Source organism: Arthrobacter sp. TMS2-4 (genome assembly GCF_054511075.1).
This window is the reverse complement of record NZ_JBTNDI010000001.1, coordinates 512645-569140: the sequence shown is the minus strand read 5'-3', so window position 1 is coordinate 569140 and position 56496 is coordinate 512645. Positions and strand designations below refer to the sequence as shown.

General features: G+C 70.3%; 54 protein-coding genes (1 of these 54 running past the window's edge). 14 read left to right on the top strand and 40 right to left on the bottom strand.

Annotated features, from left to right (window positions below; all coding sequences use genetic code 11):
• The 3 genes from ACX80F_RS02615 to ACX80F_RS02605 all read left to right on the top strand — a co-directional run.
• On the top strand, positions 1–2990 hold the 3' portion of the coding sequence (locus ACX80F_RS02615; RefSeq protein ID WP_459334816.1) for an efflux RND transporter permease subunit. It extends 175 nt beyond the left edge of the window; the window shows 2990 of its 3165 coding nt (coding positions 176–3165); its start codon lies off the left edge, out of view; it ends in the stop codon at positions 2988–2990.
• 38 nt (positions 2991–3028) lie between these two features.
• The gene (locus tag ACX80F_RS02610) at positions 3029–3574 is read left to right on the top strand and encodes a MarR family winged helix-turn-helix transcriptional regulator (RefSeq protein ID WP_459334815.1); all 546 of its coding nucleotides are present in this window, start codon (positions 3029–3031) and stop codon (positions 3572–3574) included.
• A 70-nt stretch (positions 3575–3644) separates the two neighbouring features.
• Positions 3645–4565, top strand: coding sequence for an oxidoreductase (locus ACX80F_RS02605; RefSeq protein WP_459334814.1), 921 nt, complete (start codon positions 3645–3647; stop codon positions 4563–4565).
• Positions 4566–4601: 36 nt separating this feature from the next.
• Here ACX80F_RS02605 and ACX80F_RS02600 read toward each other — a convergent pair whose 3' ends face one another.
• From ACX80F_RS02600 to ACX80F_RS02575, 6 genes are all read right to left on the bottom strand, one after another.
• The gene (locus tag ACX80F_RS02600; RefSeq protein WP_459334813.1) at positions 4602–5381 is read right to left on the bottom strand and encodes a hypothetical protein; all 780 of its coding nucleotides are present in this window, start codon (positions 5379–5381) and stop codon (positions 4602–4604) included.
• A gap of 36 nt (positions 5382–5417) precedes the next feature.
• Positions 5418–6587 (bottom strand): cysteine desulfurase family protein, encoded by a 1170-nt coding sequence (locus ACX80F_RS02595; RefSeq protein ID WP_459334812.1) that lies wholly within the window; start codon positions 6585–6587, stop codon positions 5418–5420.
• Complete coding sequence (nadC, locus tag ACX80F_RS02590) at positions 6584–7528, bottom strand: carboxylating nicotinate-nucleotide diphosphorylase (protein ID WP_459334811.1); 945 nt, start codon at positions 7526–7528, stop codon at positions 6584–6586. Before nadC ends, ACX80F_RS02595 begins: the two co-directional genes overlap by 4 nt.
• Positions 7528–9162 carry an L-aspartate oxidase gene (gene nadB, locus ACX80F_RS02585; protein WP_459334810.1) on the bottom strand — a complete coding sequence of 545 codons (1635 nt, stop codon included), beginning with the start codon at positions 9160–9162 and terminating at the stop codon, positions 7528–7530. Before nadB ends, nadC begins: the two co-directional genes overlap by 1 nt.
• Positions 9159–10442 (bottom strand): quinolinate synthase NadA, encoded by a 1284-nt coding sequence (gene nadA, locus ACX80F_RS02580; RefSeq protein WP_459334809.1) that lies wholly within the window; start codon positions 10440–10442, stop codon positions 9159–9161. Before nadA ends, nadB begins: the two co-directional genes overlap by 4 nt.
• 73 nt (positions 10443–10515) lie before the next feature.
• On the bottom strand, positions 10516–11190 hold the full coding sequence (locus ACX80F_RS02575) for an NUDIX hydrolase (RefSeq protein WP_459334808.1): 675 nt from the start codon (positions 11188–11190) through the stop codon (positions 10516–10518).
• 152 nt (positions 11191–11342) lie between these two features.
• Here ACX80F_RS02575 and ACX80F_RS02570 point away from each other — a divergent pair, with 152 nt between their 5' ends.
• The gene (locus ACX80F_RS02570) at positions 11343–12140 is read left to right on the top strand and encodes an alpha/beta fold hydrolase (RefSeq protein ID WP_459334807.1); all 798 of its coding nucleotides are present in this window, start codon (positions 11343–11345) and stop codon (positions 12138–12140) included.
• Between the two features lie 129 nt (positions 12141–12269).
• The gene (locus ACX80F_RS02565; protein ID WP_459334806.1) at positions 12270–13253 is read left to right on the top strand and encodes a serine/threonine-protein kinase; all 984 of its coding nucleotides are present in this window, start codon (positions 12270–12272) and stop codon (positions 13251–13253) included.
• Between the two features lie 118 nt (positions 13254–13371).
• Here the strand turns inward: ACX80F_RS02565 and ACX80F_RS02560 are convergent, their stop codons facing one another.
• From ACX80F_RS02560 to ACX80F_RS02545, 4 genes are all read right to left on the bottom strand, one after another.
• The gene (locus ACX80F_RS02560; RefSeq protein ID WP_459334805.1) at positions 13372–13527 is read right to left on the bottom strand and encodes a hypothetical protein; all 156 of its coding nucleotides are present in this window, start codon (positions 13525–13527) and stop codon (positions 13372–13374) included.
• Positions 13528–13611: 84 nt separating this feature from the next.
• Positions 13612–14955, bottom strand: a complete 1344-nt coding sequence (locus ACX80F_RS02555; RefSeq protein ID WP_459334804.1) for an MFS transporter — start codon at positions 14953–14955, stop codon at positions 13612–13614.
• A 71-nt stretch (positions 14956–15026) separates the two neighbouring features.
• Positions 15027–18086: an AAA family ATPase gene (locus tag ACX80F_RS02550; RefSeq protein ID WP_459334803.1), complete on the bottom strand. Its 3060-nt coding sequence runs from the start codon at positions 18084–18086 to the stop codon at positions 15027–15029.
• Positions 18087–18093: 7 nt separating this feature from the next.
• Positions 18094–19257 (bottom strand): exonuclease SbcCD subunit D, encoded by a 1164-nt coding sequence (locus ACX80F_RS02545; protein WP_459334802.1) that lies wholly within the window; start codon positions 19255–19257, stop codon positions 18094–18096.
• Between the two features lie 118 nt (positions 19258–19375).
• Between ACX80F_RS02545 and ACX80F_RS02540 the strand changes: the two genes are divergently transcribed.
• Together ACX80F_RS02540 and ACX80F_RS02535 are read left to right on the top strand one after the other, a co-directional pair.
• Positions 19376–20419, top strand: coding sequence for an ADP-ribosylglycohydrolase family protein (locus ACX80F_RS02540; RefSeq protein WP_459334948.1), 1044 nt, complete (start codon positions 19376–19378; stop codon positions 20417–20419).
• 75 nt (positions 20420–20494) lie between these two features.
• Complete coding sequence (locus tag ACX80F_RS02535; protein WP_459334801.1) at positions 20495–21409, top strand: SDR family NAD(P)-dependent oxidoreductase; 915 nt, start codon at positions 20495–20497, stop codon at positions 21407–21409.
• A 33-nt stretch (positions 21410–21442) separates the two neighbouring features.
• Here the strand turns inward: ACX80F_RS02535 and ACX80F_RS02530 are convergent, their stop codons facing one another.
• The gene (locus ACX80F_RS02530; RefSeq protein ID WP_459334800.1) at positions 21443–22435 is read right to left on the bottom strand and encodes an exonuclease domain-containing protein; all 993 of its coding nucleotides are present in this window, start codon (positions 22433–22435) and stop codon (positions 21443–21445) included.
• 94 nt (positions 22436–22529) lie between these two features.
• On the opposite strand from ACX80F_RS02530, the gene ACX80F_RS02525 reads away from it, so the two are divergent.
• Complete coding sequence (locus ACX80F_RS02525) at positions 22530–23165, top strand: HAD family hydrolase (protein ID WP_459334799.1); 636 nt, start codon at positions 22530–22532, stop codon at positions 23163–23165.
• 92 nt (positions 23166–23257) lie between these two features.
• Here the strand turns inward: ACX80F_RS02525 and ACX80F_RS02520 are convergent, their stop codons facing one another.
• From ACX80F_RS02520 to clpS, 7 genes are all read right to left on the bottom strand, one after another.
• Positions 23258–23845: a DedA family protein gene (locus ACX80F_RS02520; RefSeq protein WP_459334947.1), complete on the bottom strand. Its 588-nt coding sequence runs from the start codon at positions 23843–23845 to the stop codon at positions 23258–23260.
• Positions 23846–24048: 203 nt separating this feature from the next.
• Entirely contained in the window at positions 24049–24681 is a 633-nt protein-coding gene (gene rdgB / locus ACX80F_RS02515; RefSeq protein WP_459334798.1) for an RdgB/HAM1 family non-canonical purine NTP pyrophosphatase, read from the bottom strand.
• Positions 24674–25462 (bottom strand): ribonuclease PH, encoded by a 789-nt coding sequence (rph, locus tag ACX80F_RS02510; protein WP_459334797.1) that lies wholly within the window; start codon positions 25460–25462, stop codon positions 24674–24676. Before rph ends, rdgB begins: the two co-directional genes overlap by 8 nt.
• Before the next feature lie 83 nt (positions 25463–25545).
• Entirely contained in the window at positions 25546–26343 is a 798-nt protein-coding gene (locus ACX80F_RS02505) for an MBL fold metallo-hydrolase (RefSeq protein ID WP_459334796.1), read from the bottom strand.
• Positions 26340–27251 (bottom strand): glutamate racemase, encoded by a 912-nt coding sequence (gene murI / locus ACX80F_RS02500; RefSeq protein WP_459334795.1) that lies wholly within the window; start codon positions 27249–27251, stop codon positions 26340–26342. The genes ACX80F_RS02505 and murI overlap by 4 nt, the downstream gene beginning before the upstream one ends.
• A gap of 107 nt (positions 27252–27358) precedes the next feature.
• Complete coding sequence (locus ACX80F_RS02495) at positions 27359–27934, bottom strand: DUF2017 domain-containing protein (RefSeq protein ID WP_459334794.1); 576 nt, start codon at positions 27932–27934, stop codon at positions 27359–27361.
• 9 nt (positions 27935–27943) lie between these two features.
• Positions 27944–28252, bottom strand: coding sequence for an ATP-dependent Clp protease adapter ClpS (gene clpS, locus ACX80F_RS02490; RefSeq protein WP_459334793.1), 309 nt, complete (start codon positions 28250–28252; stop codon positions 27944–27946).
• 183 nt (positions 28253–28435) lie between these two features.
• Between clpS and ACX80F_RS02485 the strand changes: the two genes are divergently transcribed.
• Together ACX80F_RS02485 and ACX80F_RS02480 are read left to right on the top strand one after the other, a co-directional pair.
• Complete coding sequence (locus ACX80F_RS02485; protein WP_459334946.1) at positions 28436–29704, top strand: nicotinate phosphoribosyltransferase; 1269 nt, start codon at positions 28436–28438, stop codon at positions 29702–29704.
• On the top strand, positions 29701–30324 hold the full coding sequence (locus ACX80F_RS02480) for an isochorismatase family protein (protein ID WP_459334792.1): 624 nt from the start codon (positions 29701–29703) through the stop codon (positions 30322–30324). Before ACX80F_RS02485 ends, ACX80F_RS02480 begins: the two co-directional genes overlap by 4 nt.
• 60 nt (positions 30325–30384) lie before the next feature.
• Here the strand turns inward: ACX80F_RS02480 and ACX80F_RS02475 are convergent, their stop codons facing one another.
• The 3 genes from ACX80F_RS02475 to ACX80F_RS02465 form a co-directional block, all read right to left on the bottom strand.
• Positions 30385–32163 (bottom strand): DEAD/DEAH box helicase, encoded by a 1779-nt coding sequence (locus ACX80F_RS02475; RefSeq protein ID WP_459334791.1) that lies wholly within the window; start codon positions 32161–32163, stop codon positions 30385–30387.
• On the bottom strand, positions 32160–33617 hold the full coding sequence (locus ACX80F_RS02470) for an MFS transporter (RefSeq protein ID WP_459334790.1): 1458 nt from the start codon (positions 33615–33617) through the stop codon (positions 32160–32162). Before ACX80F_RS02470 ends, ACX80F_RS02475 begins: the two co-directional genes overlap by 4 nt.
• Before the next feature lie 120 nt (positions 33618–33737).
• Positions 33738–34037 (bottom strand): DUF3039 domain-containing protein, encoded by a 300-nt coding sequence (locus ACX80F_RS02465; protein ID WP_459334789.1) that lies wholly within the window; start codon positions 34035–34037, stop codon positions 33738–33740.
• 149 nt (positions 34038–34186) lie between these two features.
• Between ACX80F_RS02465 and ACX80F_RS02460 the strand changes: the two genes are divergently transcribed.
• On the top strand, positions 34187–35461 hold the full coding sequence (locus ACX80F_RS02460) for a DUF222 domain-containing protein (RefSeq protein WP_459334788.1): 1275 nt from the start codon (positions 34187–34189) through the stop codon (positions 35459–35461).
• 38 nt (positions 35462–35499) lie between these two features.
• Here ACX80F_RS02460 and ACX80F_RS02455 read toward each other — a convergent pair whose 3' ends face one another.
• From ACX80F_RS02455 to ACX80F_RS02425, 7 genes are all read right to left on the bottom strand, one after another.
• A complete protein-coding gene (locus ACX80F_RS02455) occupies positions 35500–36306 on the bottom strand; it encodes a PKD domain-containing protein (RefSeq protein WP_459334787.1) in 807 nt (268 codons plus the stop codon).
• A 149-nt stretch (positions 36307–36455) separates the two neighbouring features.
• Positions 36456–37067: a DUF6318 family protein gene (locus tag ACX80F_RS02450; protein WP_459334786.1), complete on the bottom strand. Its 612-nt coding sequence runs from the start codon at positions 37065–37067 to the stop codon at positions 36456–36458.
• Between the two features lie 245 nt (positions 37068–37312).
• On the bottom strand, positions 37313–38878 hold the full coding sequence (locus ACX80F_RS02445) for a transporter (RefSeq protein ID WP_459334785.1): 1566 nt from the start codon (positions 38876–38878) through the stop codon (positions 37313–37315).
• Positions 38860–39669 (bottom strand): ABC transporter ATP-binding protein, encoded by an 810-nt coding sequence (locus ACX80F_RS02440; RefSeq protein ID WP_459334784.1) that lies wholly within the window; start codon positions 39667–39669, stop codon positions 38860–38862. Before ACX80F_RS02440 ends, ACX80F_RS02445 begins: the two co-directional genes overlap by 19 nt.
• A gap of 64 nt (positions 39670–39733) precedes the next feature.
• On the bottom strand, positions 39734–40846 hold the full coding sequence (locus ACX80F_RS02435; protein WP_459334783.1) for an NADH:flavin oxidoreductase/NADH oxidase: 1113 nt from the start codon (positions 40844–40846) through the stop codon (positions 39734–39736).
• Positions 40847–40895: 49 nt separating this feature from the next.
• Positions 40896–41852, bottom strand: a complete 957-nt coding sequence (locus ACX80F_RS02430) for a co-chaperone YbbN (protein WP_459334782.1) — start codon at positions 41850–41852, stop codon at positions 40896–40898.
• Positions 41853–41899: 47 nt separating this feature from the next.
• A complete protein-coding gene (locus ACX80F_RS02425; RefSeq protein WP_459334781.1) occupies positions 41900–43675 on the bottom strand; it encodes a hypothetical protein in 1776 nt (591 codons plus the stop codon).
• A gap of 284 nt (positions 43676–43959) precedes the next feature.
• Between ACX80F_RS02425 and ACX80F_RS02420 the strand changes: the two genes are divergently transcribed.
• Positions 43960–45276, top strand: a complete 1317-nt coding sequence (locus ACX80F_RS02420) for an AI-2E family transporter (protein WP_459334780.1) — start codon at positions 43960–43962, stop codon at positions 45274–45276.
• Between the two features lie 27 nt (positions 45277–45303).
• Here the strand turns inward: ACX80F_RS02420 and ACX80F_RS02415 are convergent, their stop codons facing one another.
• Entirely contained in the window at positions 45304–46116 is an 813-nt protein-coding gene (locus ACX80F_RS02415; RefSeq protein ID WP_459334779.1) for an alpha/beta hydrolase, read from the bottom strand.
• A 42-nt stretch (positions 46117–46158) separates the two neighbouring features.
• Positions 46159–46482, bottom strand: a complete 324-nt coding sequence (locus ACX80F_RS02410; RefSeq protein WP_434993853.1) for a hypothetical protein — start codon at positions 46480–46482, stop codon at positions 46159–46161.
• 87 nt (positions 46483–46569) lie between these two features.
• Between ACX80F_RS02410 and nucS the strand changes: the two genes are divergently transcribed.
• Both nucS and ACX80F_RS02400 read left to right on the top strand, forming a co-directional pair.
• Positions 46570–47265, top strand: coding sequence for an endonuclease NucS (nucS, locus tag ACX80F_RS02405; protein ID WP_459334778.1), 696 nt, complete (start codon positions 46570–46572; stop codon positions 47263–47265).
• A gap of 44 nt (positions 47266–47309) precedes the next feature.
• Positions 47310–48518, top strand: coding sequence for an N-acetylglucosamine-6-phosphate deacetylase (locus tag ACX80F_RS02400; protein ID WP_459334777.1), 1209 nt, complete (start codon positions 47310–47312; stop codon positions 48516–48518).
• 34 nt (positions 48519–48552) lie between these two features.
• Here the strand turns inward: ACX80F_RS02400 and ACX80F_RS02395 are convergent, their stop codons facing one another.
• The 10 genes from ACX80F_RS02395 to ACX80F_RS02350 form a co-directional block, all read right to left on the bottom strand.
• The gene (locus tag ACX80F_RS02395; protein WP_459334776.1) at positions 48553–48984 is read right to left on the bottom strand and encodes a DUF2550 domain-containing protein; all 432 of its coding nucleotides are present in this window, start codon (positions 48982–48984) and stop codon (positions 48553–48555) included.
• 10 nt (positions 48985–48994) lie between these two features.
• On the bottom strand, positions 48995–49288 hold the full coding sequence (locus ACX80F_RS02390) for a F0F1 ATP synthase subunit epsilon (protein ID WP_459334775.1): 294 nt from the start codon (positions 49286–49288) through the stop codon (positions 48995–48997).
• Positions 49289–49293: 5 nt separating this feature from the next.
• Positions 49294–50757, bottom strand: a complete 1464-nt coding sequence (gene atpD / locus ACX80F_RS02385) for a F0F1 ATP synthase subunit beta (protein ID WP_459334774.1) — start codon at positions 50755–50757, stop codon at positions 49294–49296.
• Positions 50758–50842: 85 nt separating this feature from the next.
• The gene (locus tag ACX80F_RS02380) at positions 50843–51736 is read right to left on the bottom strand and encodes a F0F1 ATP synthase subunit gamma (RefSeq protein ID WP_459334773.1); all 894 of its coding nucleotides are present in this window, start codon (positions 51734–51736) and stop codon (positions 50843–50845) included.
• A 92-nt stretch (positions 51737–51828) separates the two neighbouring features.
• Entirely contained in the window at positions 51829–53463 is a 1635-nt protein-coding gene (gene atpA / locus ACX80F_RS02375) for a F0F1 ATP synthase subunit alpha (protein ID WP_459334772.1), read from the bottom strand.
• Positions 53464–53562: 99 nt separating this feature from the next.
• Entirely contained in the window at positions 53563–54375 is an 813-nt protein-coding gene (locus tag ACX80F_RS02370; RefSeq protein ID WP_459334771.1) for a F0F1 ATP synthase subunit delta, read from the bottom strand.
• Positions 54375–54929: a F0F1 ATP synthase subunit B gene (locus ACX80F_RS02365; RefSeq protein WP_434993840.1), complete on the bottom strand. Its 555-nt coding sequence runs from the start codon at positions 54927–54929 to the stop codon at positions 54375–54377. Before ACX80F_RS02365 ends, ACX80F_RS02370 begins: the two co-directional genes overlap by 1 nt.
• A gap of 50 nt (positions 54930–54979) precedes the next feature.
• On the bottom strand, positions 54980–55195 hold the full coding sequence (locus ACX80F_RS02360) for an ATP synthase F0 subunit C (protein WP_019481292.1): 216 nt from the start codon (positions 55193–55195) through the stop codon (positions 54980–54982).
• A 75-nt stretch (positions 55196–55270) separates the two neighbouring features.
• Positions 55271–56092: a F0F1 ATP synthase subunit A gene (gene atpB / locus ACX80F_RS02355; RefSeq protein WP_459334770.1), complete on the bottom strand. Its 822-nt coding sequence runs from the start codon at positions 56090–56092 to the stop codon at positions 55271–55273.
• An 85-nt stretch (positions 56093–56177) separates the two neighbouring features.
• Positions 56178–56495, bottom strand: coding sequence for a hypothetical protein (locus ACX80F_RS02350; protein ID WP_459334769.1), 318 nt, complete (start codon positions 56493–56495; stop codon positions 56178–56180).
• Between the last annotated feature and the right edge of the window lies 1 nt (position 56496).

Genomic DNA, 56496 nt, shown 5'->3' with positions numbered 1-56496 from the left:
ACCTCGACCAGCAGGTCAGCGAGCCGCTGGAGGCGGCCCTGAGCGGCGTGGAGGGCCTCGAGTCGTCGTCGTCCACGTCCCGTGCGAGCGTCTCCACCGTGAGCCTCGTCTTCGTGTACGGGACGAACCTCGACCGGGCCCGGGCGCAGGTGGACCGCGCGATCTCCACGGTGCGCCCCACCCTGCCGGAGGACGTCGAGCCCCAGGCCCTCGCGGGCAGCATCAGCGACCTGCCGATCGTCTTCATGGCGGTCTCCTCCGACGAGTCGCTCAGCGAACTCAACGGTGACCTGGCCCGCCTGACCGTCCCGCGCCTGCAGAAGATCGAGGGCGTCCGCACCGCCGACGTCTCCGGCGGGTCCACGCAGCACGTCGCGATCCTGCCACGCGAGGGCGCCCTCGCCGCCGCCGGCCTGACGGTCGGCGACATCAGCAGCACCCTCGAGGACAACGGCGCGCTGTTCCCGGTCGGGAGCCTCGAGGACGACCCGCGGTCGCTCACCATCCAGGCGGGCAGCCGCATCGGGTCCCTCGAGGACATCGAGGCGCTGCCGGTACTCCCCTCGTCGGACGACCCCTCCCCCGGCCCGGTCAGCACCATCGGTGACCTCGCCGACGTCGGCCTGGCCGACGACGAGCCCAGGTCCGTCGCGCGCACCAACGGGATCGAGACGCTCGCGCTCAGCGTGACGAAGGTGCCCGACGGCGACACCGTGGAGATCTCTCAGCAGATCGTGGCCCTCGTCCCCGAACTCGAGACCGAACTGGGCAACGCCGCCGACATCACCGTGGTCTTCGACCAGGCCCCGTTCATCGAGCGCAGCATCGACGACCTCACCACCGAGGGGCTGCTGGGCCTCGGATTCGCCGTGCTGATCATCCTCGTCTTCCTCCTCTCGGTCCGCTCGACCCTGGTGACCGCGATCTCCATCCCGCTGTCGCTGCTCATCACGTTCATCGGGCTGTACGTCGCGGGGTATTCCCTCAACCTCCTGACCCTCGGGGCCCTGACGATCGCCGTCGGGCGCGTGGTGGACGACTCGATCGTCGTCATCGAGAACATCAAGCGGCACCTCGGGTACGGGGAGGAGAAACGGGCGGCCATCCTCACCGCGGTGCGGGAGGTGGCCGGCGCCATCACCGCTTCGACCCTCACCACCGTGGCCGTCTTCGCGCCCATCGGCTTCGTCGGCGGCCTCGCCGGGGAGCTCTTCCGGCCCTTCGCGATCACCACCGGGATCGCCCTGCTGGCCTCCCTCGCCGTATCCCTGACCATCGTCCCGGTGCTCGCCTACTGGTTCCTGAAGCGCACGCCTCCAGCAGCCTCGACCGCCCCCTCCGCCGGTTCCACCGCATTCCGGGCGGGGACCGACCGTCCGTCCCTCCTCCAGCGCGGGTACCTCCCGATCCTCACCGGCACCCAGCGCCACCCCGTCCTCACCCTCGTCAGCGGCGCGATCGTCCTGGGCGCCACGGCTGCCATGGTCCCGTTCCTGCCGACCAACCTGCTCGGCTCCTCGGGGCAGAACAGCTTCTCCATCACGCAGAGCCTCGCCCCGGGAACGAGCCTGGCGACGACGGCGGAGACAGCCGCGCGGACGGAGGAGATCCTCGCGGACAACCCCGAGATCCGCGACGTGCAGCTGACGGTCGGCAACCCCGAGGGCGCGTTCGCCGCGCAGTTCTCCGGTGGCGCCTCCGTGGCCACGTTCACCGTCATCACCGATCAGGATGCCGATCAGGAGGCCCTGCAGGAGTCCGTGCGCCGGGACCTCGAGGGCCTCGAGGACGCCGGCACCATCTCCCTGTCCAGCCAGCAGGGCGGCTTCGGGACGTCGAGCACCATCGACATCGACATCACCGCGCCCGTCGCAGCAGACCTGGAAGCCGCGGACGACGCCGTGGTGGAGGGGCTGCAGGGGCTGGACGGCGCGGGCGAGATCACGAGCAACCTCGCGGCAGCCCAACCGCAGGTGCAGATCGACGTGGACCGCACGGCCGCCGTGGAGGCGGGTCTGAGCGAGGGCCAGATCGCCGGCCTCCTCGGCGGCAGCATCAGCCCGGTGCCGGCGGGATCGGTGCGGTTCGGAGCCGACGACTTCCCCGTGCTGATCGGCGAGGGAACCACGATCACGAGCCTCGACCAGCTCCGGAACCTGCAGGTTCCCACGCCGAGGGGGCCCGTCCCCCTGACCGACGTCGCCTCGATCGAGGAGGTCCAGGTGCCGCTGTCCGTCACGAGCTCCAACGGCGAGCGTACGGCCCGGATCTCGATCACGCCGTCCGACGACGACCTCGGCACCCTCACGGGAGCGGTGGACGAACGCCTCGCCGGCATCGACCTGCCGCCCGGTGCGACCGCGACCATCGGCGGAGCCTCCAGCCAGCAGGCGGAATCGTTCGATCAGCTGTTCCTCGCCCTGTGGGCCGCGGTCGCCATCGTGTACGTGATCATGGTGGCGACGTTCAAGAGCCTCATCCAGCCCCTGATCCTGCTCGTGTCCATCCCGTTCGCGGCGACCGGCGCCATCGCCCTGCTACTGATCACCGGGACGCCCCTCGGGCTGCCGTCCCTGATCGGCATGCTGATGCTCGTGGGCATCGTGGTCACGAATGCGATCGTGCTGATCGACCTCATCAACCAGTACCGCCTCCCCCACGAGGGGCGACCGGGGCTCCCGGTCGCGGACGCGATCCGTGAAGGAGCCCGTCAGCGCCTGCGGCCGATCCTCATGACGGCGCTGGCGACCATCTTCGCCCTGACCCCGCTCGCGCTCGGCCTGACGGGCGAGGGCGGCTTCATCTCGCAGCCCCTCGCGATCGTGGTGATCGGCGGGCTGGTGTCCTCCACCGCGCTGACCCTCGTCCTGGTCCCGGTCCTGTACCGGCTCGTCGAGGGCCGGCGCGAGCAGCGGGCGCTGCGCCGGGAGGCCGCCGCCCTGCTGATGAGCCCGCGGGCGGAGGACGGCGTACACTCGGTGCGTCCCTAACTAGTTGCCGGTGCCCCGGCAGGAGGCCCGAAAACGCCATGGCTGACACCCCGCCCACCGCGGTCGACCCCGTCGTCGACCCTGCCGTCGGCCCGGCGGGCGGCGGAGCCGCAGAGCGGGCGGGCGGCGGAGCCGCAGAGCGGGCGGCGTCGGTCCGTCAGGCGTCGGAGACCTGGGAATCGCTGTTCCGTGCCCAGGTGGGCATCATGCAGCGTATCCGGCAGGACCCTGCCTTCAAGGACCTCCCCATCCGCGAGTACGACGTCCTGTTCAACCTCAGCCGGTGCCCCTCGGGCTGGACGCGGCTCAACGAACTCAACCAGAACCTCCTGATCAGCCAGCCCAGCCTCAGCCGCATGGTGGAGCGGCTCGAGGCCCGGAACCTCGTGCGCAGACGGCCGGCCGCCGACGACCACCGCGGCATCGAGCTCGCGCTGACCGACGAGGGCAGGGCGCTCCAGCGGCGGATCGGTTCGGGCCATGTGCAGCGCATCCGGGACGTCCTCGCGCCCGTCCTCGACCCCGGCGAAATGGACCAGCTCAGGGCCCTCACGGACAAGATCAACGCCCGGCTGGGCGACTGACGCCACGGCCGGCGCACGGCGTCGACGGACATGCCCGCTCGGGCACGACACACGAACGGTAAGGACCAGGATGAACGACTTCACGGCGGATTCGATCGGCGACCTGACAGGCAAGCGCGCGGTCATCACCGGGGCCAACAGCGGACTGGGCCTCCAGACCGCCGTCGGGCTGGCGAGGAAGGGCGCCGAGGTCGTCCTCGCCTGCCGCAGCGAGGAGCGCGGGCGCGACGCCGAGCAACGCGTCCGCTCGCTCACCGGCAGCGATCGGGTGGAGCTGCGCCTCCTCGATCTCGCCAGCCAGCAGTCCATTCGCGACTTCGCGGCCGGCTTCAGCGGCCCCGTGCACCTGCTCGTCAACAATGCCGGGGTGATGGCCACACCACGGTCGACGACGGCCGACGGTTTCGAGCTGCAGTTCGGCACCAACCACCTCGGCCATTTCGCCCTGACGGGTCTGCTGCTGCAGAACCTGCGCGAGGCCGGGTCCTCCCGCGTCGTCACGCTCTCGAGCCTCGCCCACAAGCGGGGGCGCATCGACTTCGACGACCTGCAGTCCGAGCACCGCTACCGCCGGTGGGCCGCGTACGGGCAGAGCAAGATCGCCAACCTCTACTTCATGGTCGAGCTCGACCGTCGCGCCCGTGCCGCGGGCTGGGACCTCACGTCGGTGGCGGCGCACCCCGGCGGAGCCACCACCAACCTGACGGCCGGCATGAGGATGCCGGCGGTACTCGACGTGCTCTCCGGCTTCATCGCACTCCTGGGCCAGTCCGCCGCCGACGGCGCGCTGCCCACGCTCTACGCGGCCACCGCTGACGACGTCCGGGGTGGGGACTACTACGGTCCGTCCGGCGTCGGCGAGACCCGCGGTGCTCCCCGCCTGGTGGCCCCCGCGCCCCGCGTGCTGGACCGCGACGTCGCGGTGCGCCTCTGGAACCGCAGTACGCAGCTCACGGGTGTGGACTTCGCTGCCCTGCAGCCCGTCGGCTGAGTTCCCTGCACAGCGCCGGGAGGGGCGTCGACGTGCTCAGCCCGCCGTCCCCGGAACGATCCGGAGGGATCCGAGCATCTCGCGGATGGTCGCGAAGTCCGGGGTGTCGTAGAAGGCCTGGGCTTCCCCGATCGTCCCGAAGGTGACGTTCTGCGGTCCGGTGTTCGCGGGGGCCTTCGGTGCGAGCACCTCGAGATCCCCGAAGCTGACCCGACCGAGGGCGTCGCCGCCCTGGACGGTGTTGGACAGCGTGCAGGCCAGGCCGTCCGCGCCGCCCATCTGGTCCGTGATGCCGTAGGAGGCGAAGAAGCGGAAGCCCGTGATGAGCCGGATCACCACCCGCGGCTCGACGTCAGCGGTCGCCGGCGTCTCCCCCGTGAGGTCGAAGGGTTCGCTGCCGATGACGTGGTACGGCGTCCGTTCCGCATCGGGACAGGAGGCTTCCGGCGTCTGGATGCCGGTGTGCAGCTCGGCGATCGTCACGCCCTCCGGGGTGCGGACGGCGTAGTGCAGTGAGTCGGGGGCGTAGACGCCGGGCTCCGGCGCGAGAGGCTGCACCAGCCATTCCCCGGGCAGCTCGAAGCTGAGCAGGCGCCCCGGATCGGTGAAGACCTTCCAGCCTTCGCGGGCCTCGCGCAGCGGTGCGACCGCGGGCTCGGCCGGCTCCGCCGTGGCGGTCACGGCGGGCGGCGCCGGCGCCGCGGCGTCGCCCTCGGATTCCGTGCACGCGGTCATCAGCGTGAGGGTGAGTGCGGCCGCGGCGAGGACCTGCGGCGGTCGCCGCCTGCCCGGCCCTCCGGACGGTCGGTGCTCCATGGCGTCCCTCCCTGCGTGTGGCTCGGTGCCGCCAGTCTAGGCGGCGGTGTGGCTGCCCGCGTGTGCCGCGCCGAGGGACCGGACGGCCTCCACGGCGGCCACCACGGCCCGGGCCGCCTGGTCGAGGTCGGCGGGGGACGTGTCCGGCGTCCAGGAGAGCCGCACGGCGCTCTGCGCCGTCTCGTCGTCCAGGCCGAGTGCCAGCAGGACGGCGGACGGCTCGGAGGAACCGGCTGCGCATGCGGACCCGCTCGAGCAGACCACGCCGCGGCGCTCGAGCTCCAGGAGGATCGCCTCGCCGCTGACGCCGGGGAAGCAGAAGGAGGCCAGGTTCGGGAGCCTGTGGTCGGCGTCGCCCGTGAGCAGCGCCCCGGGCACCCCGGCGAGCACGTGGGCTGTCAGGGCATCCCGGGACGCCGTGGACCGGGTGGCTGAGCCGGGCAGGGCCGCCTGGGCGAGTTCCAGCGCGCGGGCGAGTCCCACGGCACCGGCCACGTTCTCCGTCCCCGACCGGCGTCCGCGCTCCTGACCGCCGCCGTGGAGCACCGGTTCGCACGGCGTCCCGGACCGGAGGTACAGCAGGCCGATGCCCTTCGGAGTGCCGAGCTTGTGCCCCGAGATGCTGAGGGCCGTGACGCCGAGGCGATCCACGTCCAGGGAGAGCCACCCGGCCGCCTGCACGGCGTCGGTGTGGAAGGGGACGCCGGCGCGGCGGCACACTCCTGCGAGGGCTGGGATGTCCTGAACGGTCCCCACCTCGTTGTTCGCGTACATCACGGTGCACAGCGTCGTCGTGTCCTCGAGCGCAGCGGCGAGGTCCGACGGCGAGACGCGGCCGGTACCGGAGACGGGTAGCACCGTGATCCGGAAGCCGTGGAACTGCCGCAGGTACGCCAGGACCTCCAATACCGCCGGATGCTCGACGGCGCTGGTGACGATGTGCCGACCGCGCGGGGCGGCGAGCGCCATGCCCTTCAGCGCCAGGTTGTCCGCCTCCGTGCCGCCGGAGGTGAAGACGAGCTCGCCCGGCCTGCAGCCGAGCAGCGCGGCGATGCGGGCCCGGGCTCGCGCGAAGTCCGACGCCGCGGCCTCCCCGTAGGTGTGGTGGCTGGAAGGGTTGCCGAATATTGCGGTCAGCAGGGGCCACATCTCCTCGAGGACCTCACGCCGTGCGGGCGCGGTGGCAGCGGCATCGAGGTAGATCATCGCGCTCCTCCCGGGGCGACGGTCGCGTCCGGGACGAAGTCCATCCCCAGGTCGAGGGCCCGGACGCTATGGGTGAGCGCTCCCGCGGAGATGATGTCCACACCGGTTGCGGCGATCGCCTGTACGGTGTCGAGGCGGACGGTGCCGCTCGCTTCGACGAGGGCACGGCCGCCGATCCGGCGCACGCCCTCCGCGAGGTCGTCGAGCGTGAAGTTGTCGAGCATGATGGTGTCCACCCCGGCCGCGAGCACGGCGTCGATCTGGTCCAGCCGGTCCACCTCCACCTCGATGTGCACCGTGTGCGGGAGCCTCGACCGCGCCGACCGGAGGGCCGCGGTGAGGGCCTCCGGCCCGTCCACGGAGAGTAGCGCCAGATGGTTGTCCTTGACCATCACGGCGTCGGAAAGACCGGAGCGGTGGTTGGAGCCTCCCCCGCAGCGGACGGCCCAGCGCTCCAGGCCCCGGAGTCCCGGCGTCGTCTTGCGCGTGTCGGTGATACGCGCCCGGGTGCCCGCCGCGGCATCCACGAAGTCACGGGTCATGGTCGCGATCCCGCTGAGCCGCTGCGCGATGTTGAGGGCGGTCCTCTCGGCGGTGAGGATGCCGGCGGCCGGTCCCGTGATCTCCGCGAGGGTGTCGCCCGCAGCGAAGACGGACCCGTCGGTGCGCGGGAATGCGACGCGGATCAGAGGATCGGTGAGGCGCATCGCGGCCTCGATGACGGCCGTCCCGCAGAGGACGCCCGGTTCGCGGGCCGTGATCGTCGCCGTCGCCCGCTGGTCGGGGCCGATGAGGGCCTGGCAGGTGAGGTCTCCCCATGGTGCGTCCTCGGCGAGGGCTGCAGCGACGACGGCGTCGATCTGGTGCTGCGGCGGCTGCGCCGGCGTGACGGCGCCCTGCAGCACGGCGGTGGTGGTGACGGGGGTGGCGGTCTCGGTCATCAGTGGGCTCCTTCGGTGGCTCGTGCGTAGGACCGGCTCGGAGCGGGAGTCCCCGGCGTGGCGTCGGGCTCGTCCAGGCGGTGGTGCGCCCCGCAGGACCCGGCGCGCCGGGACGCCGCGTGCACGAGCAGTCGCGCGCAGAGCAGCAGGTTGGCGAGCTCCGGGTCGGTGTCCGCGCGGTAGGAGGCGAGGTGTTTCCGGGCGAGCTCCAGTCCGGCGCCCGTGCGCAGCACTCCCGCGTGGTCGGACATGACGGACTGCAGGTCGCCGCGGACGAACGGCTGCGTGGCCGTCTCCTCCGCCTCGAGGTCGAGGTCCTCGACGTCGAACGACGGCGCGGTCCCGCCGCCGGCAGCGAGGGCCGCCGCGCAGCGGGCACCGAACACCACGCCCTCGAGCAGGCTGTTGGAGGCGAGCCGGTTGGCGCCGTGCACGCCGGTCCGGGCGACCTCCCCGACCGCGAAGAGGCCCGGGACCGAGGTCCGCCCCGAGGTGTCCGTCCGCACGCCGCCCATCCAGTAATGGGCTGCCGGTACCACCGGGACCGGCGTGGAGGACCAGTCGATGCCGTGCTGCGCGGTCAGTGCCGTGAGGGTGGGGAAGCGCTCCGCCAGGAAGGCCCGGCCCAGATGCGTCGCGTCCAGGTACACATCGGATCGACGGCCCCGGCCGCGGGCGAGGTGCCGGGCGATACTGCGCGAGACGACGTCCCGCGGCGCGAGGTCCCCGTCCGGGTGGTAGTCGGTCATGAACCGGCGTCCGTCGGCGTCGACCAGGTGCGCGCCCTCGCCCCGGACCGCCTCGGAGATCAGCGGATTGCCGGGGACGTCGAGGGAGGTGGGATGGAACTGGAAGAACTCGAGGTCCGTCACGGCCGCTCCGGCGCGCCAGGCCAGCGCGACGCCGTCGCCCGTGGCGATCCGGGGGTTGGTCGTGGAGTCGAAGAGCTGGCCCGCCCCGCCCGTCGCGAGGACGACGGCGTCCGCGCGGATGTCCCGCGCGATTCCGCCGTGGAGCACCTCGATGCCCGAGGCACGCCGGGCTCCGTCGAGCATCGGACCGTCACCGTCGTCGCCGTCACCACCGCCGCCGTCGCCGGCGAGGAGCACGCGCGTCACGAGGGTGTCCTCGAGGACCTCGATGCCGGGGTCGCGGCGGACCGCGGCGGTGAGTGCCGCGACGAGTCCCGCCCCGGTGGCGTCGCCACCGAGGTGCAGGACCCTCGCCGCTGAGTGCGCGGCTTCACGTCCCCTGGCCGGCACACTCGCGTCGGTTGTGGAGGCGTCGAAGACGACGCCCGCGGCCTGCAGGGCGGCGATCCCCTGCGCAGCCTCCCCGCAGAGCACGGCGACGGCCGTGGGATCGGCCAGCCCCGCGCCGGCGGCCAGCGTGTCCGCGATGTGGGCGGCGACGGAATCGTCCGGGTCCGCTGCCGCCGCCCCGGTGCCGGCCGCATCCGGCACGACGGCGGCGATCCCGCCCTGCGCGTACCGGGTGTTGCTCTCGGCGAGCACCGTCTTGGAGACGAGGACCACCTCGCAGCGGGGCGCGAGCCGGCGCAGCACCAGGGCGGTCTGCTGGCCCGCGAGGCCCGAGCCGACGATGATGACGCGCCGCACGAGGTGCCCCGTCATGGCCGGACCGCGAGCATCCGGTTCAGCGCGACCCGGGCCGGTACGGCGACGGCGTCGGGCACGGTGATGCGGTTGAGCACCCGGCCCTGGACGAGCCCCTCGAGCACCCAGGCCAGGTAGCCGGGGTGGATGCGGTACATGGTGGAGCACGGGCAGATGACGGGGTCGAGGCAGAAGATGGTGTGCTGCGGGTACTGGGCGGCGAGCCGGTTCACCATGTTGATCTCCGTGCCGACCGCGAAGGTGCTTCCGGGCGCGGCGGAGTCGATCGCCTTGCGGATGTAGTCGGTCGATCCCGCCTCGTCGGCGGCGTCGACCACGGGCATGGGGCACTCGGGGTGGACGATCACGCGCACGCCGGGGTGCTCGGCGCGGGCCTTCTCGATCTGTGCCACGGTGAAGCGTCGGTGCACCGAGCAGAAGCCGTGCCAGAGGATCACGCGGGAGTCGCGCAGCGTCTGCTGGTCCGTGCCGCCCCAGGGCTTGCGCGGATTCCACAGGGGCATCTGCTCCAGCGCCACACCCATGGCCTTGGCCGTGTTGCGCCCGAGGTGCTGGTCCGGGAAGAACAGGACCCGTTGTCCCCGCTCGAACGCCCACTCCGGGACGGCGGCGGCGTTCGAGGAGGTGCACACGATCCCGCCGTTCTCCCCGCAGAAGCCCTTCAGGGCGGCCGAGGAGTTCATGTACGTCACCGGGATCACGGGCCGGCGGCCGTCTGCGTCGGGCTCGGAGCCGAAGAGCGCGGTGAGCTGGTCCCAGCACTCGGAGACGGAGTCGATGTCCGCCATGTCGGCCATCGAGCAGCCGGCGGCGAGATTGGGCAGGATGACGGCCTGCTGCGGCGTGGAGAGCATGTCCGCCGTTTCCGCCATGAAGTGCACTCCGCAGAAGACGATGGCCTCGGCCGCCGTGCGTTCCGTGGCGGCGCGAGCGAGCTGGTAGCTGTCGCCCACGAAGTCGGCGTACTGCACCACCTCGTCGCGCTGGTAGAAGTGGCCGAGGATGACGACGGACTCGCCGAGGGTCTCCCGGGCCGCCCGGATGCGCCGGTCGAGCTCCTCGGGGGAGGCCGTCCGGTACTCCTCCGGCAGTTCTCCCTGCCGCGGCGTCGCGGCCGGGGCCGTGTCGTGCATCGAGGCGCCGGGGCCGTAATCCGGCAGGGGAAGCGCGTCGAAGGTCCACGGGTTGAGTGCGAGCTCCGGCGAGCAGGTCCCCGCGGTCGCGGGGGGCGCGGCGTCGCCGCGGGCGATCAACTGGATGGCTGTGGTGACGGACATGGGGTTCTCCCTGGGGTGGGCGTCGGCGCGGCGGCCGGCGGCGGGGACTGGAGTCTGGGTCGGTGGCGGAGGGTCATGGTCCCGTGTAGCGGTAGAGGCGGGGCGGCCTGTTCCGTCCGCCCTGGAGCACCTCGTCCGTCGCCTCGATGTCCTGCGCCGAGCGGAGCTGGCGGCGGAAGTTGGCCGGATCGAGGTGCCTGCCGAGCACGGCCTCGTAGACCTCCCGCAGTTGCGCGAGGGTGAAGCGCTCGCCGAGGAAGTGGAAGGCGACGGACCCGTAGGTGACCTTTCCGCGCAACCGCTCCAGCGCGTAGGCGACGATCTCGTCATGATCGAAGGCGAGGCCCGCTGCCTCGGAGGCGCGGAACCAGCGCACGTTCTCCGAGTCGCGGGCCAGGTCCGCCTGATCGGGACGGACGAGGGCCCAGTAGACGATGGACACGAGCCGCTGGGTGGCGGACCGGTCGAGCCCGCCGAAGGCGTAGAGCTGCTCGAGGTAGGTGGGGTCCAGGGCCGTCGTCTCCCGGAGGTTCCGCGCGGCGGCGTCCTGCAGCGACTCGTGGGCGCCGAGCGGGCCGCCGGGCAACGCCCACTTGCCGAGGTGCGGCTGCCGGATGCGCCGGACGAGGGGCAGCCAGATCTCGGACCGGCCCGACGCCGGGTCGGTCCGGAGCGCGAAGATCACCGTCGAGATGGCGAGGGCGGGCGCCTGCGACTGCCGTTCCGAGACGTTGGCCGAGCTGTACATCCCGGTCCTTTCGTCCGCCGGATGGTTACCTTGTTAGGGTCAAACTGACTATAACTCATGTTCCGCGGATCTCCCAGAGAAGCCTCTGCCCGCACAGCGTCCCGGGCCACGTCGCACGACCCGCAGGCCCCCACGCGCCTACGATGGGATGCATGGATCACCACGCCGTTCACGCCGTCGAGGGCATCGACCCCCGCCTGTCCCTCACCCGCAGCGATGCTGCCGAGCCCCTCGACCTGCCACCGATCCTGCTGCTGCACGGCTTCGGCTCCTCGTCCCGGCAGAACTGGGTGGGCACGGGCTGGGTCCGCTCCCTGAATGAGGCCGGGCGCAACGTCATCATGGTGGATCTGCCCGCCCATGGTGACAGCGGGGCGCCGGAGGACGCGGGAGCCTACGCACCGAGCCGCATGCGCGCGGACATCCTGCAGGCCCTGTTCGACGAGCGGGTCCTCCCCCTGCGCAGCGACATGCCGGACTCCGGCGTGGACGTCGTCGGGTACTCCCTCGGGTCGCGCCTGGCCTGGGAGTTCGGGGCCACGCAGCCCGAACTGGTCCGCAGGATGGTCCTCGGCGGTCCGGGCACCGCCGATCCGCTGGCCACGTTTGATCTCGAGGGCGCCGAGCTCTTCCTCGCCGGTGGACCCGCTTCGCAGGACCCGGTGACGGCGGACCTCCTGCGCATGGCGCAGGCCGGACCCCACAATGACCTCCCCTCGCTGCTCGCGATGGTCTCGGCCATCAAGACGGAGCCGTTCGAGCCGCAGCAGGCCGTCCCGAAGATGCCCCTGCTCCTGGTCGCCGGGGACCAGGACGAGTACGCGGAGGGCATCACGGACCTCCGGGACTGGGCCCCGGATGCCCGCGTCACCATCCTGCCGGGACGGGACCATTCGAACGCCATCACCTCGCGGCTCTTCAAGGAAGCGGCCGTCGCTTTCCTGGCGTGACGCATCCCTGATCAAGGTTTGGTAACCAGCGCGTCCGTGCGGTATCTTCCCCGATTCACCGCGTTATACTGACATTTGATCAGCACACTTATGGTGGTTGACGACCAACATCGGCAGGGGGGGACGCACATGGCTGTGCTCCTCGGGAACCGCTATCAGACGACGGACCTGCTGGGGGTCGGCGGGACGGCCTCCGTGTACCGCGCACTCGACCGCAACCTGCAGCGCGACGTCGCCGTGAAGATCTTCAACGCCACGACCTCCGACGACGACGACTACCGTCGCCAGCACACCGAGACGACCCTGCTGTCCACCCTGAACCACCCGGGCCTCGTGACCCTCCATGATGCCGGGATGCACGAGGACCAGGAGGGCCGCACCACCGGTTTCCTCGTCATGGAACTCGTGGACGGCGAGGACCTCCGGCACCTGCTCAAGCGCGGAGCGCTCCCCGCCGACGACGTCGCCCAGCTCGGCGCGGACCTGGCCGACGCGCTGGCGTACATCCACTCCGAGGGGGTCGTCCACCGGGACGTGAAGCCGGCGAACATTCTCATGTTCCACAGCGGTGACAACGGGACGCGGCTGTACCCGAAGCTGACCGACTTCGGGATCGCCCGCATGGTGGAGGCCACCATGGCAACCGCCGCCGGCGCGACGATCGGCACGGCGAACTACCTCAGTCCCGAGCAGGCGACGAGCGACCCCGTGGACGAGCGCAGCGACATCTACTCGCTGGGACTCGTCCTGCTCGAATGCCTGACCGGCGAGAAGGCCTTCCCCGGTCCCGTGGTGGAGGCTGCGCTGGCACGGCTGCTGCGCGATCCGGAGGTGCCGGACTCGCTGGGACCGGACTGGGTCGCTCTCCTGCGACGGATGACGGCGAGGGATCCGTCCAATAGGCCCGACGCACACGAGGTCGCCCTGCAGCTCCGCAGCCATGACGACGGCCAGGCCGACGATCGCGCCACCGCACCCGGCGCGGAGGCGAAGCACTCCATGCTCCAGGTCGACCCGGACCGCGCCGACGACGGCGACATCATCACCGGTGGTGTCTTCACGGGGAACGTCCACATCCCGCATCCACCGAGGCGGGCTCCCCGCGTGAGCTGATCCGCACGCATCGCGGGCCGAGTGCGCCCACGGTTACGGGCCGCGCACGGCTGCGAACAACTGCGCCCCCGGCCGGTCTGTCCGGCAGGGGGCGCAATCAGTGCGGTCGTCCAGCGGGCTAGCGGCCCTCGCCCGCGTCTTCCTCGGGCTCGAAGTTGCTCGGCTCGTCCGAGGAGCCGGCTGCCACGCCGTCATCACTGGCCGGGATGGTGCCCTCGGGGCCGGCGCCCTGGGAATCTGCGTCGTCGTCGCGCTCGGTGCCTTCGGTACTCATGCGTCCTCCTGGATCTGGGTGTCCTACGATCCTATGCGGCAGGCGAAGGGATTGTCAGCCGGCTGATCATCGGGGCGGGATCCATCAGGCCCGGGGGACGTGCCGCAGCGCGACGGGGGACACCGCACCGAGCACGAACAGGACGGCCGCTGCGGCTGCCGGGACGACGACTGCCGCCGCCGCTCCGCCGGTCTCGGCGAGCAGTCCGGCCAGTCCGGACCCGACGGCCGTGCCGGCGACGATGCCGCTGGCGAGCAGCGTCATGACCGTGCCGAGGCGGTGATTCGGGGCGACGGCGGAGCCGATGGAGAAGATGGTGACCATCGTGGGCCCGACGAAGAGCCCGAGGACCAGCAGCGCGACGAGCATGGCGGCGATCGAGCCGGGCAGCGCCAGAGCCACGGCAGCGACGGCCATCGCGGCGGCCGACGCCATCCACCGGTGGGTGTGGCGGAAGCGCTGCGGCCAGTAGGCGACGGACAGCGCCGCGACCGCCGACGTCAGGCCCATGACCGCGTAGAGCAGGCCCGATGACTCGGTGGCACCGAACTGGCCCGTGAAGGCGGTCAGGAAGGTCTGGGTGGATCCGAAGAACGAGCCCACCGCCACCATGCCCGCCACCGGCAATAGCACGAGGGCGAAGCGGGTGGCCCCGGCCGTGGACGGGTGGCGCCCGTCCGCCGCGGAGTCTGCCTCCGTTTCGACGAGGGCGTGGGACGACCCCCGATCGCTGTAGGCGACGGTGCGGTGCACGGCGAAGGCACTGACGAGGGTGATGGTGAGGGTCGCGGCCAGCGCGAGCGGGAGCCACGGGGCGATGAGGCTCGCGAGCAGGCCGACGAGGGCGGGCCCGAGCACGAAGGTCAACTCATCCGCGGTCCCCTCATACGAGAGGGCGGTATCGAGGGCCGACCGAGGGCTGCGCCGGGTCATGGCCATCCAGCGGACCCTGGCGAGCGGGCCGATCTGGGGGCAGGTGAAGCCGACGGCGAAGGCCGCAGCGAGGACGAGTGCCAGGGCTGTCCCGCTGAACGTCGCGCTGGTGAGCGTCACGAGCAGGAGGCCCGCGATCGCTGCGGTGTTGAGCAGCGCCGAGACGAGCAGGACGATCCGCTGGCCCCGCTTGTCCGCGAGGAAGCCGAGCAGTGGCGCCCCGAGCGCCGAGCCGAGGCCGACGGCACCCGCGGCGAAGCCGCCGGCGGCGTACGAGCCGCTCTCCGTCGTGACGAGCGTCAGGGCCCCGACGGTGAGCATGGCGAGGGGCAACCGCGCGAAGAGGCCGAGGACGAGGAACGAGGTGCCCGCGAGATGCGGGAGGACACCGAACCTGCCGAGACGCGACCGGCCAGGGGCTGGGAGCGTCGGGGTCGAGGCGGCGCCGTGGCGCGGGGTGGGATCCGGTGAGGCCGGTGAAGGAGTCTTGTACATGCGCTTTCCGGGTACGTCGAACGCGCATCGTCCCTCCTCCCGATGCGCCCGACCCGGTAACGGCTCAGAGTTTACACGCTGGCGGGCTGCTCCACATAGCGCAGAGTGGAGCCCTGCCTGCCCTTCACCACCTGCAACTGCGCGCTCACCCGCTGCTTCAGCTCGGGCACGTGGCTGACCAGGCCCACCACGCGTCCGCCGCTCCGCAGTCCCTCGAGCGCGTCCATGACCTGCTCGAGCGCCTGGTCGTCGAGGGACCCGAACCCCTCGTCGACGAACAGGGTCTCGATGTCGAGCCCCCCAGCTTCCTGCTGCACCACGTCCGCCAGGCCGAGCGCGAGCGCGAGGGAAGCCATGAAGGACTCCCCTCCCGAGAGCGTCGAGGTGTCGCGCCGGTTCCCGGTCCAGCCGTCGATCACGTTCAGGCCGAGACCGGACCGCCGGTTGCCCGCCGTGGCGTCGCTGTGCACCAGCTGGTACCGGCCGTCGGACATCTGCAGCAACCGCTCGGTGGCTGCCGCCGCGACCTGCTCGAGCCGCGAGGCGAGCACGTACGTGGCGAGGGGCATCTTGTACAGGTTCTCCCCGCCGCCGCGCGCGGTCTCGGCCACGGCCGCCGCCAGCTGGGCCTCCTCGCGCAGCGGGGCGATGTCCTTCTCGAGGTCGGTGAGCTGCCGCGCATACGATTCCAGCTGTGCGACCGAGTGCCCGAGCACCTCGGCGTCGATGCCCGCGCGGTGCGCCCTCGCCCTGAGGTCGTCGGCCGAGGCGGCGGCGAGGCGCTCGTCGTCGTCGGTCGGCGCCAGGACCCCCTCCTGCTCCTCGCGGAGCGTGTCCCGGATGTCGGCATCGTCCCACGCGGCGTCGAGTCGGTGCCCGCGCAGCTCGTACTCCTGCACCGCGCCTGCGAGGGTTGCGGAGCGGTCCTCCGGCAGGAGGGCGGCGCGCGCCTCCCCCGCCGTACCGAACGGTGTTCCACGGAGCGCGTCCTGGAGCCGCCGCGTGTTCTCCTGCTGTGTGGTCGTGGCCCGCTCCAGCGCGTCGAGGGCCTCCCGCACGCCTTGCAGGTCGTCGGAGGCATGCTGGACGGCGTCGATCCGCGCCGCCAGCGACGGCGCGTCCGCCTGCAGCCCGGCGAGCCGTCGGCGCAGTTCGGCGTCCTGGTCCGTGAGGGACGACCGCCGGTTCCCGGCTTCCGCTCGCTCCTCTCGCAGCGCCTCCAGCTGCGCACGGGTCCTGTCCTCGTCCTCGACGGCCCGGCGCATCCTCTCCTCGAGGGCAGCGCGCTCGGCGTCGGCGGTCTCGGCTCGCTGCAGGGCCGAACGCGCGGCCCGTGTCGCCGCGGCGGCGTCCTCGCGGCCGGCTTCGCCACCGCGGGCCGCGAGTTGCGCGACCTCCAGCCGCCCGTGGTCCCGCTCCTCGCGTGCCGTCTGCTGCGTCGCTTCCGCCTCGGCCTGCAGACGACGAGCCGTCTGCTCCTCGTCGAGACTGATGCGCTCACCCTCCGGCGACGGAACCGGTGCCGGGTGCTCCGTGCTCCCGCACACGGGGCAGGCATGCCCGTCCTGCAGCTGTTCGGCGAGCTCCTGCGCCGCCTGCTCCAGCCGGAGCTGCAGCTTCGCCAGCCACTCCTCCTTGAGCGCCAGGAACCGCTCCGAAGCGAGCGCGTAGCGAGCCTCCGCTGCCGCCTGGCGCTCCCGCGCTGCACCGTACTGCTGCACGGTCTCCTCGGCGGCGACCGCAGCGGCGAGATCCGCGCGCAGATGGGCGAGTCCGTCCGCGGCGTCCCGCAGGGGCCCGAGCCTGTCGGCGTCATCGGCGCGCCGGCGCTGCAGCCGTGCGATGCCCTCGCGGGCGTCGTCCAGCCCCTGATCGAGTTGACGGATCGTCGCGTCGAGAGCATCGAGGCCAGCGCGGACGTCGAGCAGCCGCTGCTCGTCCGGCAGGGCGGCCCGCAGGACGGCCACCACGGAGGAGGATTCCGCGCACGCGGACGTGAGGGTGTCGCGGGGCACGCCGGCGCCCCCGTCCTCCCCCGCCCCGTCGTCGAGGTACTCCCCGGCCGTGGCGTTGCGTCGGAGACGACCGAGGGCCTCCGTGTGCGCGCGATCCGCGCGTCGGACCAGCGACGCCGCTTCGTCGTCGAGACGGAGATGGGCGGCGAGCCCGCGGGCCTGGTCGTGGAATCGGAGGCGTTCCACCAGTCCGGCGATTTCCTCCGCCCTTCCCCGGTGCTCCTCGCGCTGCGCCCGGAGCTGCGCCAGCACGTCGAAACGGCGCCGTCGCTGCCTGAGCGCGGCGAGTGCACCGTCGGCGAGCGCGCTCTGCTCGGCGAGGTCCGCCGATTCCAGGCCGGCCGCGGCGCGACGGTCGGAGAGCGCCGCGGACAGCGCCTGCAGGGTGGCCGCCCAGGCATCCGGAGCGTCCGGATCCGCGTCGACGTCCGCGGGTGCGAGAGCGTGGCGTTCGGCCTCGTCGACGGCGCGGAGGAACAGGTGCCGCTGCCGGCCCTCCTGGTCCTCCAGCCGGCGGGCGGTCCGGTGGTGCTCCTCGGTGAACAGCTTTTCGAGCTCCTCGAAGCGGGCGGTCGAGAAGAGGCGCTGCAGCAGTTCACGGCGCGGTTTGGCATCTGCCCGCAGGAAGGCGGCGAACTCGCCCTGCGGCAGCATCACCACCTTCGTGAACTGCTCCTTGTCCATCCCGAGCAGTGCCTGCAGCTCGAGTCCGGCTTCGTCGTTCCGCGCGGACTTCTGGACCCAGTCGCTGCCGATCCGCTCGCTGAGGAGGGTGTGCGCCTGTTCGGTGGTCGTGCCTCCCCCGCGTCGTGCCGGCCGGTCCCAGGCCGGTGACCGAACCACCCTGAAGCGACGGTCCGCGACGGAGAACTCGAGGGAGACCTCCGGGGGGAGGGACTCGGCCGCGTGATCGCTGCGGAGCCTCTTCGCCGCCTGGCGCGCCCCCGGTACGGAGCCGTACAGGGCGAAGCACACCGCGTCGAGCACGCTCGACTTGCCGGCCCCCGTGGGTCCGTTGAGGAGGAAGAGGCCCTGCGCCGAGAGGGCGTCGAAGTCGACGCTCTGCCGGTCCGCGAACGGCCCGAACGCCTGGATCTCGAGGCGGTGCAGTCTCATGCGTTCCCTACCGTTCGTGGGCGAGGCTCAGCGCGGCGTCGACGGTCGACCGGACGAGTGCCAGCTCCTCGGTGGAGGCCTTCCTGCCGCGCACGTGCTCGAGGAATCCGCTGCAGATCTCGGCGTCGTCCCGGGCCTCGGCGAGGCGCTGGCTGTAGGTGCGGGTGTCGGCCTGCCCGCCCCCCTCCGGCGCGAAGGCGAGGACGAGGGTGTCCGGGAAGCGTGCCCGCAGGCGCTCCATGGCCCGTGCCGGCCGCTCGGGGTCGGTGAGCGTGATCTGGCAGTAGGCCCCCTCGGCCCAGGCGAGGTCCTCCTGCCCCAGGAGGTCCTCGAGCCGCCCGCTGAGCACCGCGAGGTCGCGGGGTGCCGGCCACTCCACGGCCCGGATGCCGTCGACCCCGTCCGGGGTCACGTCGAGGAGCCAGGCGCCCTTGGCCTGGTGGGCCTCCGAGAAGGAATAGGCGAGGGGGGACCCCGAGTAGCGCACGCTCTCCGAAAGTCTCTGCCGGCCGTGGAGGTGCCCCAGCGCGCTGTAGTCGAAGCCGTCGAAGAGGGAGAGCGGCACGGCTCCGAGGCCGCCGATGGCGAGATCGCGTTCGCTGTCCGAGCCGGCCCCGCCCGCGGCGAAGGTGTGGGCCAGCACGATCGAGACGGTGCGCCGCACGGATGAGCGCCGGGTCAGGTCCTCCCGGATGCGGTCGAGCGCCGCAGCGGTCACCGCGGTGTGCGTCGGGGCCTCCGCCTGCAGGCTCTCGGCGACGACCCGCGGCTCGAGGTAGGGCACACCGTAGATCGCGAGCTCCGCGCCGCCGTCGAGGGGGACGACGACCGGAACGGCGATGTCCTCGACGCGTGTGCGCAGGTGCACACCGCCGCGGGCGAGGATGCGTCCACCGAACCCGAGCCTGGTCGCGGAGTCGTGGTTGCCGCTGCTGACGACCACCTGGGCGCCGGCCACCGTCAGCCGGTCCAGCGCCTCGTCGAACAGGGCGACGACGTCCACCGCGGGCAGGGCGCGGTCGTAGACGTCCCCGGCGACCAGCACGACGTCGACGCCCTCCTCGCGGACCGTCTTCTCCAGGTTGTCCATGAAGATCCGCTGGGCGTCGAGCGTCCCGGTGCCGTGGAAGGAGCGCCCGAGGTGCCAGTCCGAGGTATGGAGGATCTTCATGATTTTCACGCTACCGCCGGACGCCGACATTCCATGGATCAGCGACCGGCGGGGCGGTCATCGGGACCGGAGTCGGCCCGTACGCAGCGTGGGCCCCGCCTCCTAGACTGGACCGGTGATGACGAACAACACCACCGGCAGCGGCAGCGACACCGATTCCGGCACGAGCGGTGCGCCGTCCTTCGGGGACACACCGCAGGACGCACCGCCCGCCTACGAGGACCGCGTCCTCGGATGCCTCCTCGGCACCATGGCGGGAGACGTGTACGGGCTCCTGGCCGTCGCGGGGGACGATCCGCTGCACGCCCTCGACGATCCCTCGGACCTGGCCGTCTCGGACGCCACCCAGCTGACCCTGTACACCGTCGACGGCCTGACGGATGCGCTGGAGTGGGCGAACGACGGCGTGGCCGCCGACGAGACGGCCTGCCTGTGGCTCGCCTATCTGCGATGGCTCACCCGCCAGGGGGAGCATCTTCCCGCCCGGGCGCCCGCACCGCCTCCCCGCTGGCTCGACCGGCAGGAGGGCCTCCTCCCGGTGCGGGCACCCGACGCCGACACCGTGCGTGCCCTCCTCACCGGTGAGATGGGGACGCGCGCACGGCCCCTGAACCCGGACGCGGAGGGAGCCGGCGCGCTCATGCGGTCCGCGCCCTTCGGCCTGGTCCCCCGGATCCCGGCCAGCCTGGTCGAACGGCTGACCGTCGAAGCCGCGGCGCTCACCCACGGATCGGCCGCCGCCCGGGCCACCGCGGCCCGGTACAGCGGGATCGTCCGCTCGCTCGCCATCGACGGCCTTCCCCTCGACGAGGCCGCCGCCCTTAAGGGCGTCGCGGACAGCGCCCCGGCGCACCGTACGCCCGCCGAGCGGACGGGAGCGGCGACCACGGCCACCGCGACCCTGGAGGTAGCGCTCCACGCCGCCCGCGTGGGTGCGGCCTCGGCATCCCCCCGCGAGCAGTTCGCCCTTGCGCTGGCGTCCGCTTCGGCCACCGGTCGGTCCGACGCGTCCACCGTCGTCGCCGCCTCGCTCGCGGGCGGCATCATCGGGGCGCTGCACGGCACGGCCGCGCTGCCCGCTGCCTATCTGGACGCTCCGGGGGCCGCCGACGTCGTCCGGTCCATGGCCCGGACCCTCCTGAGGGCGACCACGGGCCGCTGACCCGGACGCCGTGTACCGGGCAGCGCAGGCGATTCCTGCGAACGGGGGACGGCGGAGCGATCTAGGCTTGGTCCCATGTGGACCCCCGACGATCTTCCTCCGCTCGCCGGCGAGCGCATCCTCGTCACGGGCGGCAACGCCGGTCTCGGCTACTTCGCGTGCGAGCAGCTGGCCGCGGCGGGCGCCCACGTGGTGATGGCGTCGCGGAGCGCCGACAAGGCCGCCCGGGCCATGGACGCCATCCGCGGCCGGCACCCCGACGCCGAGGTGTCCTTCCAGCCGCTCGACCTGGCGGATCTCGCATCGGTCCGTGCGGCGGCCGCGACGATCGCCGCCGGAGCGCCGCTGAGCGGCCTGCTCGCGAACGCGGGGGTCGTGGGGTCCTGGAAGCGGCGGACGACGGCGGACGGCTTCGAACTGCAGTTCGGGACCAACCACCTGGGGCACTATGCACTGATCGCCCGGCTCCTGCCGTCGCTGTCCGCCGCGGGCACGAGGATCGTGCACCTCGGCAGTGTCAGCCACCGCGGGGCGCGCCTCACGCCGTCGTTCCTGCAGCCGTCGCTGTACAGCGGTGCCCGCGCCTACGCGACGTCGAAGCTCGCCGTCACGGCCTTCGGGTTCGAGCTCGCACGACGTCTCGACTCCACCGGCAGCCCGGCCACCAGCGTCGTCGCCCACCCCGGCCTGGCCCTCGGCATGCTCACCCCCGAACGCCGCGGAGTCGCCGCCCACCGGCCCGCGCCCCAGTGGAAGCGGCGCATCATGGGGCGGGTGGCGCAGGGGAAGGACGACGGCGCCTGGCCGCTCGTACGCGCCACGATCGACCGCGGGATCCCGAACGGCGCCTACGTCGGTCCGGACGGCTGGTTGCAGCTCACGGGACGGCCCGTCCTCGTGTCGGCGCAGCGGCATGCGCGGGAGCGCAACGCGGCATCCCGGCTGATCGACCTCTCGACCCGGCTGACCGGCGTCGACCTGCGCTTCTGACCGCCGGCAGGCCGGGAGATCGATCAGCCGCGGTCACTGGCTATCGGCCGGCCAGTGTCCCCCGGTCATCTGCAGGAACTCCGCTTCGGACAGCACCTCGATCTCCTGACCGCGCTCGTGCAGTTCGAGCACGCGCCGTGCCTTGCCGGTGACGCGACCGTTGCGGAGGTCGGAGGCCACGAAGCCGTCGCCGACCACGAGGACCGTGGTGCGCCGGGTGACGGCGCTCGCCGGCTGCGCCCCGAGACGCGCGGCACGCTCCTTCGCCTGGGGGCGCGGGATGCCGAGGTTGCCTGTGAAGACCACGGTCTGCCCGTACAGCGGGTGGCGTGGATCGGCCTGGGCGTTCGCGTGGGGGTTCTCCCCCTCCTCCGGCCAGCCGGACCAGCCCCTGGGCGAGGTGCCGCGCTCGAGGGCCGTGCGCGTCGCCTTCGACAGCTCGTCGACGCCGGGTGCGTAGGGTTCGGCGCGCGAGAGAGGAAGGCCGTGGCAGCCGAGCACGTCCTCGACGGTCCGCGCGCCGTACCGGCGTGCGATGTCGATCATGATGCCGGCGCAGGCCCGGGCGTCCTCCACGGCGTCGTGGTGGTTGAGCAGGGGCACACCGGCCGCCTCCGCGACGAATGGCAGGGAGTAGGAGGGCAGCGAGTAGCTCCGGCGCGAGAGCACGACGGTGCAGGCATAGTCCCAGGCGGGCCCCGACAGCGCGGAGACCTCCAGCGCCGACCGGATCACGCCGAGATCGAACGCCGCATTGTGCGCGACCAGGACGTCGGAGCCGATGAAGCCGCCGATCTCGGGGAACAACTCCCCGAAGCGCGGGGCGTCCTCGACCATCGCCGGGGTGATGCCATGGATCGCGATGTTCCGGGAGTCGAAGTGGTCATGGCCGACGGGCGGCCGCATCAGCCAGGACGCCTCCTCGACGACCCGGCCGTCCCTGATCTTGGTCAGGCCGACCGCGCACGGGGAGCCGCGGAAGCCATTCGCCGTTTCGAAGTCGATGGCCGTGAACGCGATTCCCACGCCTCCACCTTACCGCCGCCCCCTGACGGACCGTTCACCTGAAGTTCACCGTGGGACCGCAGTCGTGCGGCCTGCGGTGTTCCTATGCTGGACCATGGCACGCACAGACAGCCCGCGACGGTGGTACCTCTTCGACTACGGCAACGTGATCTCCACGGCCCCGGCGCCCTGGGACTGGGACGTGCTCGCGGAGGCGACCGGCGTCGACCGCCTGCAGGACCCGGGTTCCGCCTACTGGCGGTACCGCGTCGCCTACGATGCCGGGGCCCTGACCTCCGACGAGTACTGGTCGCTCGTGCGCGGCAGCCGGGCAGGGCCGGGACGCGCCGCCTGGCTCGACGCGCTGGACGCGCACCAGTGGTCGCACCTGAACCTCGAGACACTCGACGTCCTGGAAGACCTCGAGGCGCGGGGCGAACACCTGGCGGTGCTGTCCAACATGCCGGCGGCCATGGCCGCGCAGGTCGCGGACGCCCCGTGGACGAGGCTCGTCCGGCGCACCTTCTTCAGTTCGTCGCTGCGGCTCGTCAAGCCCTCCCAGGCGATCTTCGAACGCGTCCTCGCCGAACTCGGGGCCGCGCCGTGGCAGGTGACCTTCGTCGACGACTCGCCCGCAAACGTCGCCGCGGCGGGGTCGCTGGGCTTCCATGCACTGCTGTTCGACCCGTCGTCGGACCTCTCGCGCCTGCTCGCGGAGGGCGTGGCGGTCAGTCCCGCGTTCGGGGAATGAGCAGGTCCCGGACGGCGTCGATTCCCTGCACGCCGATCACACGCCCCTCGTGCAGCACAAATCCGTAGCGGCTCCCGCGACGGGCTCCCCGGTCACTGGATCCGCTTCCTCGCTCGGTACTTACGCACCTTGGAGACGAGGAAGTAGAGGAAGAACAGGACGACGGCGATGATGACGATCCGCTGGAACGTCCCCGCATACTCCTCGACGATGTGCCAGCTCTCCCCGAGGTAGAACCCCGCCAGGACGAAGATCGAGTTCCAGATGAGGCTCCCGGCCGTGGTGAGCAGGAGGAACTTGCCGATCGGCATGCGCTCGATCCCCGCGGGGATCGACACGAGACTCCGGAACAGCGGGATCATCCTGCCGAAGAAGACGGCTTTGTAGCCGTGCCGGTCGAACCAGCCCTCCACCCTGTCGACGTCCTCGAGGTCGATGAGCGGCACCCTGGACACGAGACGGCGCATGCGGTCCCGACCCAGCCAGGCCCCGAGGGCGTACAGCGCGTAGGCGCCGACGACGGAGCCGATGGTGGTCCACAGGATCGCCTCGAACAGGGAGAAGTTGCCGCGACTGGCGGTGAAGCCCGCCAGGGGCAGGATCACCTCGCTGGGCAGCGGCGGGAAGAGGTTCTCGAGGGCGATGGCCAGACCCGCACCGGGCGCGCCGATGGTCTCCATGAGGTTCACCGCCCAGTCCGTGACCGCGCCGAGCGTCGAGCCGTCCGACGTCGTGGTCGCCGCGGCGACCTGGATCGTCTGGGCTGTCTGGGTGGTGCTCACGGTGTATTCGTCCCTCTCGTGGTCCGCCCCCTCGGGACGTGCGGTGCCGGCTGGTGCTGATGATCAGTGGGTGGGGCGCCCTCGTGCGGGAGAGCGCCGGGTCAGGACAGTGCCTCGACGAGATGCGGCAGGAGCGCCCTGAACGCGACGCCGCGATGGCTGATCGCGTTCTTCTCCTCCGGCGTGAGCTCGGCGCACGTCCGGTCGAGTCCCTCGGGGACGAGGACGGGGTCGTAGCCGAACCCACCGGTGCCGCGAGGGGCGGACAGGAGGGATCCACGCAGTTCGCCGCGCTCGGTGTACGCGGCGGGCCCGCCGTCGGGGTGCGCGAGGGCCGCCGCGCATACGAAGGCCGCGCCGCGCCGCGCCTGCGGGATGTCGGCGAGCTGCGCCAGAAGGAGGTCGAGATTCGCGGCATCGTCGCCGTGGCGTCCCGCCCACCGGGCGGAGAAGATCCCCGGAGCCCCACCGAGGACGTCGACGGCCAGCCCCGAGTCGTCGGCAACGGCGATCAGGCCGGTGGCCCGCGCTGTCTGCTCCGCCTTCAGGAGCGCATTCTCCTCGAAGGTGACCCCGCTCTCGACGACGTCCGGAGCACCCACGGAGGCGGCGTCGACGACCTGCGTGTCGACGTCGAGCCCGGGAACCTGCCCGCGCAGCAGCTCACGCAGCTCACGCAGCTTGCCGGCGTTCCGCGTGGCCAGGACGAGCCGGGGACGGGACTGCTCAGGCATCCCGGGAGTCCCGGAGGGTGTCGAGCTGGATCTGCGTGAGCTGCGCCGTGCCGACCAGCGCGAGGTCGAGCAGGGCGTCGAGCTCGGCGCGGTCGAAGGGGGCGCCCTCCGCGGTCCCCTGGACCTCGACGAAGGTGCCGGACCCGGTGACGACGACGTTCATGTCCGTCTCGGCACGCACGTCCTCGACGTAGGGCAGGTCGAGCATGGGGACGCCGTCGATGATGCCGACGCTCACGGCGGCCACGGTGTCCGTCAACGGGGAGGCCGAGGCGGGGATGAGCTTCTTGTCCTTGGCGTACCGGATCGCGTCGGCGAGCGCGACGTACGCTCCCGTGATCGCGGCCGTCCGCGTGCCGCCGTCGGCCTGCAGCACGTCGCAGTCGAGGACGATGGTGTTCTCGCCCAGCGCCTTCGTGTCGATGACGGAGCGCAGCGACCGGCCGATCAGGCGGGAGATCTCGTGCGTCCTGCCACCGATCTTCCCCTTGACCGACTCGCGGTCGGACCGCGTGTTGGTGGCACGGGGAAGCATGGCGTACTCGGCGGTCACCCAGCCCTTGCCCTCCCCCTTGAGCCACCGCGGCACCCCACTGGTCAGCGACGCCGTGCAGAGGACCCGGGTGTTCCCGAACTCGATGAGGGCTGATCCCTCGGCCTGCTTCGACCAGCCCCGCGTGATGGTGATGGTGCGCAGCTGATCGGGCGTCCGCCCGTCGGCACGGAGGGCGGGGGCGGTGCCCACGGGGGCAGGGGCAGACGTCGGATTCGCGGGGGTCATGGCTTCCAGTCTAGACGGGGGCGCCTGGGAGATCACCGGCCGGGACGTCAACCGGGGATTCCGGAGCGGCACGGAACGTGGCGTCAGACGGTGTAGGAGACGCCGGCGACGGCGACGGCGAGATGGCCGTCGTAGCTCTCGCGGGCCTCGCTCACGGCCACGTTGGCGTCGTTCCAGACCGGCAGGTGCGTCAGGAGGAGGCGCTTGGCCGACGCCCGGGTGGCGACGTCGCCTGCCCGCTTGCCCGTGAGGTGCACCCCGACGATGCCGTCGTCGCGGCCCTCGTGGAACGCGGCCTCGCACAGGAAGATGTCCGCGTCGCGGGCGGCGTCCACCAGGCCGTCACACGCGTCCGTGTCCCCGGAGTAGGTGATGACGCGCGTGCGGTCCACGCCGTCGGCGTCGGGCTCGGACACCTCGACGCGCAGCGCGTACGCCTCCTCGATGGGGTGGAGGACCTGGTACGGGGTGATCGTGAAGGGACCCACCGTCACCGGACCGCGGTCTGTCCAGGACCGGAAGTCGAAGTCCTCGTGCATGCCCGGGTCGAGCTCGAGCCCGTAGGCACTGGCCATCCTGTCCGCCGTCGCTGCCGGCCCCCACACGGGGATGCGCGGGAGCCCCCAGCCGGAGGGATCCCAGTGGACGGCGACATGCAGGCCGCACAGGTCCATGCAGTGGTCGGGGTGCAGGTGGGAGAGGAAGACGGCGTCGATCTCGCGGAGGTCCATGTGCCGCTGCAGGGCACCGAGGGACCCGTTGCCGAGATCGAGGAGGATCCGCCACGTGCGGCCCTGCCATTGCGCGCTGAGCAGGTAGCACGACGCAGGTGACTGGGGGCCGGGGAAGGAGCCGCTGCACCCGACGATGGTGAGCTTCATGCCGGCGGGAATCCGGCGGCCGCGATCATCTCGGGCGTGATGCGCGCGAGGCTGCCCGTCGGGTACTGCGCGGCCACGTGGTCCACGTGCTGCACGCTGAGCACCTCGGGGCCGAGGAAGCGGCGGGCGAGGACCTCGAAGCCCGCGGCGTCACCGGTCGCGACGAAGCGGTGCACGCCCGGTGCTGCGGTGTCGCGCTCGAGGCCGTGCGAGACGAGGGCGCGGTACACGTCCTTCGCCGTCTCCTCCGCGCTCGAGACCAGGGTGACGGAGTCTCCCATGACATAGGAGATGACGCCGGTGAGCAGCGGGTAGTGGGTGCAGCCGAGGACGAGGGTGTCGACCCCTGCGCCCTTGAGCGGCTCGAGGTACTCCTCCGCCGTCCGCAGGAGGGCTTCACCACCGGTGACACCGGCCTCGACGAACTCGACGAACGCCGGGCAGGCCATCGAGGTGATCTCCAGGTGCGGGGCGGCTGCGAAGGTGTCGTCGTAGGCGCGCGAGCCGACGGTCGCCGTCGTCCCGATGACGCCGATCCTGCCCGACCGGGTGGCGGCGACGGCGCGGCGCACGGCGGGCTGGATGACCTCGATCACGGGGATGCCGTAGCGCGCCGTGTAACGCTCCCGCGCGTCGCGGAGGACCGCGGCCGACGCCGAGTTGCAGGCGATCACGAGGAGCTTGACGCCCGAGTCCACGAGTTCGTCCATGACGCCGAGCGCGTGCGCACGGACCCGGGCGATGGGGAGAGGGCCGTACGGGCCGTTCGCGGTGTCGCCGACATAGATGACGGACTCGTGGGGCAACTGGTCGATGACCGCCCGGGCGACCGTCAGCCCGCCGACGCCGGAGTCGAAGATCCCGATGGGCGCCTCGCGGCGGTCCGTGTTCACTGGCTCTGGGCTCATGATCCTCGACAATATGACGTGCTGCCGGTGAAAACTATTCGCCGATCCGTGGGTTGTGTCACAGCGCTCCGTCGCACCGCACTCGGTCGGCCCGGCGCGCAGGTGGCTCAGCGCTCCAGCTTCATCGCTTTCAGCATCGCCTGCACGAGCGATTCCTGGAGCCAGGTGATGAAGTTGTAGACCAGGGCGAGGTAGGAGTCGACGTCGTCGACGTCCTTCGAATCCGCGATCTCGTGGAGCCGTTCGGCGTCGTCCTCCGTCTCGATGGCGAGCCGGTCCGCGAGCACCAGCCGGACGTCGTTGAGCGCCTGGGCGAGCAGGCGCGCCTGTTCGCCGGTGAGCGTCATGGGGCTGGACTCGATGAGCAGCGCGCTGCTGCGCAGCGCCCCGATCTTCTGCTCCCGCAGGGAGCGCTCCGTCAGGCGGCGGAACGCGAGGGCCTCGTCGTCGTCGCCGCGCACCGCGTCGGGGAGGAGGCGCCGGACGGCGGAATCATCGGGAGCCGTGGCGTCGGCGTCGGCGCCTGACAGGCCGACCAGCGCAGCCAGCGGATCCTCGCTGGGCGCCGTCTCGGGCTCGAGCATGGAGATGACGTCCTCGAGGAGGGCACCCAGCAGTCGCGCCTCACCGGGCTCCAACGCTCCGGTGATGCCTCGGCGCGTCGATTTGAAGGGTTTCGCCATGGGGTCCGACTACTCGCTTCCGGCTTTTTCGAAGGTGGCCCACAGTCCGTACGAGTGGAGGGCGACGGTGTCCTGCTCCACCTTCTCGCGGCTGCCGGACACGACGGCGGACCGGCCCTGCTCGTGGACCTCCAGCATGAGCGTGCGCGCCCTGGCCTCGCTGTAGCCGAAGTAGGACTGGAAGACGAAGCTCACATAACTCATGAGGTTCACGGGGTCGTTCCACACCACCACGACCCAGGGCTGGTCGAGGTCGGTCTTCTCGGCCGTCCCCACCTCTTCCCGGGTGTCGGTGCCGGTTGCAAAGCCAACTGTCATGATCGCCATTCTAGGACGGCTCGCCTGCGCCGGGTGGCCGGGTATTCTCTCGGCGGACGCCCCGCTATCGTTTTCAGGGTGACCGATGCCCTGACCACGAACCCGCCGGCCGCTGCCGGTCCCCTCCCGCCGGCGGTGACCGCACCGAACAGTGCGTTGTTCACCGACCAGTACGAACTCACGATGCTGCAGGCCTCGCTGCACTCCGGAGCGGCCCACCGCCGTTCGGTGTTCGAGGCCTTCGCACGGCGCCTCCCGGCGGGTCGCCGCTATGGCGTGGTCGCGGGGACGGGGCGGCTGCTGGAAGCGCTGGCCGCCTTCCGCTTCGACGATCCGCAGCTCGCGTTCCTCAGCGACCACCGGATCGTCGACGACGCCACGCTCACCTGGCTGGCCGACTTCCGCTTCACCGGATCGATCTCCGGGTACGCGGAGGGCGAGGCCTACTTCCCCAACTCCCCCATCCTGACGGTGGAATCCACCTTCGCCGAGGCCTGCATCCTCGAGACGCTCATCCTCTCGATCCTGAACCATGACAGTGCCATCGCCTCGGCGGCCTCCCGCATGACCGGGGCCGCGGGGGAACGGCCCTGCATCGAGATGGGCTCGCGTCGCACGCACGAGGAATCCGCCGTCGCCGCCGCGCGCGCCGCGATCATCGGCGGATTCGCCAGCACCTCCAACCTCGAAGCCGGACGGCGGTACGGTGTCCCCACGGTGGGGACGGCCGCACACTCCTTCACGCTCCTGCACGACTCCGAGCGGGCGGCCTTCGAGGCGCAGGTCGCGGCCCTCGGGCGGAGCACCTCGCTCCTGGTGGACACGTACGACGTCGAACAGGGCGTCCGGACCGCCGTCGAGGTCGCAGGTCCCGAGTTGGGCGGCGTGCGCCTGGACTCCGGTGACCTCGTGGCCCAGGCGCGCTGGGTGCGCGAACTCCTCGACGACCTCGGGAACCACACCACCAAGATCGTCGTGACCTCCGACCTCGACGAGTTCGCGATCGGGTTGCTCGCCTCGGCGCCCGTCGACTCCTACGGCGTCGGCACGTCCCTCGTCACCGGTTCCGGCGCCCCGACCGCAGGCATGGTGTACAAACTCGTGAGCCGCCAGGACGACCACGGCACCTTCGTAGCCGTCGCGAAGGCCGCCAGGAACAAGGCCTCGGTCGGCGGGCACAAGCAGGCACTGCGCCGCCTCGACGAGCACGGCACGGCGCAGGCCGAGGTCGTGGGGATCGGTATCACCCCCGCCGCCGACGGCAACGACCGCCCGCTGGTGCAGCATTTCGTGCGCGACGGCGACCTCCTGCCGGGCTGGACCGGGCCGGAGGCCGTCACCCGCGCCGCCGAACGGCACCTGAGCTCCATCGCGGAACTGCCGGGGGCCGTCCGACGGCTGCAGCGAGGCGAACCCGTCATCCCCACCGAGTACGAGGAGGCAGCATCATGACGCGCGCATTGATCATCGTGGACGTGCAGAACGATTTCTGCGAGGGCGGGTCCCTCGCCGTCGACGGAGGTGCGCAGGTGGCCGCCGACATCAGCGACCACATCGACGAGCACGCTGCGCAGTACGACTACGTCGTGGCCACGCAGGACTGGCACATCGATCCCGGGACACACTTCTCGGAGACGCCGGACTTCGTGGACTCCTGGCCCGTCCACTGCGTCGCGGACACGAAGGGCTCCGACTTCCACCCGGACCTCGACACAGAGAGCATCGACGCGGTGTTCCGCAAGGGCCGGTTCGAGGCCGCCTACTCCGGCTTCGAGGGCGTCAAGGCTCCCGATGACGAGGTGCCGACGGGCGACCAAAAGCTCGGCGGAGCGGCCGTGGACGCCGACGAGGATCCGATGACCCTCGACGACTGGCTGCGGGACCGCGACGTGGACGACGTCGTCGTCGTCGGGCTGGCGACGGACTACTGCGTCCGGGCGACCGCGCTCGACGCTCTGCAGGCGGGCTATTCCGTCACCGTGCCGACCGGGCTCACGCGGGGCGTGCACGGGGACAGGTCCGAGGAGGCCTTCGACGAACTCGAGGCCGCAGGCGCGGAGCTGGTCCGCTAGACCCGCCACGACGAAGGCCGGGCCTGCTCCCACGGCCCGGCCCTCGTCCTCTTCTTCCTGCTACTTCTTCCCGATGAACCAGTCCTGCAGCTTCTGCAGGCGGCGCTGGAGCTGGTCCTCGTTGGCCTGGGCCACCGCGGGCCCACCACACTGGCGCCTCAGCTCCGTGTGGACCTGGCCGTGCGGCATGCCCGTGCGGGCCGCCCATGCCGAGACGTTCTTGGCCAGCTGGCCCCGCAGCTCGGTGAGCTGACGGTGGTCCACCACGAGCGGCTCGGCGGCAGGCGCCGCCCCCGGCCGGGACTTCCGGCGGACCTGCTGCTCCTGCTGGCGCTGGCGCAACAGCTGGCCCACCTGGTCGGCGTCCAACAGTCCCGGTATGCCGAGGAAATCCTGCTCTTCCTCGCTGCCCATCTCGCCGCCCGTGCCGAACTCACCACCGTCGAAGAGGACCCGGTCGAAGGACGCCTGCGACTCGAGGGCCTCGAACTTCTGCTTGGTCAGGGAGTCCGACGCCTTGTCCTCACGGTTCGCGGCCTCCATCAGGGCGTCCTCGAGGCCGAACCCCTCGTCGTCCTTCTCCGGCCGGTCGAGGGCGTGGTCGCGCTCGAGTTCGAGCTGGTTGGCCAGCGCCATGAGATTGGGTACCGAGGGAAGGAAGATCGACGCCGTCTCCCCGCGGCGACGTGCCCGCACGTACCGGCCGACGGCCTGCGCGAAGAACAGCGGGGTGGCCGTCGACGTCGCATAGACGCCGACCGCGAGGCGCGGGACGTCGACGCCCTCCGAAACCATGCGGACCGCCACCATCCAGCGCCTGTCCCCCGCGGAGAACTCCTCGATCTTCGACGACGCCTTGGCGTCGTCGGACAGGATGACGGTCGGGGACTCCCCCGTGATCCGCTTGAGCTGCCCGGCATAGGCGCGGGCGTCGTCGTGGTCCGTCGCGATGACGAGTCCGCCGGCGTCGTGCACGGTGCGTCGCACCTCGGTGAGGCGCTTGTCCGCGGCCGCGAGGACCGACGGGATCCATTCGCCCGCGGGGTTCAGCGCCGTCCGCCAGGCCTGGGCGGTGATGTCCTTCGTGACCGCTTCCTCGCCGAGGGACGCCGCCATCTCCTCACCCGCGCTCGTGCGCCAGCGCATCTGGCCCGAGTAGGCCATGAACATGACGGGCCGCACCACGTGATCCTTGAGCGCCTGCCCGTAACCGTAGGTGTAGTCGGCGCGGGAGCGCCGGATGCCGTCACGGTCCTCGGCGTACTCGACGAACGGGATGGCGGCGGTGTCCGAGCGGAACGGCGTCCCGGTGAGGGCGAGGCGGCGGGTCGCGGGCTCGAACGCCTCGCGGATGCCGTCACCCCAGGAGAGCGCGTCCCCGCCGTGGTGGATCTCGTCGAGGATGACGAGCGTGCGGGCGGCCTCCGTCTTGGCGCGGTGCAGCATGGGCTTGCTGGCCACCTGCGCGTAGGTCACTGCGACGCCGATGAACGCCCCGCCGTGCCGGCCGTCGGCATTCTTGAAGTTGGGATCGATCGCGAGGCCCACGCGCGCTGCGGCGTCGGCCCACTGCCGCTTCAGGTGGTCGGTGGGGGCGACGACGGTGACCCGGTTGACGACGCCCCGCTCGACGAGCTCGGTCGCCACGCGGAGCGCGAAGGTCGTCTTGCCCGCGCCGGGCGTGGCCACGGCGAGAAAATCACTCGGGGAATCCTTAAAATACTTCTCCAGCGCTTCGCTCTGCCACTGGCGCAGCTTGGGGGCTGTGCCCCAGGCGGCGCGCTCCGGATACGCGGGAGGCAGGGCTGCGCCGGCACCGAACAGGGTGTCATTACTCACGCCGGGACAGTACCTTCCATTGGCTTGCGGGGGGCGAGACCGGGGCCGTCATCGGACGACCGGGCCCCTCTCAGACCCGAAACTATACCTGCTGCCGTGAACGCCCAGAGAGCCAGCCAGATCGCAACAAAGGTGGGGACGTGGCCGGGGTCGGCGTCGTCACGCAGGAGGGCGAAGAGGGCTCCTGCGCCCGCCGTGCCGACCACACCGCCGAGCTGGTCGGAGATCTGCAGGGCCGCGGAATTCCTGCCCTGCTCGCTGGTCGCGGAGAGTTTGAGCACCAGCACGGAGGTGCTGGAGAGCGTCATGCCCATGGCGAAGCCCGACAGGCTCCACACCACGGCCAGCACCCACAGCGGAGCCTCGACCGCCGTGGCCAGGGCGAAGCCGCCGAGGCTCAGGGACAGGATGGAGGAACCCGCGACCAGCAGCCACTGACGGCGGAACGTCACGCGTGCCTGGACGAAGGAGCCCGCACTCCACCCGAGCGCCCCTGCGCTCAGGGTCAGGCCGGCCGTCCCCGGGCTGATGTCACGGGAGCTGACGAGCATGAGCGGGATGAAGGCCTCGGTCCCGAAGAACGCGACAGTGACGAAGCCGCGCGTGGCGATAATGCTCGGCAGTCCCCGCCGCAGGACAAGCGTGCCCCTCGGCAGGAGGGCGGGGAGCACGAGGAGGGCGACGACGACGCCCGCCACTGCGAGGCTCACCAGTCCGACCACTGTCGACGCGCCGGGATCCTCGGTGTCCGCGAGATGGACGAGCGACCACTGCGCGGCGAAGACACCGGCGGCCAGCGCGAGCCCGCGCAGGGTACGGGCCTTCGCCGGTCCGGCGTCGGCTGCGTCGACCGGACCGAGCTCCCTCGTCTTCGGCCAGACGATGACGACCGCCGCGAGCACGATCGGCACGACACCGAGGAAGACCCAGCGCCAGCCGAGGTGCTCGGTCACGAATCCCGCCACCACCGGGCCGATCAGCGCGGGCAGCACCCAGGCGGCCGCCAGCCAGCCGAAAACCACGGGCCGCGCTTTCTCGGGGAACGACCGTCCGATCACGACGTACACCGCGACGATCATGAAGCCGCCGCCGAGCCCCGAGATGGCGCGGCCCACCGTCACGAGCCAGAAGGCGGGTGCGGCACCCGCGGCGAGCAGTCCGAGGACCATGAGACCCAGACCCACGGCGAGGGCCGGTCGGGGCCCTCGGCGGTCACACCACGAACCGGCGACGACGGTACCGAGCAGCGACGCCGTCAGGTACATCGAGAAGGCCAGGCCATAGCTGGCCTCACCCGAGAGTTCGCGCGCCACCGACGGCATGGCGGTCACGACGGCCATCGCCTCGAAGGCCGCGCACGTGATGATCGCCAGGATCCCGATGGTCAGGGGTCGCAGCTCGGGCGACATCGCCCCACCGGTCGCCCCGGCGGACGCCTTCGCAGTCTTGCTCATGTCACCTCGGGTTCGGGTCGGGGCACTTCCCGTCTCCGGGGATGGGGTGCTCCTGTGGCGCGCGGAAGGGGCGCCGGCACAGGGCCGACGCAGTGTGGCGCGCCGGTCAGGCGCCCGCGGTCAGTCCTTCGGCTTGTCGTTGCCCGGGCGGAGACCGTTGTAGATCTCCTTGCACTCGGGACACACGGGGAACTTCTCGGGATCGCGCCCGGGGGTCCACACCTTGCCGCAGAGTGCGATCACGGGCTCGCCGGTGAAGGCCGACTCCATGATCTTCTCCTTGCGGACATAGTGCGCGAACCGCTCTGCGTCGCCGGGCTCGACCTCCTGGCGGACTTCCTCGCGCTCGATGGTCGCAGTCGAACCGCCGGTGCCGGGATCGCGCGGATCGTTCTCGAAGGGATCAGCAGGCATAGTCATGATGCCAGTCTATCGTCCGGTCCCCACGGCCTCGGGGAGCCTTTCGCCACAGGAACCTCCGGCGGCCGTACGCTTCCCGTACCTCCGATCCAGGACAAAGGACCGTGGAGCACCCCGATAATGTCGGTGGCAGGCGGGATAATATCTTCATGAGGACGTCAGCGGAACACGCGAGGGAATTCGATCGGCTTTCCGACCGGATTACCGCGCTGAACGCCGAGAAGGCACGTATCGACGCCGAACTCGCCGCGAGCACGGAGGAACTGAGAAAAGTCTTCGAAGAGAAGATGATGGACCATTTCTGGCCCGGCCAGCCCGGTCCACACCGCACCAACCTCGCCGATACAACCACCGCCACGGAAATCGCGTGCCTGTTGCGTATCTCCGAACGCACAGCGCACCGCCTCGTCCAGTATTCAGCCCTGCTGGTCAACTACCACCCCAGAACCCTCACCGCCCTCCGCGATGGAGCGATCTCCTGGCCCCATGCCACCACGCTCCTCCACGAGTACCTCGGTCTGCCCCACCCTGCGGCGGCCCGCCTGGAAGAGGCCCTCCTGCCGATCGCCGCGGACACCACGGTGCCCCGCCTGAGCTATCGGGCCCGGCGGCTCCGCGCCCAGCTCCACCCCGAAGCGCTCGAGGAGCGCGCCCGCACCGCGGAGCAGGGACGGCGCGTGGACTTCGAGGCGGCGGACGACGCCATGGCCTGGCTCCACGTCCACCTCCCGGCAACCGACGCCGCCGCCATCGATGCCCGACTCACCTACACGGCCCGCACCCTCCAGACCTCCACCGAACACCGGACGCTCCCACAGCTGCGCGCCGACGTCCTCACCGATCTGCTCCTGAGCGACGCCGGATGCGCGGCCCACACGGACCGGCCCGGTTCCGACACTGTGACAGCCGACGATGCCATCGCCGATGCTGCCGCCGGCGGGTACCGGGTCCGGGCACACATCAACGTCACCGTCCCGGTCCTGACCCTGCTCGGCGTCGACGACGCCCCGGCGGATCTCGAGGGCTACGGTCCCGTTCCGGCAGACATCGCCCGTCGGCTCGCCGCGCACGCGCCCTCGTTCACCCGACTCCTCACCCATCCGGAGACGGGGGCCGTCCTCAGCGTCGGGCGCAGCACCTACTCCGTCCCCTCGGACCTGAAGAAGTGGTTGCGGGTGCGCGATCGCACCTGCCGACACCCCGGGTGCGGTATCCCCGCGGCCCGCTGCGAACTGGACCACACCACCCCGTGGTCCCGCGGCGGACCCACTAGTCACGATAACCTCGCTCACCTGTGCCGCAGGCACCACATGCTCAAGAGCGAAGGCATATGGCGTTACCACCAGCCCACTCCGGGCACCCTCGTGGCCACCTCACCCGCAGGTCGCACCTACGCCTGCGATCCGGAGCCCCCGCCCTTCTGACCGCCACCACGCATGCCGCGCAGGAGAACGCCGCCTGGTCAGCGGGTGGGGGCTTCGCAGCCGATCCCTTGCGGATTCTCGAGGCAGTTCTCGCTCACGTTGTGCCCCCTGGTACGCCAGATACTCATGAGGTGTGGCGCAGACACGACCGCCGCCTCACCGGCGACCGGCTGGAACGGGCCTCCGTCCACCGAATAGTCGCCGGCGAAGAACGTGGTCAGCGTCAGTTCGAAGTCTCCGGTGTGGGTGTACTGGTGACTCGTGGGTGTCCGGGTGTCGAAGGCGGCCCCGTCCACGGGACCTCCCGGGGTGGTCGTCGTGGCGCTGGTGCCGTCACCGTAGTCCCACTGATAGGACACCGGGCGGGCCTTGAGGACGATCGCGGCGTCCTGGAACTCGAAGGTGAACTCCTGCTCCTGCGCATGCGCGTAGATGTTGGAGTGGGCGTTCCTGAGCCCGAAGTTCGACGGCTGAGACACGATGGTCGCCGCGAGAACGGGTTGCTTCTGGAACTCCTCGAGGGTGATCACGATCGGTGCTTCTTCGGGGACCTCCGCGCCCTCGACCGGCGGAGTCGGTGGTTCACCGGGATACATGCAGGATGACCTCCCCGTCGGAGTCTGCGTGGCCGGTTGCACGCTGTTGTCGATCTCGATCCAGTTGACGAGGATGCCGTCGTCCTGGGCATCGCACTGGGCGTCCATACGAGGGCACGTCGCGGGGTCCAGAGCACTCCCGGCCCCGGCGGTGCAGGCGCGGACATAGGTGTAGGTGATGTTGCTGGCTTGAGGCAGTACGGCCGACGTCGAGTCGAGCACCGAGTTTCTAGTGGCTGGCTTACCCATCTGAACGCTTCGTTTCCCGGACACAGCCGAGAACGACCCTTCCGATACAAAGGCGTTGGGCGGATCTCCTTGTTCCAAAGCGCTGGCTGGAGCGGAAATAGCTTGGATTGCGGCCAATATGACGATGAGAATGCCTGTGCCAACCGCACTCATTGGGTACCCTCGGGCTTCCCAAAGTCGAGCATCAACCATCCGTCCGTGGTGAAGGTCGCGAATATAACGTCCACAACTGGATCGGGGGCCTGATCCGTTCGAATAGCAACGCCGCTGCTGTCGTAGAAGGTAATGTCGGATTGCCCGTTAGTTACGAAAGCTTGGATTGAACTTTGTGTATTCAATTCGAAGTCGGTGCCAAAGTCGCTCATCACGAAAGCACCGCCGCTAATATAACGGCCGTTGGCATAGATGTCCTGAACGATTTCTTTGTACTTGGCGCAGGTGCGGCAGCCAGGATCAGTCACGGCTTCGAACGGGGCCCAGTCGTTCGTCTCGTAGCCGTACGAGAACAGTTCGAGCCAGTACTCCGTGAAGGCCTCGAGCCCTTCGACCGTGTTCTCGTCGGCGAGCGCCGGCTTCACCGGAACGGGGATGTTGGTGGCCGGACCGGCCGAGGACGCGGGTGATGGTTCAGGGGCAGCGGAGGGCGTGGCCGAAGGGCTCGGGGCCTCGGAGATCGTGGGCGCCGCCGAGGACACCAGCGGGGCGGAGGTCCGGCCCGGCGCGGCGTCTGCATCGTTCTGGCATCCGGTCAGGAGCAGCAAGGCCGCAGCGGCTCCGGCAAGGATCGGTACGGCTCGTCGACGGTCCTCTGCACGCACAGGAAACATGCAACTCCCCCATCACTTCGCCAGTCCCGCCGGAATGGGGCTCAGCATAGCCCGATGGACTCAGGCGGCTGAAGGTTATGCACAGCGCAGGACACCGATAGGACTACTCGACCCGTTCCACCCTTGTCAGGCGGCTACGCCGAGCTTATGGTTCGCGCGGACCACGTCCGATCGATGCCTCAGCGGTTCGCCGAGACCGCCAGCAGCAGTTCGGGGGCCCTGCGGTCGTACCACCGGCCTCCGGTCCTGATACCGACCACCAGGAGGGCCCCGCCGAGGATCACCCCGACCAGCAGACCGAGCCAGCCGAACAGCGCGTCCCCGGTCACGAAGTAGACGATCGTGAGGACGATCTCGGGCAGCGCCAGCAGCAGCATGACGATCCAGCCGATGAACTGCACGGCGAACATCACGAAGTTGGTCCCGGGCGGCGTCTTGAAAGCGCTCTCACCCGGGATCGGCACGTTGTAGGTGTATCGGGCAGACACGACGCTCGACAGCCCCGTCCCCGTCAGCAGGAGACCGATCGACAGCCCCAGCATCACCGGCAGGTCCTCGAGCCGACCCGCGACCCATAGCGGAGCCACGGTGAACAGCAGGGTGGTCGGCAGCGCGAACACCAGGAGTGCGAGCGCCCGGCCGAGGCGGTCGTCCTGTCCTCCGACCCCCGTCGAGAGGTGCAGGCTGAACGCCGTGTTGTCGTAGGAGATGTCGGCGGAGATGGACCAGGCCAGCATGAACGCCGTGATGGGACCGAGGAACGCGAGAGCCGCGCCCTCGGTACCACCCGAGATGACCAGCAGCACGGCGATGAGCGGGATGGCCACGAGGGACGCGAAGTAGCGGGGATCCCGCTGCCAGTAGGTCAGGGCCCGAGCGGCCACGGCACCCGCAGGCGTGGCGGGGAACCGGCCGAACCAGCCCAGGTTCCCGCCGGCCCGCTTGGTCACCGCATTGTAGGGAGGAGTGACCAGGGCGTGGCTGAGGCTGCGGCTCCACAGCAGGAGGAACAGCCCCAGTGTCCCGAGCCCGATCAGGAACCGGAGCGCCGCGATCCCGGCAGCGCCGGCCGCAACGTCGGCGGGCGCGGCCCAGAGCGCGCCCAGCGGCGTCCAGGCGAGGACGTCCGCCAGCGTGGCGGCGAAGGCGGGAGAATTCTGGAACCCCGCCGTCACCCCCGCGATGATCGGTCCGAGGAAGATCAGCGGGATGAAGGCCACGATGCCGTTGATGTCCTTGAACCTGCGGGAGCCGGTCATGGAGGACACCGCCGTCGTGACCAGGCGTGAGGCCACGACGCACAGCAGGACGGCCACGAGGCCGCACACCAGCGCGGTCGCCGCCGCGGCCGGGTACCGGATCCACGTGAGCACCTGCGCCAGCGCGGCGATGAGGGTCACGATGCCCGGGATGCCCAGGAGTCCGCCCAGCACGAGCCCCGCGAGGAGCTGCCGCCGCGGGATGGCGAAGGTCACGAACCGTGCGGGGTCGAGGGTCATGTCGATGCCGGTCGCGGCGATGGGGATCACGATCCAGCCGAGGACGGCCGCAGATCCACCGAGAACGAGGACGGTCCGGATGAAGTCGGGGTCGGCCGCACCGAGGAACACGAGCCCGACGACGACCGTCCCCAGGATGCCGAGCCCGTACAGCCCACCGAGGATCAGGCCGACCAGTTGGGCGGTGCTCCGCCTGAGCGAATTGCGCAGGAGGAGGAGCTTCAGCTTCAGGAGGTCCGCAACCACGACAGCCCCTCCGACGTGTTGCGACCGCCCACGAGTTCCACGAAGCGGTCCTCGAGCGTCGCGTCACCGCGGACCTCGTCGATCGTCCCCGCGGCGAGGACCGTGCCGGCAGCGATGACGGCCACGTGGTCGCACATGCGCTGCACGAGGTCCATGACGTGGCTGGAGACGATCACCGATCCGCCGGACTCCACATAGCCGGCCAGGATGTCGCGGATGTTCGCCGCGGAGACCGGATCGACCGACTCGAACGGCTCGTCGAGGACGAGCAGCCGGGGCGCGTGGATGAGGGCGGAGGCGAGGGCGATCTTCTTCGTCATGCCGGCCGAGTAGTCGACGACGAGCGTGCCGGCGTCGTTCGCCAGATCGAGGGCACGCAGCAGGTCGTCGGTCCGTTCGGCGACCGTCTCCCGGTCCATGCCGCGTAGCAGCCCGGCATAGGTGACCAGCTGCTCGCCCGTCAGCCGGTCGAACAGCCGGACTCCGTCGGGCAGGATCCCCATGAGCTTCTTGGCCTCCAGCGGCCGGGCCCAGACGTCGACGCCGTGGACGAGCGCCTGCCCGAAGTCGGGGCGGAGCAGTCCCGTCGCCATGGAGAGGGTCGTGGTCTTGCCCGCACCGTTCGGCCCCACCAGTCCGTAGAAGGACCCTTGCGGGACCTCGAGATCGACACCGTCGACGGCGATCTTCCCGCCGAATCTCTTGGCCAGCCCGCGGATGCTGAGGGCGGCGCTGCCGGTGTTCCCCCGGGGCTCGTTCTCTGCGGACGGCGACGGCACAGGGGAGTTCATGGTTCAACGCTAGCAACGCGCCGCTCCGCGGCTCGTCATCCCAAAGGAGGAAAGACAGGCGCAGTCAGTAGGCCCCGGCACGCTCGTACTGCGGCGCGGGCACCAGCTCGTGTCCGAGCTCCTGGGCGGCACGCATCCACCAGTGCGGATCGCGCAGGGCTGCCCTCGCGATGAGCACGACGTCGGCCCGACCACCACGGATGATCTGCTCCGCCTGGTGCGGATCGTCGATGAGGCCGACGGCGCCGGTCGGCACGCCGGAGGACCGCACCTCCTCGGCGAGTGGTACCTGGTAGCCCGGCCCCACGGGGATGGCTGCGCCCGGGACCGCTCCGCCGGAGGAGACGTCCACGAAGTCGACGCCCTCCTCGGCTGCCCGCTTCGCGAGCCGCGCGGAGGTGTCGCCGTCGAGCCCGCCCTCGGTCCAGTCGGACGCCGAGACGCGCAGCAGGAGCGGCATGCCCTCCGGGATGGAACGGCGGACCGCCCGGACGACCTCGAGCGTGAGCCGGAAACGGGCCTCCTCCGAGCCGCCCCAGCCGTCGGTCCGGGTGTTGACCAGGGGCGAGAGGAACTGGTGCAGCAGGTAGCCGTGCGCGGCGTGGATCTCCAGTGTGTCGAAGCCCGCGTCGACGGCGAGCGCCGCGGCGGCGCCGAAGTCACGGATGACCTGCTGGATGTCCTCCTCCGTCATCGCACGTGGCGCGGTGTAGCCGTCGAACGCCTCATCCGTGGGTCCGAGGGTCTGCCAGCCACCCTCGGCCTCCGGCACGGAACCCCGCTTGCCGCTGAACGGCCAGTAGGTCGAGGCCTTCCGCCCGGCGTGTGCCAGCTGCACCGCCGTCTTCGTGCCGACGGCGCTGTGCTCGTGGACGAAATCGTTGATCCGACGCCACGCGTGCGCCTGCTCCGGGGTGTAGAGGCCGGCGTCGCGCGGACTGATCATGCCCTCGGCGCTCACCGCCGCCGCCTCGGTGATGATGAGCGCCGCCCCGCCGAGTGCGAACTGCCCGAGGTGCACGAGGTGCCAGTCGGTCGGCACACCGGCGGCACCGTCGGGGTCGCACGAATACTGGCACATCGCCGCGACCCAGCCGCGGTGCGGCAGATCGAGGGATCGCAGGGTCATCGGATGGAACAGGCCGGCCGTACCGGTCGGGGCAGCTGCGGGGGTCATCGTGGTCCTTCGGAAGAGCGGGTGGGCGCGGGCGCACCCATTGGAATGCCTAGAACAGGGCGCGGGCCAGCGCGCCGCGGGCCTTCGTCACCCGCGGGTCGGTGCCGCCGACGACGTCGAACAGTTCCAGCAGCCGCTTGCGCGCCACGTCCCGGTCCTCGCCGGCAGTCCTACCGATGAACGCGACGATGCGGCTGAAGGCGTCCTCCACGTGGCCGCCCGTCAGGTCCAGGTCGGCGACGGCCAGCTGGGCCTCCACGACATCGGGCTCGTCCGCCCCGCGCCGGCGGGCCTCGCCGGCGTCGAGATCCTGGACGCGCTCCATGAGTTCCACCTGCGCGAGGCCGACCTTCGCATCGGCGTCGGCCGGCTGCTCGGCGAGCGCGCGGCGGTAGGCGGCCGCGGCAGCACCGTAGTCGCCCCGCTCGATCGCGTCGAACGCCTCCTGGTGCAGGGGCGGCAGGGGCGGCTCCTCGGCGTCGGCCGGGCCGGGCTGGGAGCCGTCGTTGAGCGTCCCGGTCACGCCGTTCGCCTCGGCGACCTTCATGAGCTCGTCGAGGTAGGCGAGGATCTGCTGGTCCGGGAGGGCGCCCTCGAAGAGCGGGACCGGCTGGCCCTTGACCACGGCGACGACGGTCGGGGCGCCCTGAGCCTGGAAGGCCTGCCCGATCTGAGGCTGCGCCTGGAGGTCGACGTTGGCGAGCAGGATCCGCCCGTCGAACTCGACGGCGGCCGCCTCGAGCACCGCCGTGACCTGGGTGGACTGGTCACTATAGGTGGCGCGGAGGTTCACGATCACGGGTACCTGCGACGAGAGCTGCACGAGTTGCGGGAAGGTCTGTTCCGTCACCTCGACGACGTACGGGCTCGGCGCCGCGGCGGCCTGCCGGGCCGCGGCGGGGCGTGAGGCCGCATCCGCGCGGGCCTTGAGGGCGGAGAGGTCCACCGCTCCGCGCAGGTTCATGCTCGACGGCGGGATTCCGCCCCGCTGTGCTGGTGTGGACAATGCTCTGCCTTTCTGTGGCTGCTGCTGGTCGATACCGGGGGTGCGGGTCAGCGGAGGGTGGCCGACAGCAACTGCTGGGCGGCGCCGATGACCCGGATCTTATCCTCGCTGCCTGCGGGCGGTACGTACATCATCACGGCCTCGCCGTAATTGACGTCGATGCCCTTCCCGCTCGTGGTCTTGCCCGTCAGCGACTGGTACACCGTGTCCCTGAGGTCGATGGTGTCGCCGCGGGACTTCGGGACGCTGGAGTAGGTGTGGGTGAGGTAGCCGAAAACCATGGCCCCTCCGTCGCCGGTCATGAGTGCGTGCGTCCGGTCCTCCTGCGCCGTGTGCGTGAAGGTGATCTTCGCGGCCCTGTTGCCGGGATCCGCGACGACGTCGTCCTGGAACCGGGTGATCGCCTCGGCGAACGAGTTCGTCTCGAACGTCTCCGCGTTCGGGCCCGTCGGCTTCGTGAGGAAGTCGGCGATCGCCGCGACGCCGGCCTGCGGCGCACTCGCGAGGGCTCCCGGATCATCGAGCGGCACGGGGCCGCTGGCGCCCGGGACCGGCGGCGAGGGGAACGTGCTGCCCGGCAGCATCTGCACGGCGGAGGTCAGCCGGTAGTTCTCGCGGGGCGCCTCCTGGACCAGCAGGAGCGCCTGCGGCACGGGATTGCCCTCCCCCTGTGTCAGGGCGATGACCGTCCGGGGCCACTCCGTACCCGTGGGGACCATGTCCAGCAGGATCGGCGACGCGGCCACGGCCACGGGCGCGGCAGCCTCCTTGTCCTTGGCACGCACGGCGTAGGCGCCGGTCCGGAGGTCGAGTGCTGCGCCGTCGACCCGGGGGGCGAGGAGCTTCGCGTCGGAGGCGGCATCGGCGTCGGCCACCGTCGAGGCGACGGCACCGAGGATGCGCTCGAGCTGCACGTCGAGGACGACAGGCGGCCCGCTCGCCTTGCTGCCCGCCGACGGGGCACCCTTGACGGCCCCCGACGAGGCGCTGGAGGAGGCGCTGGAGGACGGCACCGGTGACGGCGTCGTCGCCAGCGAGGGACTGATGCCCAGGAGGGAACCGGACCCCACGAGGCCCGAGACGAGGAGCACGGCGCCGGGAGCGGCGACCCGGGAGGCTCCGCCGGCGGACCCGGCGGACCCGGCGGAACCGGCGGACCCGGCGGAACCGCCGGAAGCGGCGTGGCGGCGCGCGTAGGCGCGCGTGCCCTCGACGGGTTCGGGCCGGTGTCCGTTCCGGGGGCGGCGCGGCGAGATCAGGAGGAGCGCGATGCCGAGGACGACGGCGAGCGCGCCGCCGATGATGAGCGGTAGCGCGAAGGGTGTGGACTGGTTGTTCGGGGTGGTGACGGACACCGTGGTGGGGGCGGGCGACTCGCCGTCGGCCGCGAGCAGGAGGGCCCAGTCTCCCTGCGTGGGCTCGCTCCACCGGTAGGTCAGCGATCCGTCCCCGGGTTCCTCCGCGATCCACAGATCGCTGCCCCGCGGATCGGGGACGGTGGCCTCGCCCGGCGTGAAGGTGGAGTCCAGCGTCTCCTCACCGGGCCCGGTGACGCTCAGGTGCGCCGCGTCGCCCACCCAGGCGTCGACGTCGGACGCCCGCCCGACGGCGAGGGTGAAGGGGCCGTCGGCCTCGACCGTCACCTCGACCGGGCCATCGGCGTTGCCCCGCACACCGGGCTCGATCACCGTGACCGGTCCGGCCTCGGCGTCCTGCGCGACACCGGCGGTGACGGTCTCGGCAGGAGCCCAGACCGTCACCTGCCCGATGCCGAGGAGCATCAGCAGAAGCCCTGCGACGATGATCGATACTGCTGTCTTCACGCGCACTGGTTGCCTATCGTTGTCCGTGACGGCGGACCGCGTGGCCCCTTCCGCTCCGATTCCGCTTCGATTCTGCTCCGACGGTTCGGCGCGGCGACGCGTGCCGCTGCGGGACCACTCAGGAATAGTTCTTCAATGGTAACGACAATCGTCCCGACCGATCCGGGCGGGCACACCCTGGCCGTCGGTCGTCAAGGATCCGGCCTCGGGAGCCCGGCTGTTAGTGTTTCGCTAGTCCTCCCTCCCGCGGCCGGACGCCGCGCAGCTGAAAGCAGAGCCCTCCGTTGACAGACCCCCAGGACGTCCCGCTCGACCAGCCGCTCCCCCGGCCCGCGTCGGCCGCGAACGGCAGCGACGGACGGCCCTCCGAGGACCCGGTTCGGCCGGTCGAACGGTCGTCGGCGTGGCGTTCCCTCTACCGCCTCGTGCGTGACTCGCTCCCGGCCGCCCGGCCACGCCCGCGCTTCGAGTTCCCGCCGGAGGTGGAGCCGGCCGATATCGCGGTCGACCAGAACGTGTCCCTGGCCGACGAGCGCCTGAAGTTCGGCGGCAACGACGCCCCGACCATGCGCGCGCACCCCATCCACTTCGGTTTCATGATGAGTGTCGGCGTCGGTCTCGCCCTGCTCGCCTTCTTCATCATCACCAACGTCGGCCAGCTCCTCGTCTGGATCGGGGCAGCGCTCTTCATCGCCCTCGGCCTGGACCCGATCGTCCGCTGGTTCGAGACGAGGTACGTTCCGCGGCCCGCCGGGATCGCCGTCTCCTTCTTGCTCCTCATCGGCATCGTGGTCGGGTTCTTCGCGCTGCTCATCCCGACGATCGTGAACCAGACCTCGCAGATCGTCGATCGGGCACCGGGCTACGCCCGTACTTTCCTCAACTCCGAGTTCTTTCTCGGCGTCGACCGGCAGTTCCAGGTCCGCGAGCGTGTCAGCTCCGAGATCGACAAGTTCTTCGCCAACAGCGAGGCCGTGGGCGGCATCTTCGGCGGCGTCCTCGGGGTGGGGACCGTGATCGTCAGCGGGCTCTTCGGCGCGCTGGTGATCCTGGTCCTCGCCCTCTACTTCCTCGCGTCCCTGCCTGGCATGAAGAAGTGGGCCTATCGGCTGGCTCCCCGCTCCCGCAGGCCCCGTGTCGAGGTGCTCTCGGAGGAGATCACCCGCAGTGTCGGCCTCTACGTCATCGGGCAGGCGTGCGTGGCGTTGCTCAACGGCACGTTCGCGTTCATCGTGATGTCGATCGCGGGCATCCCGTTCTCCGTGCTGCTGACCTTCGTGGTCGTGCTCCTGGCCTTCATCCCGCTGATCGGCGCAGCGACCGCGGCCGTCCTCGTCTCCCTGATCGCCCTGACCGTGGGCTGGCAGACCACCCTGCTGTTCGCCATCCCGTATGTGGCCTACCTGCAGTTCGAGGCGTACTTCATCTCCCCGCGGATCATGCAGCGCGCCGTCGCGGTGCCCGGCTCCGTCGCGGTGATCGCGGTCATCGCCGGCGGCACCCTCCTCGGGGTGCTCGGCGCGCTGATCGCCATCCCGACGGCGGCCGCCGCGATGCTGCTGCTCAAGGAAGTATTCATCGCCCGCCAGGACCGCAACTAGCGGGCCGGGCGCGTCCGCGATCGGAGGTCAGCTCGCCGCCACCGCGGACGGCGCGACGGCGGCCGGGCCCGACCACTCGGTCGGCAGCGGACGATCCATGTCGGGGCGAACGACGCCGACGATCTCGTCGAGCGCGCGCGCCGCGTACTTCTCCCCCACCCAGAGGTGTTTCGCGCCGTCCACACCCGTGAGCTCGGCCTGCGGCACACGGGAGAACCGGGCGGCGGCCGCCTCCGGCACCAGGTAGTCGTCGAACTCCGGCACCAGTACCTTCAGGGGCAGTCCGCTGGCACCCCAGGCGTCCAGATCCGCGTCGTCCGCCCGGTGCAGCGGGGGCGACAGCAGGATGGCCCCCTCGATGTGCTCCGCGACCGGGTCCTGGGCGCCGTACTTGAGGCACAGCTCGGTGCCGAAGGACCAGCCCACGAGCCAGATGTGGTGCAGGCCCTGCGCCACCACCCAGTCGACCGCCGCCTGGAGGTCCAATCGCTCGCCGTCCCCGCCGTCGAACGTCCCGTCACTGCAACCGCGCGGCGAGCACGTGCCGCGCGTGTTGAAGCGGAGGACGGCGATGTCCGCGAGGGCGGGCAGGCGGAAGGACGCCTTCCGGTAGACGTGGGAGTCCATGAAGCCGCCGTGCGTGGGCAGAGGGTGGAGTGTCACGAGCGTCGCCCTGGGGGGACGCCCGCCGGCCGGCGCGGAGAACTCCCCCACGAGCGTCAGCCCGTCCGCGGTATGCAGCTCGATCTCGCGCCGATCGGCGGGAAGCACCGTGGAGGCGCGGATCTCGATCGGATCGTGGCTGGTGGAGTAGGTGTAGTCGGTGGTGTCGCTCGCCATGTCCCCAGTCTAGGTCGGCGATCCCGGGGGCGGCTCGCCGCGTCAGTAGCGGAAGCTGCGCGTCTGCCAGCAGCGCACGTGCCAGTGCCGGCGCTCGGCGAGTGCTGTCTGCGGACCGAACAGCGAATCCTCCCGCCAGACGACGAGGTGCGCGATCCCCGGCGGGATGAAGGAATGGCAGCCCGGACAGGTGTAGGTCTTCGCGGCGTTCCGTTCCGTGATGCGGCGCACGGACCACTCGCCGTCGGGCGCGCTCTCACGGGCGGGAATGCCCGCCCGTGCGCGCTCGAGGTCCAGTTCGGGCGGCGGGGTCCATTTGCTCCGCGCACCACCACCGGGCCGGCTGGGTCGGTTGGAACGGGGCACCGTTCCAGTCTGCCATCCGGTCGGCGCCCCGGTCCGTTCCCCGGAGCGAATCATGCCCCGCGCACTCCGCCCGGTAGAGTCGTCCCCGTGCGTCTCGTCATTGCCCGTTGCTCCGTCGACTACATCGGCCGCCTCCGGGCCCATCTGCCCCTGGCCACCCGGCTCCTCATGGTGAAGGCGGACGGCTCCGTGCTGGTGCACTCCGACGGGGGTTCCTACAAGCCCCTGAACTGGATGAGTCCGCCCGCCAACCTGCGCGTGAGCGCGCCCGACGACGCCGACCGCGCCGAGGGCATCACCGAGGTGTGGACGGTGCAGCACGCCAAGAGCGACGACCGGCTCGTCATCAACATCCGCGAACACCTGCACGACTCCGCCCACGACCTCGGCGTGGACCCCGGACTCGTCAAGGACGGCGTGGAGGCCGACCTCCAGCGCCTCCTCGCCGAGCAGATCGAACTGCTGGGGGCAGGCTTCACCCTGATCCGGCGCGAGTACATGACGGCCATCGGGCCCGTGGACATCCTCGCCCGCGACGCCGAGGGCCGCACCGTGGCCATCGAGCTGAAGCGACGGGGGGACATCGACGGCGTCGAGCAGCTCACCCGCTACCTCGAGCTGCTGAACCGCGACCCGCTCATGTCCCCCGTGCGTGGTGTGTTCGCCGCCCAGCAGATCAAGCCCCAGGCGCGGGTCCTCGCCACGGATCGCGGCATCGACTGCCTGACGCTGGACTACGACGCCATGCGCGGCGTCGACGACAGCGCGTCCCGCCTGTTCTGAGCAGGCTTCTAGGGCGGCCGCCCGCAGCCCCCTAGACTCGGACCATGGCCCTCTCGAGCAGAACGCCCACTGCCCTGTCCGGACGAATGGTCACCGCTGCGGGGATCATCGATGACGGCGTCCTGCGATGGCAGGGCTCGCGGATCACCGAGGCCGGCACGGCGCGCGACGGCGCGCCGGCGGAGCAGCTGCCCGAGGGCTACCTCATTCTTCCGGGACTCATCGACCTGCACTGCCATGGCGCAGGCGGAGGTGACTTCACCTCCGGCTCGGACGCCGACATCGCGCGGGCGGCGGACCACCTCCACCGCAGTGGTTCGACGACGGTACTCGCGAGCACGTGCTCGGCGCCGATGACGGATCTCGAGGCCGCCTTCGGCAGGCTCGCGGAGGCTGCGGAGGCGGGGTTGATCGCCGGCATCCATGCAGAGGGGCCGTTCCTGTCGAAGGAACGATGCGGCGCCCATGACCCGGCCTTCCTCATCCTGCCCACCCAGGAGGACGTCTCCCGCCTCGTCACCGCCGGCCGGGGCCACCTCGTCTCGATGACGTACGCGCCGGAGCTGCCCGGCTGCGACGTCCTGGTCTTCGAGCTCGTGACGCACGGGGTGATCCCCTCGCTCGGGCATACGGACAGCTCCACGGAGGAGACGTCGGACGCCCTGGACCTCATCAACGAAGAGCTCGCCTCGACCGGTTTCGCGGGCTTCAGCGGACGCCCGACGGCGACCCACCTGTTCAACGCGATGCCCGTGATGCATCACCGCTCGCCAGGCCCGGTCCCCCTGCTCCTGCAGAGGGCACGCGCCGGGGAGATCGCCGTCGAGCTCATCGCCGACAACGTCCACCTCCACCCGGAGACCGTTCGGATGGCCTTCACGATCGCTGGCTCCGAGAACATCTGCCTGGTGAGCGACTCGACCGCCGCAGCGGGCTGCACCTCCGGGGAGTACCGCCTCGGGCAGGCCCCCATCGCCGTCGTCGACGGCGCGGCCGTCATCACGGCGACGGGAGTCCTCGCCGGAGGTGCCGGCAGTCTCCTGGACATCGTCCGGTGCACCGTCGAGGCGGGTGTCGACGTCGTCGACGCGGTGCGCGCCGCGACCTTCGTGCCCGCGATCGTCCTGGGGATCGGAGACGAGGTGGGCAGTCTGCGCGGCGGGCTGCGCGCCGACGCCGTCGTGGTCTCGCCCGATCTTCAGCTCAAGGGCGTGCTGCGCAACGGGACCTGGGTCAGGCCCCTCGAGGACTGACGGCGGCAGTGTCCGGGTGGCCTCCGGCCTGGGGTCAGCGCCAGGTGCCGATACCGATGACCGGCCCGGCCTCGATCCAGGAGGAGAGGCCGGCGTACACGTCGTAGCGCATGGCGAGGTCGAACGTCTCACCCTCATGGGAGAGCTGGACGATGATCGCACCCGGCTGGATGCGCACGCGTTCGGCCTCCGTGGGCGCACGCCACCCCTCGACCTCGAGGGAGCTGCGGAGGAACCGGAACCTGGGGATGGGGCTCAACGACAGCAGGCTGAGCCACTCCAGATGATTGTCCGTATAACGACAAACCCCCACCCGCCATCCCTTGGGAGGGAGGCGGATGGAGGCGTCGAACGTGCCGAGGGCACGATTGAGCTGATAGCGGCGGAGGAGGAATGCTCCGATCACCAGCACGAGCAGGCCGAAGACGACTGCAAGGCAGATGAACGTCACACCCAGTGCCTCCATGCTGGGAGGCCTAGTCGGATTCCGGAGTCACCGAACCGCCGACCTTGGCGTTGTCCGCCACGATCACGACGCGGTTGGAATCGACCGAGAAGAACCCTCCGTCCACGCCGACCACGAGGCGTTCGCCGCTGACGGGCTCCACCGAGAGCTCGCCCGCTTCGAGGATCGCCAGGATCGGGGCGTGTCCGGGAAGGATACCGATCTGCCCGTTCGCCGTGCGTGCGTTGACCTTGCGTGCCGCACCCGACCACACGAAGTGGTCGGCCGCGACAACTTCGACCTCGAGTTCGCCCTGTGATGCCATGGGCGTTACTTCCCGGTCTGGTCTTGGATCTTGGCCCACTGGCGCTCGACGTCATCGAGCCCGCCGACGTTGAAGAACGCCTGCTCCGCGATGTGGTCGAGGTCGCCGTTGCAGATCGCCGAGAAGCCCTCGATGGTGTCCTTGATGGAGACCGTCGAACCCTCGACGCCGGTGAACTGCTTGGCGGTGTAGGTGTTCTGCGAGAGGAACTGCTGGATGCGGCGCGCACGCGCGACGACGACCTTGTCCTCCTCGCTGAGCTCGTCGATACCGAGGATCGCGATGATGTCCTGCAGCTCCTTGTTCTTCTGCAGGATCTGCTTCACGCGCACGGCCGTGTTGTAGTGGTCGTGGCCGATGTACTGCGGGTCCAGGATGCGCGAGGTCGAGGCGAGCGGATCCACGGCCGGGTACAGGCCACGGGACGCGATCTCGCGGGAGAGCTCGGTGGTCGCATCGAGGTGCGCGAAGGTGGTCGCGGGAGCCGGGTCGGTGTAGTCGTCGGCGGGCACGTAGATCGCCTGCATCGAGGTGATCGAGTGGCCCTTGGTCGAGGTGATGCGCTCCTGGAGGAGACCCATCTCGTCGGCCAGGTTCGGCTGGTAGCCCACGGCGGACGGCATGCGGCCCAGCAGGGTCGACACCTCGGAGCCCGCCTGGGTGAACCGGAAGATGTTGTCGATGAAGAGCAGCACGTCCTGGTTCTGCACGTCGCGGAAGTACTCCGCCATGGTCAGGGCCGAGAGTGCCACGCGGAGGCGCGTTCCGGGCGGCTCGTCCATCTGGCCGAAGACGAGCGCGGTGTCCTTGAGGACGCCCGCCTCCTCCATCTCGACCCAGAGGTCGTTGCCCTCGCGGGTACGCTCTCCGACGCCGGCGAACACCGACGTGCCGCCGAAGTTGCGGGCCACACGCGTGATCATCTCCTGGATGAGCACGGTCTTGCCGACACCGGCGCCGCCGAACAGGCCGATCTTGCCACCCTTGATGTACGGCGTCAGGAGGTCGATGACCTTGATGCCGGTCTCGAGCATTTCCGTCGATCCCTCGAGGGACGCGAAGCTCGGGGGCTTGCGGTGGATCGGCCAGCGCTCCGTGATCTCCAGTTCGGATTCCTCGACGTCGAGCGGCTTGCCCAGGACGTTGAAGATGTGTCCCTTGACGCCGTCACCGACGGGCACCGAGATCGCCGATCCGGTGTCCTGCACCACGGTCCCGCGGACGAGGCCGTCGGTGGCCTGCAGCGAGATGGCGCGCACGAGGTTGTCACCGAGGTGCTGCGAGACCTCGAAGGTGATCATGCGCGTCTCACCGCTGAGGGTGACCTCGGTGGTGAGGGCGTTGTACATTGCGGGGATTGCGTCGGCCGGGAACTCGACGTCGACAACCGGGCCGATGACACGTGCAATACGGCCGGTGGCGCCGGGGGCAACTGAGTCCGTACCGTGTTCAACAGTCTGGGCAGTCATCTCTCTCACTTCATTTACGTAGATGGCGTGGAAACAAGTCTAGCTGTGCACCCGGCACCCTCGAGGGCCCGGATGGGGAGGCGGGTCAGGAGGCGTTCAGTGCGTCCGCACCGGCCACGATCTCCGAGAGTTCCTGGGTGATCTCTGCCTGGCGGGCGGTGTTGCGCAGGCGCGTGTACTTCTTGATGAGCTCCGTCGCGTTGTCGCCGGCGGACTTCATCGCCCGCTGGCGAGCCGCGAGTTCGCTCGCCGCGGCCTGCAGCATGGCAGCGAAGATGCGCGATTCGATGTAGCGCGGCAGCAGGGCGTCCAGGACCTGCTCGGGTTCCGGCTCGTACTCGTACAGCGGCAGGAGGTCGCCCGGCTGGGTCACTTCCTCCTCCACGACCTCGAGCGGGAGCAGGCGCATGACCGCCGGCTCCTGCACGACCATGGAGCGGAACTTCGTGTAGACGACGTGGATCTCGTCCACTCCGCCGTCCTCGTAGTCCTTCAGGAAGGCTGCCAGCAGTGCCTCGCCGACCTCGCGGGCCGTGCTGAACTCAGGAGCGTCCGTGGATCCTGTCCAGACCTTCTCGTAGTCGCGGCCGCGGAAGTCGAAGTACACCTGGGCCTTGCGTCCGACCAGGAAGGCGTGGGTCTCCTTGCCCTCCGAACGGAGCGTCTCGAAGAGGCCCTCCGCCTGCTTGAGTGCGCTGGCCGAGTACGACCCGGCCAGCCCGCGATCCGAGGTCATCACCAGGACGGCTGCACGCCGGACCTGACCGTGTTCGGTGGTCAGCGGGTGGTCGATTTCAGACTGCGACGATACGGCCGAAACGGCGCGCGTGATCGCGTTGGCGTACGGCAGAGCCGCCGCGACACGCGAACGCGCCTTGCCGATGCGAGAAGTCGCGATCAGCTCCATCGCCTTGAAGATCTTCCGCGTCGACGTGGTCGAGGCGATCTTCTGGCGGTAGACCCGGATCTGGGCTCCCATTCTTGTCCTTTCCTTCGCCTCCGCTGAGGGAAGCGATCAGGCCAGGGTCCTGCGGCCGGGAGGGGCTTGGCCCCTCCCGGCGAGCAGATCCTCTAGCGCTTCTGTCGAACGATCTTTTCCTGCTCGACCGAATCGGCGTCGATCGCTTCGAATTCCTCGTGACCTGCACCGAAGCCGTCCGCACCGGCCCCGAAGAAGCCCTGCTTGAAACCGGTGATCTGCGTCTTCAGTTCCTCGGCGGTCGAGTCCTCCAGCTTGCCCGTCTGGGCGAGCGTGGTGAGGACCTGCGACTTGTGTCCGAGGTGCTCCAGGAACTCCGTCTCGAAGCGGTTGATGTCCTCTACCGGGACGTCGTCGAGGTACCCGTTGGTACCGGCCCAGATGGACACGACCTGCTGCTCGACCGGCATCGGCGAGTACTGGCCCTGCTTGAGCAGCTCCATCAGGCGAGCACCGCGGGTCAGCTGCTGGCGGGACGCCGCGTCCAGGTCGGACGCGAACATCGCGAACGCCTGCATGTCGCGGTACTGCGCCAGGTCCAGCTTCAACGTGCCCGAGACCTTCTTCATCGACTTCACCTGTGCGGCACCGCCCACGCGGGACACCGACACGCCGACGTCCACGGCGGGACGCTGGTTGGCGTTGAAGAGGTCCGACTGCAGGAAGATCTGACCGTCGGTGATCGAGATGACGTTGGTCGGGATGTATGCCGAGACGTCGTTCGCCTTCGTCTCGACGAGGGGCAGGCCCGTCATCGAACCGGCACCGAGCTCGTCGGAGAGCTTGGCGCAACGCTCCAGCAGGCGGGAGTGCAGGTAGAACACGTCGCCCGGGTAGGCCTCGCGTCCCGGCGGGCGCCGGAGCAGCAGGGACACCGCACGGTAGGCCTCGGCCTGCTTCGACAGGTCGTCGAACACGATCAGGACGTGCTTGCCGCCGTACATCCAGTGCTGCCCGATGGCGGAACCGGCATAGGGGGCGAGGTACTTGAAGCCCGCGGGGTCGGAGGCGGGAGACGCGACGATGGTCGTGTACTCCAGGGCGCCCTTGTCCTCGAGGGTCTGGCGGACGGCGGCGATCGTCGACGCCTTCTGGCCGATGGCCACATAGATGCAGCGCACCTGCTTGTTCACATCACCGGAAGCCCAGTTGGCCTTCTGGTTGATGATGGTGTCGACGGCGATCGCGGTCTTGCCGGTCTGGCGGTCACCGATGATCAGCTGGCGCTGTCCACGGCCGATCGGGATCATGGCGTCGATGGCCTTGAGACCGGTCTGCATGGGCTCGTGCACCGACTTGCGCTGCGTGACGCCAGGAGCCTGGGTCTCGAGCGCACGGCGCCCTTCGGCGACGATCTCGCCGAGGTCGTCGATCGGCTGGCCCAGGGGGTCGACAACGCGGCCGAGGAAGGCGTCACCGACGGGGACCGAGAGGATCTCGCCCGTGCGGTGCACTTCCTGGCCTTCTTCGATCCCGTTGTAGTCACCGAGCACGACGACACCGATTTCGCGGGTGTCGAGGTTCTGGGCGAGTCCGAGCGTGCCGTCCTCGAACCGCAGCAGCTCGTTGGCCATGACCGAGGGAAGACCCTCGACACGGGCAATGCCGTCGCTTGCGGTGGTCACGCGGCCGACTTCGACGCGCTCCGCGTTTCCGGGCTCGTAGGACGCCGCAAAGTCGTTCAACGCACTACGGACGTCTTCGGCGTTGATGGTCAATTCGGCCATCTCAGTCCCTGCTCTCCTGTGTTGTGATCACCATGGGATGCGTGGCGACCGGTGTGTGATTCAGTGGGTGTGGCGCGGATCGGACAAGGCGCGAGCGCCCTATCCCGCCAGCCTGCGGCGAAGTTCGGACAGCCGCGTGATGACGGTCGAATCGACCATCTCGTCGCCCACGTTGACGCGGACTCCGCCGATCAGTGTGGGGTCTACCGTGACGTTGACCTTGAGCTCGCGGTTGTACATGGTGTTCAGACCGGACTCCAGCCGTTCGAGCTGGCTTGCCGTCAGCGGACGGGTGACGCTGACATTGGCGATCCAGCGCTGCTGGCGCGCGGCGACCAGTTCGAGGAACCGTTCGACGAGGATTGCGGGCTTCAACCCGCGCGGCGACCGCACGGCCTGTTCGATGAGGAGCTTGCCGGCGGGCCCTGCCTGGGGCACGAGCTTGAGGCCGAGGACCACCTTCGACTCCGCGGTGGCCTGCGCGTCCGAGAGCGCCCTCTGCAGGGCGTGGTTCGAAGCGACCACCTGGATGAAGGAGAACAGCTCGTTCTCGAGCCGGTCCAGGCCCTCCACACCGTTGCCGCGCTCGGCCACCGCGATGACCACGGTCGCCGCGAGGGTCTCCAGGGCATCACCGATGTCGCGGGCGTTGGCCCACCGCTCGCTGACGAGGTCCCTGACCACGGCTGCAGCTTCGGACGAGACGCGGCCGGCGATCAGCTGATCGACGAGCACCGCCTTGTCCTTGCCGGTGCGGGAAGGATCCGTGAGTGCGCGGCGCAGCCCGGCATTGCTGTCGAGGATCGACAGCACGCCGAACAGCTCCTCTGCGAGGCCCAGGGTCGCGCCCTGCAGGCGGGACTCCAGCCCTTCACGGACCGTTGCCAGGGACTGGCTCGATACTCCTGCCATTACTTCGCCGCACCTGCGCTCTGTGACGAAGTCTCGAGGTCAGCGAGGAAGCGGTCGATGACGCGGGACGAGCGGGCGTCGTCCGCGAGGGACTCCCCGACGATCCGGCTCGCGAGATCGGTCGCGAGCGTGCCGACCTCCGCGCGGAGCGAGACCACGGCGGCCTGGCGCTCGGCTTCGATCTGGACGTGGGCCTGCTCGGAGATGCGTGCCGACTCGGCGGCCGCCTTCTCCTTCAGGTCCGCGAGGATCTGGGCACCCTCGGCACGTGCTTCCTCACGGATGCGGTTGGCCTCGGTGCGGGCGTCCACAAGCTGCTGCTTGTACTCTTCCAGCGCCGCGTTGGCCTCCGCCTGTGCGGCTTCCGCCTTGGCGATACCGCCCTCGATGGCAGCCGTCCGTTGTTCGAACGTCTTCTCGAATGCCGGCATGACGTACTTGATGACGATGAACATCAGCACGGCGAAGCCGGCCAATGTCACGAGGAACTCCCACCAGTTCGGTGCGAGCGGGCTTGTGCCCTCCTCCGCCGCCATAATCGCTGCGTTAAGCATTTTTCACCCGTCTTTCTTCAGCTGGTCTTCGGTCGGTCAGGGCGGCCTTGTCAGGCGCCGATGACGAAGGCGAAGACGAGACCCAGGATCGCGAGGGCTTCGGTCAGCGCCAGGCCGAGGAAGGCGATGGGCTGGAGAACACGCTGCGCCTCGGGCTGGCGAGCCACACCATTGATGTAGGCCGCGAAGACGAGACCGACGCCGATACCACCGCCGATTGCGGAGAGACCGTATCCAACGAGGTTGAGGCTACCCTGTACTTCCATTGTGTTCCTTTCAAGATGCCGCCTTGATGCGACAGGTTGCTTGGGATCATCCCCGACGGGGAAGACTTGTGTGAATCAGTGAGCGTCCGCGTGCAGCGCGCCTTCGATGTAGATCGCGGCGAGCAGCGTGAAGACGTAGGCCTGCAGGATCATGATCAGCACCTCGAGCATGTACATCGCGATGGCGCCGAGAAGGACCAGGACGCTGGTTCCCTGCAGCAGGATGTTGCCGGTCATCACCATGTACTCGATGGCGGATCCGGCGAGGGTCACGATCAGGTGGCCGGCGAGCATCGTCGCGAAGAGTCGCAGCGAGTGGGTGACAGGACGGACGATGAAGTTCGAGATGATCTCGATCGGCACGACGATCGGCAGGATGTACCACGGGACGCCCGAGGGGACTACGGCCAGCTTGAAGTAGCGGAGGCCGTGCTTCTGGATGCCGATGCCCACCCAGAGCAGGTAGAAGATCGCCGCGATGGCGTAGGCACTGCCCGGGTGGGAGAAGCTGGGCAGCTGCAGGAACGGGATGGCCCCGAAGATGTTGTTCACCAGCACGAAGAAGAACGCGGTGAACAGCCACGGGACGTACCGCATGAAGTCCCTGCCGCCGATGATGTCCTTGCCGATGGAGTTGCGGACGAAGCCGTATGCGGACTCGCCGAGGAACTGCACCTTGCCGGGGACCAGCTGGTTGCGCCGTGACGCGACCAGGAAGAATGCGGCGATGAGGACCACGGACAGGATGACCATGAGCATCTGCTTGCCGAAGCCGGGATCGAACCAGACTCCGTAGGCGTCACCCCACGGGAGGATGTCCCGGTAGTGGGTGTCGTCGATAGTCGGGGCTACGAATCCCTCTTCAGTAGTTGCGGCCGGGAGCGCAAGCGCGATCAACGCGTTTCCTCTCTGCAGTGTCCATCGTTGGGCAAGATCTGTTCGGCCGCAGCGTGACTGGTCCGACTCATGAAGTTCTGGGGATTCACTCCGGTTCATCCTCGGCACCGGACGTCGACCGGGCTCCGCGCTGCGGATCCGGCGTGTGGTTCTGGGTGAGGTTGTGCATGTGGGAGAGGTAGAAACCCCCTGCTGCACCTACGAACGCTCCCGCCAGCACCAACCAGCGCGTGTCGAGGAGATTATCCAGCCCCCAGCCTATCAAACTCCATACCGCGATCCCGCCAATCATGTAGCTCAGGACCGCGATACCGGCGTTGTAGCCGCCGTTGGAGAATCGCGCTTCACCCGGCGTCGGGGTGTCGCCGGAGGAGTCGCCGGGGCCGTGGGAAGGTCCGGTCACG

Excerpts from the sequence above, each read along its gene's own strand:
- ACX80F_RS02610 (WP_459334815.1), top strand. The coding sequence starts at position 3,029 with ATGGCTGACACCCCGCCCACCGCGGTCGACCCCGTCGTCGACCCTGCC.
- ACX80F_RS02605 (WP_459334814.1), top strand. The coding sequence starts at position 3,645 with ATGAACGACTTCACGGCGGATTCGATCGGCGACCTGACAGGCAAGCGC.
- ACX80F_RS02600 (WP_459334813.1), bottom strand. The coding sequence starts at position 5,381 with ATGGAGCACCGACCGTCCGGAGGGCCGGGCAGGCGGCGACCGCCGCAG.
- ACX80F_RS02595 (WP_459334812.1), bottom strand. The coding sequence starts at position 6,587 with ATGATCTACCTCGATGCCGCTGCCACCGCGCCCGCACGGCGTGAGGTC.
- nadC (WP_459334811.1), bottom strand. The coding sequence starts at position 7,528 with ATGACCGAGACCGCCACCCCCGTCACCACCACCGCCGTGCTGCAGGGC.
- nadB (WP_459334810.1), bottom strand. The coding sequence starts at position 9,162 with ATGACGGGGCACCTCGTGCGGCGCGTCATCATCGTCGGCTCGGGCCTC.
- nadA (WP_459334809.1), bottom strand. The coding sequence starts at position 10,442 with ATGTCCGTCACCACAGCCATCCAGTTGATCGCCCGCGGCGACGCCGCG.
- ACX80F_RS02575 (WP_459334808.1), bottom strand. The coding sequence starts at position 11,190 with ATGTACAGCTCGGCCAACGTCTCGGAACGGCAGTCGCAGGCGCCCGCC.
- ACX80F_RS02570 (WP_459334807.1), top strand. The coding sequence starts at position 11,343 with ATGGATCACCACGCCGTTCACGCCGTCGAGGGCATCGACCCCCGCCTG.
- ACX80F_RS02565 (WP_459334806.1), top strand. The coding sequence starts at position 12,270 with ATGGCTGTGCTCCTCGGGAACCGCTATCAGACGACGGACCTGCTGGGG.
- ACX80F_RS02560 (WP_459334805.1), bottom strand. The coding sequence starts at position 13,527 with ATGAGTACCGAAGGCACCGAGCGCGACGACGACGCAGATTCCCAGGGC.
- ACX80F_RS02555 (WP_459334804.1), bottom strand. The coding sequence starts at position 14,955 with ATGTACAAGACTCCTTCACCGGCCTCACCGGATCCCACCCCGCGCCAC.
- ACX80F_RS02550 (WP_459334803.1), bottom strand. The coding sequence starts at position 18,086 with ATGAGACTGCACCGCCTCGAGATCCAGGCGTTCGGGCCGTTCGCGGAC.
- ACX80F_RS02545 (WP_459334802.1), bottom strand. The coding sequence starts at position 19,257 with ATGAAGATCCTCCATACCTCGGACTGGCACCTCGGGCGCTCCTTCCAC.
- ACX80F_RS02540 (WP_459334948.1), top strand. The coding sequence starts at position 19,376 with ATGACGAACAACACCACCGGCAGCGGCAGCGACACCGATTCCGGCACG.
- ACX80F_RS02535 (WP_459334801.1), top strand. The coding sequence starts at position 20,495 with ATGTGGACCCCCGACGATCTTCCTCCGCTCGCCGGCGAGCGCATCCTC.
- ACX80F_RS02525 (WP_459334799.1), top strand. The coding sequence starts at position 22,530 with ATGGCACGCACAGACAGCCCGCGACGGTGGTACCTCTTCGACTACGGC.
- ACX80F_RS02520 (WP_459334947.1), bottom strand. The coding sequence starts at position 23,845 with ATGGAGACCATCGGCGCGCCCGGTGCGGGTCTGGCCATCGCCCTCGAG.
- rdgB (WP_459334798.1), bottom strand. The coding sequence starts at position 24,681 with ATGCCTGAGCAGTCCCGTCCCCGGCTCGTCCTGGCCACGCGGAACGCC.
- rph (WP_459334797.1), bottom strand. The coding sequence starts at position 25,462 with ATGACCCCCGCGAATCCGACGTCTGCCCCTGCCCCCGTGGGCACCGCC.
- ACX80F_RS02505 (WP_459334796.1), bottom strand. The coding sequence starts at position 26,343 with ATGAAGCTCACCATCGTCGGGTGCAGCGGCTCCTTCCCCGGCCCCCAG.
- murI (WP_459334795.1), bottom strand. The coding sequence starts at position 27,251 with ATGAGCCCAGAGCCAGTGAACACGGACCGCCGCGAGGCGCCCATCGGG.
- ACX80F_RS02495 (WP_459334794.1), bottom strand. The coding sequence starts at position 27,934 with ATGGCGAAACCCTTCAAATCGACGCGCCGAGGCATCACCGGAGCGTTG.
- clpS (WP_459334793.1), bottom strand. The coding sequence starts at position 28,252 with ATGACAGTTGGCTTTGCAACCGGCACCGACACCCGGGAAGAGGTGGGG.
- ACX80F_RS02485 (WP_459334946.1), top strand. The coding sequence starts at position 28,436 with ATGCTGCAGGCCTCGCTGCACTCCGGAGCGGCCCACCGCCGTTCGGTG.
- ACX80F_RS02480 (WP_459334792.1), top strand. The coding sequence starts at position 29,701 with ATGACGCGCGCATTGATCATCGTGGACGTGCAGAACGATTTCTGCGAG.
- ACX80F_RS02470 (WP_459334790.1), bottom strand. The coding sequence starts at position 33,617 with ATGAGCAAGACTGCGAAGGCGTCCGCCGGGGCGACCGGTGGGGCGATG.
- ACX80F_RS02465 (WP_459334789.1), bottom strand. The coding sequence starts at position 34,037 with ATGACTATGCCTGCTGATCCCTTCGAGAACGATCCGCGCGATCCCGGC.
- ACX80F_RS02460 (WP_459334788.1), top strand. The coding sequence starts at position 34,187 with ATGAGGACGTCAGCGGAACACGCGAGGGAATTCGATCGGCTTTCCGAC.
- ACX80F_RS02455 (WP_459334787.1), bottom strand. The coding sequence starts at position 36,306 with ATGGGTAAGCCAGCCACTAGAAACTCGGTGCTCGACTCGACGTCGGCC.
- ACX80F_RS02440 (WP_459334784.1), bottom strand. The coding sequence starts at position 39,669 with ATGAACTCCCCTGTGCCGTCGCCGTCCGCAGAGAACGAGCCCCGGGGG.
- ACX80F_RS02435 (WP_459334783.1), bottom strand. The coding sequence starts at position 40,846 with ATGACCCCCGCAGCTGCCCCGACCGGTACGGCCGGCCTGTTCCATCCG.
- ACX80F_RS02415 (WP_459334779.1), bottom strand. The coding sequence starts at position 46,116 with ATGGCGAGCGACACCACCGACTACACCTACTCCACCAGCCACGATCCG.
- ACX80F_RS02400 (WP_459334777.1), top strand. The coding sequence starts at position 47,310 with ATGGCCCTCTCGAGCAGAACGCCCACTGCCCTGTCCGGACGAATGGTC.
- ACX80F_RS02395 (WP_459334776.1), bottom strand. The coding sequence starts at position 48,984 with ATGGAGGCACTGGGTGTGACGTTCATCTGCCTTGCAGTCGTCTTCGGC.
- ACX80F_RS02390 (WP_459334775.1), bottom strand. The coding sequence starts at position 49,288 with ATGGCATCACAGGGCGAACTCGAGGTCGAAGTTGTCGCGGCCGACCAC.
- atpD (WP_459334774.1), bottom strand. The coding sequence starts at position 50,757 with ATGACTGCCCAGACTGTTGAACACGGTACGGACTCAGTTGCCCCCGGC.
- ACX80F_RS02380 (WP_459334773.1), bottom strand. The coding sequence starts at position 51,736 with ATGGGAGCCCAGATCCGGGTCTACCGCCAGAAGATCGCCTCGACCACG.
- atpA (WP_459334772.1), bottom strand. The coding sequence starts at position 53,463 with ATGGCCGAATTGACCATCAACGCCGAAGACGTCCGTAGTGCGTTGAAC.
- ACX80F_RS02370 (WP_459334771.1), bottom strand. The coding sequence starts at position 54,375 with ATGGCAGGAGTATCGAGCCAGTCCCTGGCAACGGTCCGTGAAGGGCTG.
- ACX80F_RS02365 (WP_434993840.1), bottom strand. The coding sequence starts at position 54,929 with ATGCTTAACGCAGCGATTATGGCGGCGGAGGAGGGCACAAGCCCGCTC.
- ACX80F_RS02360 (WP_019481292.1), bottom strand. The coding sequence starts at position 55,195 with ATGGAAGTACAGGGTAGCCTCAACCTCGTTGGATACGGTCTCTCCGCA.